General features: G+C 72.0%; 52 protein-coding genes (1 of these 52 only partly in view). 27 read left to right on the top strand and 25 right to left on the bottom strand.

Going from position 1 to position 55,809, the window contains the following annotated elements; all coding sequences use genetic code 11:
* Both ACH4UM_RS19980 and ACH4UM_RS19975 read right to left on the bottom strand, forming a co-directional pair.
* Positions 1-2,220, bottom strand: partial view of an acetate--CoA ligase family protein gene (locus ACH4UM_RS19980; protein WP_398180769.1) — the 5' portion only. 21 nt of this gene lie to the left of the window's left edge; only the first 2,220 of its 2,241 coding nucleotides appear in the window; it begins with the start codon at positions 2,218-2,220; its stop codon lies off the left edge, out of view.
* A 116-nt stretch (positions 2,221-2,336) separates the two neighbouring features.
* Entirely contained in the window at positions 2,337-3,704 is a 1,368-nt protein-coding gene (locus ACH4UM_RS19975) for a flavin-containing monooxygenase (RefSeq protein ID WP_398180766.1), read from the bottom strand.
* Positions 3,705-3,968: 264 nt separating this feature from the next.
* Here ACH4UM_RS19975 and ACH4UM_RS19970 point away from each other — a divergent pair, with 264 nt between their 5' ends.
* From ACH4UM_RS19970 to ACH4UM_RS19955, 4 genes are all read left to right on the top strand, one after another.
* Positions 3,969-4,427: a DoxX family protein gene (locus ACH4UM_RS19970; protein ID WP_398180763.1), complete on the top strand. Its 459-nt coding sequence runs from the start codon at positions 3,969-3,971 to the stop codon at positions 4,425-4,427.
* Positions 4,424-4,867, top strand: coding sequence for a Zn-ribbon domain-containing OB-fold protein (locus tag ACH4UM_RS19965; RefSeq protein WP_398180760.1), 444 nt, complete (start codon positions 4,424-4,426; stop codon positions 4,865-4,867). The genes ACH4UM_RS19970 and ACH4UM_RS19965 overlap by 4 nt, the downstream gene beginning before the upstream one ends.
* Positions 4,868-4,871: 4 nt before the next feature.
* Positions 4,872-5,468 (top strand): GNAT family N-acetyltransferase, encoded by a 597-nt coding sequence (locus tag ACH4UM_RS19960; RefSeq protein ID WP_398180757.1) that lies wholly within the window; start codon positions 4,872-4,874, stop codon positions 5,466-5,468.
* 74 nt (positions 5,469-5,542) lie between these two features.
* Positions 5,543-6,448 (top strand): GNAT family N-acetyltransferase, encoded by a 906-nt coding sequence (locus ACH4UM_RS19955; RefSeq protein WP_398180754.1) that lies wholly within the window; start codon positions 5,543-5,545, stop codon positions 6,446-6,448.
* A 9-nt stretch (positions 6,449-6,457) separates the two neighbouring features.
* Here the strand turns inward: ACH4UM_RS19955 and ACH4UM_RS19950 are convergent, their stop codons facing one another.
* Both ACH4UM_RS19950 and ACH4UM_RS19945 read right to left on the bottom strand, forming a co-directional pair.
* Positions 6,458-7,123: a pyridoxal 5'-phosphate synthase gene (locus ACH4UM_RS19950; RefSeq protein WP_398180751.1), complete on the bottom strand. Its 666-nt coding sequence runs from the start codon at positions 7,121-7,123 to the stop codon at positions 6,458-6,460.
* Between the two features lie 111 nt (positions 7,124-7,234).
* Positions 7,235-8,404 carry a thiolase C-terminal domain-containing protein gene (locus tag ACH4UM_RS19945; RefSeq protein WP_398180748.1) on the bottom strand — a complete coding sequence of 390 codons (1,170 nt, stop codon included), beginning with the start codon at positions 8,402-8,404 and terminating at the stop codon, positions 7,235-7,237.
* 127 nt (positions 8,405-8,531) lie between these two features.
* On the opposite strand from ACH4UM_RS19945, the gene ACH4UM_RS19940 reads away from it, so the two are divergent.
* Both ACH4UM_RS19940 and ACH4UM_RS19935 read left to right on the top strand, forming a co-directional pair.
* Positions 8,532-9,716 carry an acyl-CoA dehydrogenase family protein gene (locus tag ACH4UM_RS19940; RefSeq protein ID WP_398180745.1) on the top strand — a complete coding sequence of 395 codons (1,185 nt, stop codon included), beginning with the start codon at positions 8,532-8,534 and terminating at the stop codon, positions 9,714-9,716.
* Positions 9,713-10,216, top strand: a complete 504-nt coding sequence (locus tag ACH4UM_RS19935; protein ID WP_398180742.1) for a nitroreductase/quinone reductase family protein — start codon at positions 9,713-9,715, stop codon at positions 10,214-10,216. The genes ACH4UM_RS19940 and ACH4UM_RS19935 overlap by 4 nt, the downstream gene beginning before the upstream one ends.
* Positions 10,217-10,379: 163 nt before the next feature.
* On the opposite strand, the gene ACH4UM_RS19930 is transcribed toward ACH4UM_RS19935, so the two are convergent.
* Positions 10,380-11,003 carry a LysE family translocator gene (locus tag ACH4UM_RS19930; RefSeq protein ID WP_398180739.1) on the bottom strand — a complete coding sequence of 208 codons (624 nt, stop codon included), beginning with the start codon at positions 11,001-11,003 and terminating at the stop codon, positions 10,380-10,382.
* A gap of 82 nt (positions 11,004-11,085) precedes the next feature.
* Here ACH4UM_RS19930 and ACH4UM_RS19925 point away from each other — a divergent pair, with 82 nt between their 5' ends.
* Positions 11,086-11,538 carry an Lrp/AsnC family transcriptional regulator gene (locus tag ACH4UM_RS19925; RefSeq protein WP_398180736.1) on the top strand — a complete coding sequence of 151 codons (453 nt, stop codon included), beginning with the start codon at positions 11,086-11,088 and terminating at the stop codon, positions 11,536-11,538.
* A 124-nt stretch (positions 11,539-11,662) separates the two neighbouring features.
* Here the strand turns inward: ACH4UM_RS19925 and ACH4UM_RS19920 are convergent, their stop codons facing one another.
* Positions 11,663-12,298 (bottom strand): TetR family transcriptional regulator, encoded by a 636-nt coding sequence (locus ACH4UM_RS19920; RefSeq protein WP_398181388.1) that lies wholly within the window; start codon positions 12,296-12,298, stop codon positions 11,663-11,665.
* 134 nt (positions 12,299-12,432) lie between these two features.
* Here ACH4UM_RS19920 and ACH4UM_RS19915 point away from each other — a divergent pair, with 134 nt between their 5' ends.
* The 3 genes from ACH4UM_RS19915 (at position 12,433) to ACH4UM_RS19905 (ending at position 16,116) form a co-directional block, all read left to right on the top strand.
* Entirely contained in the window at positions 12,433-13,161 is a 729-nt protein-coding gene (locus ACH4UM_RS19915) for a VOC family protein (protein ID WP_398180733.1), read from the top strand.
* A 189-nt stretch (positions 13,162-13,350) separates the two neighbouring features.
* Positions 13,351-15,702: a PQQ-binding-like beta-propeller repeat protein gene (locus ACH4UM_RS19910; protein ID WP_398180730.1), complete on the top strand. Its 2,352-nt coding sequence runs from the start codon at positions 13,351-13,353 to the stop codon at positions 15,700-15,702.
* Between the two features lie 174 nt (positions 15,703-15,876).
* A complete protein-coding gene (locus ACH4UM_RS19905) occupies positions 15,877-16,116 on the top strand; it encodes a hypothetical protein (protein WP_398180727.1) in 240 nt (79 codons plus the stop codon).
* Between the two features lie 8 nt (positions 16,117-16,124).
* On the opposite strand, the gene ACH4UM_RS19900 is transcribed toward ACH4UM_RS19905, so the two are convergent.
* The 4 genes from ACH4UM_RS19900 to ACH4UM_RS19885 all read right to left on the bottom strand — a co-directional run bounded on the left by ACH4UM_RS19900 (position 16,125) and on the right by ACH4UM_RS19885 (position 18,919).
* Positions 16,125-16,274 carry a hypothetical protein gene (locus ACH4UM_RS19900; protein ID WP_398180725.1) on the bottom strand — a complete coding sequence of 50 codons (150 nt, stop codon included), beginning with the start codon at positions 16,272-16,274 and terminating at the stop codon, positions 16,125-16,127.
* A 251-nt stretch (positions 16,275-16,525) separates the two neighbouring features.
* On the bottom strand, positions 16,526-17,323 hold the full coding sequence (locus ACH4UM_RS19895; protein ID WP_398180722.1) for an enoyl-CoA hydratase/isomerase family protein: 798 nt from the start codon (positions 17,321-17,323) through the stop codon (positions 16,526-16,528).
* Entirely contained in the window at positions 17,320-17,736 is a 417-nt protein-coding gene (locus ACH4UM_RS19890; RefSeq protein WP_398181385.1) for a Zn-ribbon domain-containing OB-fold protein, read from the bottom strand. Before ACH4UM_RS19890 ends, ACH4UM_RS19895 begins: the two co-directional genes overlap by 4 nt.
* A gap of 28 nt (positions 17,737-17,764) precedes the next feature.
* Positions 17,765-18,919: a lipid-transfer protein gene (locus tag ACH4UM_RS19885; protein WP_398180719.1), complete on the bottom strand. Its 1,155-nt coding sequence runs from the start codon at positions 18,917-18,919 to the stop codon at positions 17,765-17,767.
* Between the two features lie 109 nt (positions 18,920-19,028).
* On the opposite strand from ACH4UM_RS19885, the gene ACH4UM_RS19880 reads away from it, so the two are divergent.
* Complete coding sequence (locus ACH4UM_RS19880) at positions 19,029-20,630, top strand: FadD3 family acyl-CoA ligase (RefSeq protein WP_398181383.1); 1,602 nt, start codon at positions 19,029-19,031, stop codon at positions 20,628-20,630.
* A 158-nt stretch (positions 20,631-20,788) separates the two neighbouring features.
* Here ACH4UM_RS19880 and ACH4UM_RS19875 read toward each other — a convergent pair whose 3' ends face one another.
* Together ACH4UM_RS19875 and ACH4UM_RS19870 are read right to left on the bottom strand one after the other, a co-directional pair.
* Entirely contained in the window at positions 20,789-21,283 is a 495-nt protein-coding gene (locus ACH4UM_RS19875) for a transposase family protein (RefSeq protein WP_398180716.1), read from the bottom strand.
* 36 nt (positions 21,284-21,319) lie between these two features.
* A complete protein-coding gene (locus ACH4UM_RS19870; protein ID WP_398180713.1) occupies positions 21,320-21,685 on the bottom strand; it encodes a hypothetical protein in 366 nt (121 codons plus the stop codon).
* Positions 21,686-22,017: 332 nt separating this feature from the next.
* Between ACH4UM_RS19870 and ACH4UM_RS19865 the strand changes: the two genes are divergently transcribed.
* Both ACH4UM_RS19865 and ACH4UM_RS19860 read left to right on the top strand, forming a co-directional pair.
* Positions 22,018-23,388, top strand: coding sequence for a S1 family peptidase (locus ACH4UM_RS19865; protein WP_398180710.1), 1,371 nt, complete (start codon positions 22,018-22,020; stop codon positions 23,386-23,388).
* Between the two features lie 120 nt (positions 23,389-23,508).
* Positions 23,509-24,294: a hypothetical protein gene (locus tag ACH4UM_RS19860; protein WP_398180707.1), complete on the top strand. Its 786-nt coding sequence runs from the start codon at positions 23,509-23,511 to the stop codon at positions 24,292-24,294.
* Between the two features lie 219 nt (positions 24,295-24,513).
* Here ACH4UM_RS19860 and ACH4UM_RS19855 read toward each other — a convergent pair whose 3' ends face one another.
* Complete coding sequence (locus ACH4UM_RS19855; RefSeq protein ID WP_398180704.1) at positions 24,514-24,714, bottom strand: DUF397 domain-containing protein; 201 nt, start codon at positions 24,712-24,714, stop codon at positions 24,514-24,516.
* A gap of 29 nt (positions 24,715-24,743) precedes the next feature.
* Here ACH4UM_RS19855 and ACH4UM_RS19850 point away from each other — a divergent pair, with 29 nt between their 5' ends.
* Positions 24,744-25,019 carry an ATP-binding protein gene (locus ACH4UM_RS19850; RefSeq protein WP_398180702.1) on the top strand — a complete coding sequence of 92 codons (276 nt, stop codon included), beginning with the start codon at positions 24,744-24,746 and terminating at the stop codon, positions 25,017-25,019.
* Positions 25,020-25,165: 146 nt separating this feature from the next.
* On the opposite strand, the gene ACH4UM_RS19845 is transcribed toward ACH4UM_RS19850, so the two are convergent.
* Together ACH4UM_RS19845 and ACH4UM_RS19840 are read right to left on the bottom strand one after the other, a co-directional pair.
* Entirely contained in the window at positions 25,166-25,366 is a 201-nt protein-coding gene (locus ACH4UM_RS19845) for a hypothetical protein (protein WP_398180699.1), read from the bottom strand.
* Between the two features lie 220 nt (positions 25,367-25,586).
* Positions 25,587-28,586, bottom strand: a complete 3,000-nt coding sequence (locus tag ACH4UM_RS19840) for a BTAD domain-containing putative transcriptional regulator (RefSeq protein ID WP_398180696.1) — start codon at positions 28,584-28,586, stop codon at positions 25,587-25,589.
* 208 nt (positions 28,587-28,794) lie between these two features.
* Between ACH4UM_RS19840 and ACH4UM_RS19835 the strand changes: the two genes are divergently transcribed.
* From ACH4UM_RS19835 to ACH4UM_RS19810, 6 genes are all read left to right on the top strand, one after another.
* Positions 28,795-30,033: an amidohydrolase family protein gene (locus ACH4UM_RS19835; RefSeq protein WP_398180693.1), complete on the top strand. Its 1,239-nt coding sequence runs from the start codon at positions 28,795-28,797 to the stop codon at positions 30,031-30,033.
* Between the two features lie 86 nt (positions 30,034-30,119).
* On the top strand, positions 30,120-31,040 hold the full coding sequence (locus ACH4UM_RS19830; RefSeq protein ID WP_398181380.1) for an LLM class F420-dependent oxidoreductase: 921 nt from the start codon (positions 30,120-30,122) through the stop codon (positions 31,038-31,040).
* Between the two features lie 19 nt (positions 31,041-31,059).
* Complete coding sequence (locus ACH4UM_RS19825; RefSeq protein ID WP_398180690.1) at positions 31,060-31,830, top strand: SDR family NAD(P)-dependent oxidoreductase; 771 nt, start codon at positions 31,060-31,062, stop codon at positions 31,828-31,830.
* Between the two features lie 116 nt (positions 31,831-31,946).
* Positions 31,947-33,065 (top strand): LLM class flavin-dependent oxidoreductase, encoded by a 1,119-nt coding sequence (locus tag ACH4UM_RS19820; protein ID WP_398180687.1) that lies wholly within the window; start codon positions 31,947-31,949, stop codon positions 33,063-33,065.
* Positions 33,066-33,081: 16 nt separating this feature from the next.
* Positions 33,082-34,812, top strand: coding sequence for an amidohydrolase family protein (locus ACH4UM_RS19815; protein WP_398180684.1), 1,731 nt, complete (start codon positions 33,082-33,084; stop codon positions 34,810-34,812).
* On the top strand, positions 34,809-36,260 hold the full coding sequence (locus tag ACH4UM_RS19810) for an aldehyde dehydrogenase family protein (RefSeq protein WP_398180681.1): 1,452 nt from the start codon (positions 34,809-34,811) through the stop codon (positions 36,258-36,260). Before ACH4UM_RS19815 ends, ACH4UM_RS19810 begins: the two co-directional genes overlap by 4 nt.
* A gap of 19 nt (positions 36,261-36,279) precedes the next feature.
* On the opposite strand, the gene ACH4UM_RS19805 is transcribed toward ACH4UM_RS19810, so the two are convergent.
* Together ACH4UM_RS19805 and ACH4UM_RS19800 are read right to left on the bottom strand one after the other, a co-directional pair.
* Entirely contained in the window at positions 36,280-36,672 is a 393-nt protein-coding gene (locus ACH4UM_RS19805; RefSeq protein ID WP_398180678.1) for a nitroreductase/quinone reductase family protein, read from the bottom strand.
* 110 nt (positions 36,673-36,782) lie between these two features.
* Positions 36,783-38,321, bottom strand: a complete 1,539-nt coding sequence (locus tag ACH4UM_RS19800; protein WP_398180675.1) for a CehA/McbA family metallohydrolase — start codon at positions 38,319-38,321, stop codon at positions 36,783-36,785.
* 242 nt (positions 38,322-38,563) lie between these two features.
* Between ACH4UM_RS19800 and ACH4UM_RS19795 the strand changes: the two genes are divergently transcribed.
* Together ACH4UM_RS19795 and ACH4UM_RS19790 are read left to right on the top strand one after the other, a co-directional pair.
* Positions 38,564-41,149, top strand: a complete 2,586-nt coding sequence (locus ACH4UM_RS19795) for a bifunctional FO biosynthesis protein CofGH (protein WP_398180672.1) — start codon at positions 38,564-38,566, stop codon at positions 41,147-41,149.
* Between the two features lie 81 nt (positions 41,150-41,230).
* Positions 41,231-41,800 carry a hypothetical protein gene (locus tag ACH4UM_RS19790; protein ID WP_398180669.1) on the top strand — a complete coding sequence of 190 codons (570 nt, stop codon included), beginning with the start codon at positions 41,231-41,233 and terminating at the stop codon, positions 41,798-41,800.
* A 33-nt stretch (positions 41,801-41,833) separates the two neighbouring features.
* On the opposite strand, the gene ACH4UM_RS19785 is transcribed toward ACH4UM_RS19790, so the two are convergent.
* Together ACH4UM_RS19785 and ACH4UM_RS19780 are read right to left on the bottom strand one after the other, a co-directional pair.
* Positions 41,834-41,998: a hypothetical protein gene (locus ACH4UM_RS19785; protein WP_398180666.1), complete on the bottom strand. Its 165-nt coding sequence runs from the start codon at positions 41,996-41,998 to the stop codon at positions 41,834-41,836.
* 60 nt (positions 41,999-42,058) lie between these two features.
* The gene (locus ACH4UM_RS19780; RefSeq protein WP_398180663.1) at positions 42,059-42,229 is read right to left on the bottom strand and encodes a hypothetical protein; all 171 of its coding nucleotides are present in this window, start codon (positions 42,227-42,229) and stop codon (positions 42,059-42,061) included.
* 320 nt (positions 42,230-42,549) lie between these two features.
* On the opposite strand from ACH4UM_RS19780, the gene ACH4UM_RS19775 reads away from it, so the two are divergent.
* The 3 genes from ACH4UM_RS19775 to ACH4UM_RS19765 all read left to right on the top strand — a co-directional run bounded on the left by ACH4UM_RS19775 (position 42,550) and on the right by ACH4UM_RS19765 (position 44,375).
* On the top strand, positions 42,550-43,089 hold the full coding sequence (locus tag ACH4UM_RS19775) for an alcohol dehydrogenase catalytic domain-containing protein (RefSeq protein WP_398180660.1): 540 nt from the start codon (positions 42,550-42,552) through the stop codon (positions 43,087-43,089).
* Between the two features lie 99 nt (positions 43,090-43,188).
* Complete coding sequence (locus ACH4UM_RS19770) at positions 43,189-43,632, top strand: hypothetical protein (protein ID WP_398180657.1); 444 nt, start codon at positions 43,189-43,191, stop codon at positions 43,630-43,632.
* 275 nt (positions 43,633-43,907) lie between these two features.
* Entirely contained in the window at positions 43,908-44,375 is a 468-nt protein-coding gene (locus tag ACH4UM_RS19765) for a hypothetical protein (RefSeq protein ID WP_398180654.1), read from the top strand.
* Positions 44,376-44,469: 94 nt separating this feature from the next.
* Here ACH4UM_RS19765 and ACH4UM_RS19760 read toward each other — a convergent pair whose 3' ends face one another.
* A complete protein-coding gene (locus ACH4UM_RS19760) occupies positions 44,470-45,543 on the bottom strand; it encodes a hypothetical protein (RefSeq protein WP_398180651.1) in 1,074 nt (357 codons plus the stop codon).
* Positions 45,544-45,774: 231 nt separating this feature from the next.
* Between ACH4UM_RS19760 and ACH4UM_RS19755 the strand changes: the two genes are divergently transcribed.
* Positions 45,775-46,893 (top strand): ADP-ribosylglycohydrolase family protein, encoded by a 1,119-nt coding sequence (locus ACH4UM_RS19755; protein ID WP_398181378.1) that lies wholly within the window; start codon positions 45,775-45,777, stop codon positions 46,891-46,893.
* A gap of 46 nt (positions 46,894-46,939) precedes the next feature.
* On the opposite strand, the gene ACH4UM_RS19750 is transcribed toward ACH4UM_RS19755, so the two are convergent.
* The 3 genes from ACH4UM_RS19750 to ACH4UM_RS19740 form a co-directional block, all read right to left on the bottom strand.
* Positions 46,940-49,870: a glycosyl hydrolase gene (locus ACH4UM_RS19750; protein WP_398180648.1), complete on the bottom strand. Its 2,931-nt coding sequence runs from the start codon at positions 49,868-49,870 to the stop codon at positions 46,940-46,942.
* A 562-nt stretch (positions 49,871-50,432) separates the two neighbouring features.
* Positions 50,433-52,016 (bottom strand): sodium:solute symporter family protein, encoded by a 1,584-nt coding sequence (locus ACH4UM_RS19745; protein WP_398180645.1) that lies wholly within the window; start codon positions 52,014-52,016, stop codon positions 50,433-50,435.
* A gap of 228 nt (positions 52,017-52,244) precedes the next feature.
* On the bottom strand, positions 52,245-53,033 hold the full coding sequence (locus ACH4UM_RS19740) for an SDR family oxidoreductase (RefSeq protein ID WP_398180642.1): 789 nt from the start codon (positions 53,031-53,033) through the stop codon (positions 52,245-52,247).
* Between the two features lie 81 nt (positions 53,034-53,114).
* Between ACH4UM_RS19740 and ACH4UM_RS19735 the strand changes: the two genes are divergently transcribed.
* A complete protein-coding gene (locus ACH4UM_RS19735; RefSeq protein ID WP_398180640.1) occupies positions 53,115-53,969 on the top strand; it encodes a hypothetical protein in 855 nt (284 codons plus the stop codon).
* Positions 53,970-54,103: 134 nt separating this feature from the next.
* On the opposite strand, the gene ACH4UM_RS19730 is transcribed toward ACH4UM_RS19735, so the two are convergent.
* Together ACH4UM_RS19730 and ACH4UM_RS19725 are read right to left on the bottom strand one after the other, a co-directional pair.
* Positions 54,104-54,295 (bottom strand): DUF397 domain-containing protein, encoded by a 192-nt coding sequence (locus tag ACH4UM_RS19730; RefSeq protein WP_398180637.1) that lies wholly within the window; start codon positions 54,293-54,295, stop codon positions 54,104-54,106.
* Between the two features lie 302 nt (positions 54,296-54,597).
* Positions 54,598-55,455: a helix-turn-helix domain-containing protein gene (locus ACH4UM_RS19725; protein ID WP_398180634.1), complete on the bottom strand. Its 858-nt coding sequence runs from the start codon at positions 55,453-55,455 to the stop codon at positions 54,598-54,600.
* Positions 55,456-55,809: the final 354 nt, after the last annotated feature.

Raw genomic sequence — 55,809 nt, 5'->3', positions numbered from 1 at the left:
GTCCAGCGCCACGGCTCCCTGTCCCCGGGGCAGCACCATCAGCGGGTTGATGTCGAGCTCGGCGAGCTGGTCGCCGAGTTCCAGCGCCATGCGCTGCACCCGCAGGACGACCTCGACCAGGGCGTCGGCGTCGGCCGGGGGGCGCCCCCGCACCCCGTCGAGCAGGGCCCGCCCGCGCAGCTCGGCGAGCATGGCGTGGGCCTGCTCCTCGCCGAACGGCGGCACCCGCACGGCCGCGTCCCGCAGCACCTCGACGAGCACACCCCCGAGCCCCACCGTCACGGTCGGCCCGAAGAGGTCGTCGTGGGTGACGCCGACGACCGTCTCCACGCCCCGCTCGACCATCTGGCACACCAGTACGCCGTCCAGCCCGACGCCCTCGTAGCGGGCGATGTCGGTCAGCTCCCGGTAGGCGTCCCGGACCTGGCTGGCCGAGGTCAGCCCGATCTTCACCAGCCCGAGCTCGGTCTTGTGCGCGATCTGCGCGCCCGACGCCTTCATCACCAGCGGGTAGCCCACCAGCCCCGCCGCGCGCACGGCCGCCGCCGCGCTGGTCACCAGTTGCTCGCGCGGCACCCGGATGCCGTACGCCCGCAGCAGCTGCTTCGCCGCGTGCTCGCTCAGCTGCTGCCCCGGCCGCATCAGCGCCTGCGCCTTGCGGAACGAGGGGGAGGGCGTGCGGGGCGCCTCGTCGAAGGGGGAGCGGTAGCCGCCGGCGAAGCGGTGGTGGCCGAGCCAGGCGCGGACGGCGGTGAGGCAGTTGCCCACGGTGCGGAAGGTGGCCACGCGCGAGGAGCCGAGCAGCACCTCGCGGTACGCCGCCTCGGTGCCGGCCGGCGATCCCCACACCACGCACACCAGCTTGTCCGTCTCCTCCGCCGCGTCCACCAGGTCCCGCACGAGCCTGTCGCTCAGCGGCGGGAACGGTCCGGTGACCGGGCAGATCAGTACCCCCACATCGGGATCGGCGAGGATCGCGTCGATGATCTTGCGGCCGCGCCAGTCGCCGACCGGGTGGCCGCCGTTGTCGACGGGGTTGGCGACGCTCAGGTACGGCGGTATCCACCGGTGCAGCTCGCTCTGACGGGCCGCGGACAGCACCGGCAGCCGCAGGCCGGCGCGGGCGGCGAGATCGGCGACGTGCGCGCCCGTGCCGCCCGAGATCGAGTAGACCACCACCCCCTCGGCGCGCGGGGCGCGGGCCCGGGCCAGCAGGGCCGCGGTGTCCTGGAGTTCGTCGAGCCCGTCGACGCGGATGACGCCGTACTGCCGCATCGCCGCGTCCACGACCTCGTCCGCGCCGGTCAGCTTGCCGGTGTGGGAGGCGGCGGTGCGGGCCCCGGCCTCGGTGCGGCCCACCTTGACCGCGACGACGGGCACCTTGCGCCGGGCGGCCCGGTCGGCGGCGAGCAGGAAGGAGCGGCCGTCCTTCAGCCCCTCGATGTAGGCGGCGATGGCGCCGACCTCGGGCCGCCCGGCGAAGTAGGAGATGAAGTCGGCGGTCTCCAGGTCGGCCTCGTTGCCGGTCGGGGCCCAGTGGGAGAGCCGGATGCCCAGTTCCTGGAGGGCGAAGACGGGCCGCCCCTGGTGCCCGGACTGGGTGATCAGGGCGATCGCGGGCCCTTCGAGGTCGTCCCGGAACTCCTCGAAGGCGTTGAGGTTGGTGTTCGGCCCGAGCAGCCGCATTCCGGAGCGCCGGACGGCGGCCGCGAGCCGGGCCTGCGCGAGGGCGCCCGCCTCGCCCGTCTCCGCGAATCCGGAGGCGAACGCGACCGCGAACCTCACCTTCGCCTCGGCCAGTTCCTCGACCACGGGCAGCGGGTCGGCGACCAGCAGCACGGCCAGATCCACCTGCTCGGGCAGGTCGGCGACCGAGGGGCAGCAGGGGATGCCAAAGACGGACGGGCGGCCGGGATGCACCGGGTGCAGCCGCGCCCCGACCCGCCCGGCCCAGGAGAGCAGCTGCCGGGTGATCCCCGTGTTGGGCCGGCCCTCGGCGTCCGAGGCGCCGATCACGGCGACGGACTCGGGCCGGAAGAACCGGTCCAGATCGGGGACGGCGGCGTGCAGCGGACGGCCGCTGACGTCCAGCGCGTCCACCTCGGCCGTCTCGTCCGCCCGGCCGTGGACGGTGGCCGGCCCGGACGGCCCCTGCTCACAGGCGAGGACCCGGGCCCGGCGGGAGTCGGTGGTGAGAGTGCCGTGGGTTGATCCAAGCATCGTCCGCCCGCTCCTGTCGTGACAGCACCAGTAACTGACGCACTGTCAGATTACTGAACCGACGCCGAGTCAGGAATGGCTGTGCGGGGAAAGTGTGCGGTGGGCCTGGACGCCGCCTAGCCGGGCAGCCGGGAGACCTGGCGGCCGTCCTCGCGCGCGCTGTCCTTGGCCACGGCCTTGGCGATCTTCTCCGCGTCGATGGCCAATTCGCGGAACATGCCGCTGATGGGGTTGGTGAAGCCGGTGAAGTACAGGCCGGGCGCGTTGCCGGGGGTGTGCGGGCCGTGCACGACCGGTCTGCCGCGGGCGTCCAGGACGCCGAGGTGGCCCACCAGGCCCTCCAGGGCGCGCACATAGCCGGTGGCGGCGATGACGGCGTCCGGCTGGATGTGGCTGCCGTCGGCGAGGACGACCTTGCCGTCCTCGAAGTGGTCGACGGCGGCCACGACCTCCACCCTGCCCTTGCGTACGGCGTCGATGAGGCCGACGTCCTGGACGGGGATCGATCCCTCGTTGACCCGGGAGTACAGGCCGGTGCCGGGGCGGGGCAGGCCGTGCGCCGACAGGTCCGGCACGCTCAGCCTCGCCAGCGGCCGGGCGAGCCGGTCGACCAGCCCGACCGGCAGCCGCCGGCACAGCACCCCGGTGTACTGGGCGGCCCACCCGGCGGTCGACCGGCGCACGATGTGCGGCGCCGTGCGCACCGAGAGCCGCACACGCGAGGCGCCGCCCTCCACCAGGTCGACGGCGATCTCGGCGCCGGTGTTGCCGACGCCGACGACGAGCACGTCCCGGCCGGCGTACGGTGCGGGGTTGCGGTACGCGGACGCGTGCAGAAACTCCCGCGACTCGCCGGGCGCCTCCCGCTCGCCGGCCTTCCCCGGCGCGCTGGACTCCTCGGACTCCCGCGAGGCGCCGGACGCCCCCTGGGCGCCGGGCGTGTCCGACGTTCCCGACTCCCCCGACGCGCCGGCCGCGCGCGAGGCGCCGGGCTCCGCGGCCCCGCCCGCGAATGTCTCGCGGCCCGGCCATTCCGGCACGCGGGGGGTGTGGTTGTAGCCGGTGGCGACCACGACCGCGCCGCCGGTCAGTTCCCGGCCGCCGGTGGCGTGCAGCAGCCAGCCGGTGCCGTCGGGCGCGCGCTCGACGCGGGAGACCTCGACGCCGGTCACGATCTCCAGTGCGTGGTGCTCGGCGTACTTCTCCAGGTACCGCACCACGTCGTCCCGTGCCACCCACCGGCCGAACCGGCGCGGCATCGGCAGCCCGGGCAGCGCGGACAGACGGCGGGTGGTGTGCAGGCGCAGCCGGTCGTAGTGGCGCCGCCAGGACGCTCCGACCTGCCCGGACCTCTCCAGGACGACGGCACGTATCCCCCGGGCGCGCAGCGCGTACGCGACGGCCAGCCCGCCCGGGCCGCCGCCGATGACGTAGACGGGGCGGTCGGCGTGCTGCGCGGCGGCAGGGGAAGTGGAGTCGGCCATGAGCGCGAGCGTAATCACGCACCTGGTTGATGGGTCTCGGTCAAGACCGGAATTGGTTGCGGATTGATCACGGCTGTGGAGAAAGCGTCGTGATTCCGGCCGGGGCGCGCGCATCCGGTGGGTGCTCGCAGGTGTTTCCTGCCTTCCGGGCCTGCTCGCTTCCCGCCCGCGGCGCGGTGCGTCCGGCGGGCGTCTTGCGCGCGGCGCAGCGCTGCCCGAAACTGACGTACCGTCAGATCCGGTCGTCGTCGGCAGGAGAGTCCATTGGGCACGGACACGATCTGGCTCACCGGTGCGCAGTGGCTGGCCGTCCTGCGCATCGGCCTCGGGCTGTGGTGGCTGGAGAGCTGGCGGCACAAGGACAAGAAGGGCTGGTTCGAGCGGGGCACCGGGATCGCCTGGGCGGCGGACGTCGCCGCCCGGCACCGGTGGAGCGCGGTGCGGTCCGGCTTCGACGCGGTCGTCGCGCCCCGGCCGCGGGTGATGGCCTACGTGGTGGTCTGCGCGGAGCTGGCGGTGGGGCTGGGGCTGGTGACCGGCTTCCTGACCCCGATCGCGCTGGCCGGCGGGCTGGTGCTCAATCTCCTCTACTTCACGCTCATGATCCACGACTGGGCCGAGCAGGGGCAGAACGCCATGATGGCGCTGGTCTCCGTGGTGGGTCTGTTCGGGATGTCGTGGCAGACGTGGTCGGTGGACGGTGCGCTGGGGTGGTTCGCGTGAGCGCGCGCTTCGACCTCCCCGAGGCCGATCCCTTCACCCGGGCGTACTGGGACGCGGCGGCCGGCGGGCGACTGCTGGTGCGGCGGTGCGGGGCCTGCGGGCAGGCGCACCACTATCCGCGCGAGTTCTGCCCCCACTGCTGGAGCGAGGACGTGACCTGGGAGGCCGCGAGCGGGCGGGCGAGCCTGTACACCTGGTCGGTCGTCCACCGCAACGACCTCCCGCCCTTCGCCGACCGGACGCCGTACGTCGCCGCCGTGGTCGAGCTGGAGGAGGGGCCCCGGATGATGACGGAGGTCGTGGGCTGCGCGCCCGGGGGGCTGTGGGTGGGGATGGCGCTGAAGGTGGCGTTCAGGATGGCCGGGTCCGGGTCCGGGTCCAGGTCCGGGGGCGGACGGGCGGACGGTCAGGTCGCGGTGCCGCTGTTTCGGCCACAATGATCGGATGGCCGACATATGTGAGGGGTCCCTCGCCGACCCCGCTCCCGAGCTGCGTGGTCACGGTCTCCGGCTCCGGATGTGGGACCCGGGGTCCGAGGCCGACGTCGAGACGTGGCTGCGCGGACGGTCCGACCCGGAGTTCCGGCGCTGGAACACGCCGCTGGTGGTGGAGGAGGGCCTGGCCGACGCGCGCGAGTCGCTCGCCGCGCATGTGCACAACGCCGTCAGCGCCATGGGCGTGCCCTTCTGCGTCACCGACGAGGCGACCGGCACGACGCTGGGCCATGTCGGCGTCGGTGTCGTCAACCGGTCCATGCGGGCCGGACGGGTCGGCTACTGGGTGCTCCCCGAGGCCCGTGGCCGGGGCGTGGCCACCGGGGCCCTGCTGCTCGCCACCCGCTGGTCCTTCACGGAACTGGGCCTTCACCGGCTGGAGTTGGACCACGCCCTCGGGCACGAGGCGTCGTGCCGCATCGCCGAGCGGTGCGGTTTCCCCTACGAGGGGACCCTGCGCGGCGCGATGTGGGAGGCGGGCCGCCACGACGCCTTCCGCGACTGCCACCTGCACGCCCGCCTGTCGTCGGACCCGGAGCCCAGGTGAGGCGCGGGCGTCGCCGGGTGGCGTGGACGCCGTAATTCACAGGCGCCGGGCGGCCGTTCGCCGGACCATGAAGCATGACTCACGACAACTGGTATCTGATCGGCGATCTCGATGAATTCCTCTCCCGCGCGGGGGAGTTCCTCCGCTCACGGCCCGCGCGGCACACCGTGCACCTGACCGTGACGGAGAACCTGCGCTCACGCGGGGGACGCGTCTACGGGGACGGGGCGCCCGAGTTCGGCGTGCTGGAGGAGGTCGGGGCCGTGCGGGCGGCCTTCTTCCGCACGCCGCCCCATCCGCTCGTTTCCACGCCCCTGACCGAGGCGGAGGCCGACGCGCTGGCGGGGCGGCTGGCCGGTGCGGGACGCGCCCTGTCCGGCGTCAACGCCGAGCACGACACCGCCGCCGCGTTCGCCGCGGCCTGGCGGCGGCACACCGGCGCCGAGGCCGCCGTCCACAAGCGGCTGCGGCTCTACCGGCTGGGCGAGTTGTCCGTGCCGCAGCCGGTCCCGCCGGGGCGGGCGCGGGTGGCGGGAGCGGAGGACCAAGAGCGCCTGGCCCGGTGGTACGGGGAGTTCTGCGCCGACGTCGGCGAGACGGTCGTGCGGAACCCGGCGGACTGGGCGGACGAGCGCGTCGAGCGCGGTGACGTCAGGTTCTGGGAGCTGCCGGACGGGACGCCCGTCGCGATGGCCGGAACGTCCCCGAAGGTCGCCGGGCAGATACGTGTGGTCGCGGTGTACACGCCGGCCGGGCTGCGCGGCCGGGGCTACGCGGGAGCCGTGACGACGGAGGTCACCCGGGCCGCGCTGGCCGCGGGGGCGGAGGAGGTGCTGCTGTTCACCGACCTCGCCAACCCGACCAGCAACGGGCTCTACCAGCGGATCGGGTACCGGCCGGTCTCGGACTTCGCGGTCCACGGGTTCGCGGTCCACGGGTTCGCGGTCCACGAGCGCGCGGTCCACGCGTCCGCGGGCTGACCGGCACGGTCACGGCCACAGCAGCTCGCGGCTCCAGCCGTCCGTCGTACGGCGGTACAGCAGCCGTACGTGACGGCGGCGGGCGTCGCCCTGGAAGAACTCGGCCTCGGTGGGCAGGAGACGGTAGAGGGTCCAGGAGGCGGCATCGGCGTCCGGCTCGTGTTCGGCCCGCGCCCAGGCGGCCTCGGAGGCGTCCCGCAACTCATCCAGTGAGCCGAGGACTTCGCTCTGCCGGCCGGTGAGCGCGGCGGCCAGGGCGCCCGTCGAGCGGGCGTGCAGGTCCGAGCGGGCCTGCTCGGGCGGGGCGAGGGTGACCGGGCCCCGCACACGGACCTGGCGGCCCTGGACCGGCCAGTAGAAGCCGAGGGCCGCGTGCGGGCGGGCGGCCAGATGGCGGCCCTTGCGGCTGCCGGCGTGCGTGCCGAAGGACCAGCCGTCCCCGTCGGCGCCGTGCAGCATCACGATCCGGACGTCCGGGTGTCCCTCCTCGTCGGTGGTGGCGAGGGACATGGTGTGCGGCTCCCGCTCGCCGGCCGCCACCGCCTGCGCGAACCACTCGGTGAAGAGGGCGAGCGGGGCGTCGGGCGCGGTGGCCGGGTCGAACGGGGGCAGATCGGTGACCTCCGGGTCCCACACCCGCAGTGACCGCAGCAGCTCGTGAAGATCCGTCTCCATCCCCCGAGTATCGCTCCGCGAGGCGGTACGGCCGCACCGGCTGCACTCGTGCGGCGGCCCGGCGCCCACGAACCGCCCACGTGTTCCACTCCGGCGTCCTGTCCGCCGGGGTCAACGTCCCAGGACCACCGTCCCCGAGGAACAGAACCAGCCGCCGGTCCCCGAGGCCACGGCCAGCCGGGGCAGCCGCCCGCCGTCCTTGCGGACCTGCCGTCGCCCGGCCTCGCCGCGCAGTTGCCGTACGGCCTCCACCAGGAGGAACAGGCCCCGCATTCCCGGGTGCTGGGCCGACAGGCCGCCCCCGTCGGTGTTCACCGGCAGCTGACCGCCCTCGACCCGCAGCCGCCCGTCCGCCACGAACGCCCCGCCCTCGCCCTTCGCGCAGAAGCCCAGGTCCTCCAGGGTGACCAGGGTCATGTAGGTGAAGGCGTCGTAGATCTCCGCGAAGTCGATCTCGTGGGGGCGTATCCCGGCCCGCCGGAAGGCGAGCCGGCCGCTCACCGCCGCCGGGGAGAGGGTGAAGTCGGGCCACTCCGACATCGTGGTGTGGGAGACGTGCTCCCCGGTGCCGAGAACCCAGACCGGTGGCTTGCGGCAGTCCGGTACGTACTCCTCGGCGGCCAGGAGGACCGCCGCGCCGCCGTCCGAGCGGATGCAGCAGTGCAGCCTGGTGAAGGGGTCGGCGATCAGCGGGCCGGCCAGGACGTCGTCGACCGTCACCGGGGCGCGGAACATCGCCTCCGGATTCAGCGCCGCGTTGGCCCGGGCCTGCACCGCCACCTCCGCCAGCTGCTCGATCGTGGTGCCGAACTCGTACATGTGGCGGCGGGCGGCCATCGCGTACTTGGCGATCAGGGTGTGGCCGTAGGGGGCCTCGAACTGGAGCGGGCCGCGGTTGCCGAAGGAGAGGGTGCCCGTACGGCGGCCCGCCCTGACGTCCGCGCGCGCCGTGGAGCCGTAGACCAGGAGCACCGCGTCCGCCCGGCCCGCGGCTATCGCGTCGGCCGCGTGGGCAGCCATGACCTCCCAGGTCGAGCCCCCGACCGAGGTGGAGTCCACCCAGGTGGGGCGCAGGCCCAGGTACTCGGCCACCTCCGCGGGGGCCAGCGTGCCCAGGCCGGCCGAGGCAAGACCGTCCACGCGGGCGCGGTCCAGGCCGGCGTCCGCCAGGGCCCGGCGGGCCGCCTGGGCGTGCAGGGCGTACGGCGTCGCGTCGTCCACGCGACCGCAGTCGGAGAGGGACACGCCGACCACGGCGACCTTGCGGTTCCCTGTCGTCATGAATCTGACGGTATATCAGTCAGGTGCCCGTGCGGCAGGTCGCGGCCCGGGTTCCGGCTCTGGGCATTCGCGCCCCGGCGCCCTAACATGACGGCCCGTCAGATATGGAGGTCCGGAGGGGAGAACCATGGACGCCCGCTTCACCGCCGAGCAGGACGAGATCCGCCGCACCCTGCGCGAGCTGCTGCGCAAACGGTGCGGAGCGCAGGAGGTGCGCGCCGCGGTGGACACCCCCGCCGGATACGACCCCGCCCTCTGGGCCGCCCTCGCCGAGCAGCTCGGACTGCCGGGCATCGCGCTGCCCGGCACCTGCGGCGGTGCCGGATGCTCCGTGACCGAGCTCGCCCTCGCCTGCGAGGAGACCGGGAGGGTGCTCGCGCCCTCGCCGCTGCTCGCCACCTCCGTTCTCGCCGCGCCCCTGATCCTGGCCCTCGGCACCCCCGCCCAGCGCACCGGCCTGCTGCCCCGGCTCGCCGCGGGCACGCTCACCGCCGCGTTCGCCGTGCCCGGCTCCGCCCTCGCCACCGCGCTGGCGCTGATCGGCGGCAACGGCGGCGACTGGGCGGGCGGCGGACGCGCGGGCGGGGTGCAGGCGCGGCGGGCGGGAGACGGGTGGCGGCTGTACGGGCAGGCCGACCAGGTCCTGGACGGGCACCGGGCGGGGCTGCTCCTCGTCGCCGCGCACACCGGGGGGTTCGCGCGGTCGCGTACCTTGCTCTTCCTCGTGCCGGGGGACGCCGACGGCCTCGTACGGGCCCGGCTGACCGCCCTGGACGCCACCCGCCCGCAGGGGCGTGTGCAACTCAGGGACGTGCGGGCCGAGTTGCTGGGTGATGAGGGCGCGGACGTCCTCGGTGCGCTGGCCGGCGCCGGGGACGCGGCGGCCGCCGTGCTCGCCTGTGAGGCCGTCGGGGCCGCGGGCCGGGCGCTGGAGCGGACCGTGGAGTACGTGCGGCACAGGAAGCAGTTCGGGCGGGCCATCGGCTCCTTCCAGGCCGTCAAGCACCGGCTGGCCGATGTGTACGTCCAGGTGCAGGCCGCCCGCTCGGCCGCCTACTACGCGGCCTGGGCCACCGGGAACGGGGAGCGCGTCGGAGGGCTGGCCCTGGCGCAGGCCCTTCAGGCGCTGCGGTGCGCCGCCGGCGAGGCGATCCAGCTGCACGGCGGGATCGGGTTCACCTGGGAACACGAGGCACATCTGTACTTCAAGCGGGCGGCCGGCGACGAACTGCTGTTCGGGCCCGTGCACCGGCTGTGGGCGCGAGCGGCGGACGTGGCCGGGCTCTTCGAGCGAGGGGAGGTGCTGGTGTGACGGCCGGCCCCCGTGCCCGGCGGATCGTGCAGAAGGTGTCCGCCACGCGCGCCTTCGCCCGCCTCGCCCCGCACGTCGTCCCCGCCCTGGACCGTGCCGTGCACCGGCTCTCGGGCGGCCGGCTGCTGCTCAGCGCGCAGATGCTGCCCAGCCTGGTGCTGACCTCCACCGGAGCCCGCACCGGGCTGCCCCGCCGGACGCCGCTCGCCTGCCTGCCGGAGGAGGAGGGACGGAGCTGGATCCTCGTCGGCTCCAACTTCGGGCGGACCGGTCACCCCGCCTGGACGCACAACCTGCTCGCGCATCCGGACGCCGAGGTCAGCCGGCAGGGCCGGGACGTGCCCGTGCGGGCCCGGCTGCTGACCGGGGAGGAGCGGGCGGCCGCCTGGGAGGCCGTGCTCGCCTTCTGGCCCCCGTACGCCGCCTACCAGGCGCGGGTGGAGCGGGAGATCCGGCTCTTCCGGATCACGCGCGAGGACTCCTGGGCCGACCGGGCCTAGTAGTGCTGTGGCCGGCAGGGTTTGCCGGAAGGCCCGCGGTGTCCGGTGCGGTGCATCGCAGGGCGGAGCGTCGCCGGCGTACTGGACGTACTCGGGTGATGTGACAACGCGGCGAGGTGCCGTGCCGGGCGTCGCGAGCCGGTGAACCTTTCCGGCCGCAGCACTAGAGCGTGGCCAGCCGCTCCACCAGCAGAAGCGCTCCTGTGCCCAGCATCGCCGCCCCCGACGTGCGGACGACCGCACGGGCCGCCGCCGGCCGGGCGTGCAGTACCGCGCCGGCCAGGGTGCCCACCGTGAGGTAGACGGCCGCGCAGCAGGCCATGTGCAGGCCGCCGAGCGCCGCCGTCTGCACGGGGACGGGGACGTGTGCGCCCCGAGTGGTCAGGAACTGGGGGAGGACGGAGAGGTAGAGCAGCAGGCCCTTGGGGTTCAGGCCGCTGATCGTGGCGCCGCGCAGGAAGACGTGGGGGGCCGTCGTGGCGAGCGACTCCCGTGCCGCTTCCACCGCGGCCGGCCTGCGCAGCACTCCCCAGCCCAGCCACACCAGATAGCCGGCGCCCGCCACCGTCAGCGCCGTCAGCAGGCCGGGTGAGCCCGCCACCAGGACCGCGAGCCCGGCGACGGCCAGCAGCGTGTGCAGGGCGTAACCGGCGACCAGGCCGCCCACCGCCACCGTGACCGAGCGCTCCCTCAGGCCCGCCGCGATCGCGTACGCCCAGTCCGCGCCCGGCACGCAGACCAGCAGGAAGTCGACGGCCAGGAAGGAGAGGAGCGTTCCGGAGTGCATATCGGGAACATTAGGCGTGATCGTTGCGAAAGTGTTTCTTAAGTTTTCCCTTGGTGACCGGTTTCGAGGCAGAATCTTCTACGTGGACGACGTGGACCGGAAGATTCTTGCCGAGCTGCAGCAGGACGGGCGGCTGACCGTGACCGAGCTGGCCGCGCGGGTGCGGCTGAGCGTCTCGCCGTGCCACCGGCGGCTGCGGGAGCTCGAGCGGTCGGGGGCCGTGCGGGGGTACCGGGCGGTGGTGGACCCGGCCGCCGTCGGGCTGACCTTCGAGGCGCTGGTCTTCGTCTCGATGCGGCAGGAGGACCGGGACACGGTCGCCGAGTTCGAGCGGGCGGTCAGCGAGGTGGAGCACGTGCTGGAGGCGCAGCGGCTCTTCGGCGACCCGGACTATCTGCTGCGCGTGGCCACCGCCGACCTCGCCGCCTTCCAGCGGCTGTACGACGAGCGGCTGGCGACGCTGCCGGGCGTGCAGCGGCTGACGTCCACGCTGGTGATGAAGCACGTGGTCACGGACCGGCCACTGCCCGCCTGAGGGCGCGCGGCGCGCGACGCATGCGCGGGGCGCCCACAGCGCGGCAGGCGGCGGTCCACCCGGGTGAACCGCCGCCTGCCTGACAGGACTTGGAGCCCGGAAGCAGCCCGGGCCGGAGTACGGGTTATCTCGTCGGCTTCTTGCCGGTGATGCCCAGGTACACCAACAGCGCCAGGTTGGGTTTGAGCTCGGCCTGCTTCACGCCCCAGGAGGAGAAGCCCTTCTGGTGCGAGGCGACCGCCGCGAGCATCGCGACCAGCGAACCGGCGATCGCGGCCGGGTTCACGTCCTTGTCGACCTTGCCCTTGGACTGGAGTTCGGCGACCGAATCCGCGAGGGAGTTGTTCACCGAGTTGAGGATCTTCATGCGGAGCTTGTAGAAGCGCTTGTCGCCCTCGGCGGCCCCGAGGTCGACCACGCGCAGGATCGCGTCGTTCCTGCGCCAGAACTCGAGAAACCCGTCCACGAGTTCCTGGGCGGTCTGCCAGCCCGCCTTGCCGACCCAGGACCGCCCTTGGAGCAGCTCGGTCAACCCGGCGCCCTCGGCTGCCATTTGCTCGGCGATCTCCAGGACGGCGCCCTCGACGTCCGGGAAGTACTGGTAGAAGGTCGCGGGCGAAGTGCCCGCCTTCCGGGCGACATCGATGACCTTGACGTCCCGGTAAGGGGAGGAGCTGAGCATCTCGCTGAGGCAGTCGAGCAGCTTCTGCCGGGTCGCCTGCCCACGCCGGCCGGCCACGCGGCCGTCGACGGTACGCACTTGTCCTGTCATGCCGTCAGCTTACCGAGGGGTGATCGGAGCGCGATTCGGCCGACTGCAAATGGGGTGCACGGGTGACAGGAGGCTGGTGTGCCTGGTCTGCGGCCTGCGCACGACCCGGCTAGTTTGACGGCATGGCCGAAAACAGGGCATCCGCATACACAGAGGGCGTCCCCTGCTGGGTGGACGCGCAGCTTCCCGACGTCGAGGCGGGCAAGCGCTTCTACGGTGAGCTCTTCGGGTGGACCTTCGAGCAGGAGGAGGCGTACGGCGGCTTCGTGCTGGCCCGGCTGGACGGGGAGCCCGTCGCCACCCTCGCCCCGAAGACGGACGGCCGGATGCCCACCGTCTGGACGGTGTACTTCGCCACCCCGGACGCCGGAGCGCTGGCCGCGCGGATCCGGTCGGCCGGCGGGCAGATCCTGGGCGAGTCCCGGACGGTCGCAGACTTCGGCACCGCCGTCCTCGCCGCCGACCCGGAGGGCGCCGTCTTCGGGCTGTGGCAGCCGGGCAGCCACCCCGGCTTCGGCCGGCATCACGAGGCGGGCACCTTCGGCTGGGCCCAGCTCTACGCCCGTGACACCGACGCCGCCAACGCCTTCTACGGCGAACTCTTCCACGAGGCCCTTTTCGGCCCGGGTGCCCGCCCCGACTTCGGCCGCGCCCCCGTCACCGAGGTCTTCCCGCCCGAGATGCCGCCGCACTTCCTGGTCCACTTCCGGGTCGAGGAGATCCAGGCCGCCCTCGGCGCCGTCGGCAGGCTCGGCGGGCGGGTGCAGGTGTCACCTTTCGAGACGTCCTACGGAACCGTGGCCGTCGTCGTCGACAATCAGGGGGCGTCCTTCGCCGTACTGCAGAGGTGAAAGCCGTCCCCCGCACGGGAAGCGGAGGATTTGCGGCAGGACATCCCGATTCGTCACCGGGTTCGCAACCGGTGCTCCGGACAGGAAGAATCGGGGTGCGTGCCGCCATGGCGGTGCGGTGGTGAGACGCTGCACGAGGGTCGCGTACATATGTGGGTGACGCGGCTCGTACGGGGAGGTGGCAGGCAAGTGGTGGATCAGCTGACGCAGCACGATCCGCGGCGGATCGGGCCGTTCGAGGTGCTGGGACGGCTGGGGGCCGGCGGCATGGGGCTGGTCTATCTGGCGCGCTCGGCGTCCGGCCGGCGGGTGGCGATCAAGACGGTCCGCACCGAGCTGGCCGAGGACCAGCTTTTCCGGGTCCGCTTCACGCGCGAGGTCGAGGCCGCGCGGGCGGTCTCCGGCTTCTACACGGCCGCGGTCGTCGACGCCGACCCGCGCGCCGCCGTGCCGTGGCTCGCCACCGCCTACGTTCCCGCGCCCTCCCTCGAGGAGATAGTGACCGAGTGCGGGCCGCTGCCGGCCCAGGCGGTGCGCTGGCTAGCGGCGGGCGTCGCCGAGGCGCTGCAGTCCATCCACGGCGCCGGGCTGGTGCACCGGGACCTGAAGCCCTCCAACGTGCTGGTGGTCGAGGACGGGCCGCGGGTCATCGACTTCGGCATCGCGTCGGGTGTTTCGAACACCCGTCTGACCATGACGAACGTCGCCGTCGGCACCCCCGCCTACATGTCTCCCGAGCAGGCCAAGGACTCCCGCAGCGTCACGGGCGCCAGCGACGTCTTCTCGCTCGGCTCCACCCTGGTCTTCGCCGCCACCGGCCACGCCCCCTTCCACGGCGCCAACCCGGTCGAGACGGTCTTCATGCTGCTCAGAGAGGGCCCGGACCTGGAGGGGCTGCCGGAGGAGCTGCGCCCGCTGATCGAGTCCTGCATGCAGATGGAGGCCACGGGCCGCCCCACCCCCGCCGACCTCCAGGCCCAGCTCGCCCCCCACCTCTTCGGCTCCGGCTCCGACGACAGCGGTACGGCCTCGGCCTGGCTGCCCGAGCAGGCCGTGGGCCTCATCGAGTCCCGCCGCGGCGGCCGCCCGGCCGCGCTGCCCGCCTCGCCCGGCCCCCGCAGCGGCGGCCGGCCCCACGTACCGCCGCCGCCCTCGCGCGACCCGGTCGTCCCGGCGCCCCCCGTTCCCGTGCCCGCCCCGGTCGGCGCCCCCGGCTCCGGTCCCGTGCGGCTGGCCGGTGCCCAGGTGCCGATCGGCCCCGGCCCGCGCGTGGCCGACGCCCGTGCCGCCGCCGTCAAGGCACCCCCTCCCGAGGCCGGTCTCGCCGCCTCCTGGTCCAGGCCCCGCCCCGGCGTCAACGGCGCCGACCCAGCCGTACCCGCCGTCCCGGCCGCGCCCCCGGAGACGGCGACCGGCTGGCGCCCCTGGCGCTTCCGTATGTCCAACGACGTCTGGGGCACCCCCGCCGTGGCCGGGGACCTCGTCTACGTCACCTCCTTCGAGGTGCACGCCCTGGACGTGGCCACCGGCCGCCGCCGCTTCAAGACCCGCGACGTGGCCTGGTCGATGGCGGTCGCCGACGGCCGTATCCACGCCTCCGACGGGCCCACCCTGTTCACCCTGGACGCCCGCGAGGGCGCCGATCTGTGGCGGCTGCAGACGGACGCCTGGGTGTACTCGCTCAAGGCCGACCGCGGCACGGTCGTCACCGGCACCCGCGGCGGCGGCGTGCAGGCCTGGGAGGCCGCCGGCGGCCAGAAACTGTGGGAGATCAGCGGCTGCCAGACCGACTTCGAGTCCCCCGAGGCCGGCCCCGCCGTGCACGACGGCACGGTCTACGTCTGGCAGGACGCCCGGCTGCGCGCCCTGGACGCCCGCACGGGCGAGGAGCGCTGGTCCTACCCCATCGGCGACGCGGCCTCCTGCGGCGGTGTGCCGGTGCGCATCACCGCCGCCCCCGACGGCTATGTCTACGTCTCGGCCGGCACCCGTGTGCTCGCCCTCGACGTGGCGAGCGGCCGGGTCCGCTGGCACTTCGAGGCCCCCGCGGTCTTCCTCTGCCCGCCGGCCTTCGTCCCCGGCCCCGCCGTGACCGGCGGGGGCATCTACCTCGCCGACTACCTCGGCACGGTCTACGCCCTGGACGCCACCGACGGCCGCGACCGCTGGCGCATCGCCACCGAGTCCCGCGCCTCGATCGACCCGGTGCTGGTGGCGGCCGGCCATGTCCACGTGGGCAGCGGCAAGGGCCTCTACACCCTGGACGCGGTGACCGGCACGCCCAAGTGGCGCTTCCAGTCCGGCGGTGAGATCGTCGGCTCCCCGGCGGTCGCCGAGGGCCGTATCCACTTCGGCTCGACCGACCACCTGCTGTACACCCTGAAGGCCGACGACGGCCGGCTGCGCTGGAAGCTCGCGACCGGCGGCGAGATCACCGGTTCCCCGGTGGTCCGGGACGGGGTCGTGTACGCGTGCAGCAAGGACCGCTGCGTGTACGCGCTCGACGCGGAGAAGGGGACGGGTACCGCCCGCACCGCATGAGCCGCGGATTTGGTGACGGCCGTCGCACGGGTACACGGAAGGGCTCGGGCGGCGGCCGTCGGTCCTGGTGAGCGGCGCTTTCGTCACCGCTCTCACCCGAGACGCTACTCCGCGTGCGGGACGGCCGCCACGCGAGCCCCGGGGGCCGCTGGACTCCCCCGATAGGGTGATCGCATGCAGACACGGGGGCGCAGACTCAGGTTCACGGCGGTACTGGCGATCACGGTGCTCGCACTGACGGGCTTTTCCCGGGGCCACGGGCACAGCCACAGCCACAGCCACAGCCACAGCCACAGCCGGCACGGCAGCAGCAGCGGCGGCGGGAGCGGGGGTGGGTGCAGCAGCTCGCGCCAGGACCACGACAGCTCGTCGCCCTCGGGCGGCTCCTCCGGCGGCTCGTCCGGCAGTTCGTAGGGCGACTCCTACGGCAGCGGCGCCGGCGGGACCTGCAACCGCCGTCCCACCCACCGCGCGACCTCCACCCCGTCCGGCACCAGCGGCACCGCACGGACGCTCCAGGACGGTGCGGCGAAGCTGGTGAGCTGCGCGACCGGGAAGAAGCCGTAAGCCACCGTCGAGGTCCGCAACCCGGGCGGCCGCGTCGGCACGTTCGGCGTCCGGGTCCCCTTCAAGGACAAGGCCGGCGACGAACTCGGCCACGGGTACGCGGAGACCGAGGGGCCCGCGAACGGCGTCAGGACGCTCCGGGTCAAGGCCGGCGCGGACGTCCTCGACCGGCTCGGCCACTGCGAGGCCGACCCGCGGGCCACCCCGGTGGACCCGGTGGACCCGGTGGACTGACCGGCGTTCGCGCTCCTCGCGCTCACCGCACCCCGAAGCCCCCGCCCCGCCGTCCCGCGAACAGCTCCGCCTGCCGCTCGGCCGGCAGGTTGCCCAGCGCGATCAGGTGCGGCGCCTGGGCGAACGCCTGCGCGCGGGCGGCCTCCTTCGCCGCCCACAGCGCCCGTACGGTCCCCTGCACCGCCTGCGCCGGATACCCGGCGATGACACGGGCGCGGTGCAGGGCCGACTCCAACGCCTCACCGGGCTCGACGAGTTCGGAGACCAGCCCGGTCTCGTACGCCCGCCGCGCCGAGACCCGTTCCGCCGTCCCCATGAGCATCATCCGCGCGACCTCCCCGTAGGGCATCCGCTCGGCCATCAGCACGGACTCGTACGCGCTCACCATCCCGTAGGCGGTGTGCGGGTCGAAGAAGACCGCGGTGGTGTCGGCGACGACGAACTCGCTCTCGCCCAGCAGGTAGAAGGCGCCCCCGCAGGCCATCCCGCACACGGCGGCGACGACCGGCTTCCACAGGTCGTTGGCCTTGGGCCCGACCCGCAGCAGCGGATCGTCCGTCATGAACGGCGAGCCGGGCTGCGGCACGACCGCGTCCCGGTCGATCCCCGTGCAGAACGCCCGCTCCCCGGCCCCGGTGAGCACGACGGCACGCACCGAGTCGTCGAACCGCAACGCCTGCCAGCAGGCAGTGAGTTCGCCGGCCAGGGCCAGATCGATCGCGTTGAGCCTCGCGGGCCGGTCGAGGGTGACGACGGCGACCCCGGTCTCCTCGTCGGCCAGGACCCGCAGGCCGCCGCTCGTGCTCCCGGCCGTGCTCATGGACGCTCCAGGACCCACTGGGGAAGGCCGCGGTCGTCGAACACGACCTGCACGCGCGCCCCGATCCGGACCTTTTCCGGTGGGAGGGAGCCGAGCGGCGCCCCGGCCTCGGTGACGAGGTTGCCGACCAGCCGTATGCGCGGCGCGTCGGCCAGTTCGACGACGATCACGTTGTACGGCGCCTGCTCGGCGTAGCCGGGCAGGAGCGGCGGATGCGGCACGACGTAGGACCAGACCCGGCCGCGCCCGCCGACCCGCAGCCACTCGCACGCGAAGGACTGGCAGTGGGGGCAGCAGGGGCGGGGCGGGAAGCGGGGCTCGTGGCAGTCGGCGCAGGCCTGTACGCGCAGTTCGCCCTGGGCGGCGTACTGCCAGAAGGGTGCGCCGTCGGCGTCGACGACAGGGTTCAGCACGACGGCCTCCTGAGTGTTCTCCATCTCCTCAGCTCCTCAGCAGCAGGGCGGAGGTGGGGACGCCTTCTCCAGCGGTGACCAGGCAGGTGGCGGCGCCCGGGACCTGTGCGGTGCTGGTTCCGCGGAGCTGTTTCACGCCCTCGTTGACCAGGTTGAAGCCGTGCACGTAGGCCTCCGAGAGCCCACCGCCCGAGGTGTTGAGGGGCAGCCGCCCGCCGGTCTCCAGCGCGCCCCCCTCGGTGAAGGCGCCGCCCTCGCCCCGCCCGCAGAAGCCGTAGCCCTCCAGGGAGAGCGGTATGAGGGGGGTGAACGCGTCGTAGATCTGGGCCACGTCGACGTCCTCGGGCGTGAGGTCGGACTGCTTCCACAGATGCCGGGCGGCGGTCCAGGCGGGGCCGGTGAGGGGGTCTTCGTTCCAGTAGTTGACCATGCCGTGGTGCTGGGCGGGCAGCCCCTGGGCGGCGGAGTGGACGTAGACGGGCCGGTGCCGGCAGTCGAGGGCACGCTCCCTGCTGACGACCACGCAGGCCAGCGCGCCGTCCGTCTCCAGGCAGTTGTCGTAGAGGCAGAGCGGCTCGCTGATCCAGCGGGAGGTCATGTACATCTCGCGGGTGAGCGGGCGGTCGTACATGATCGCGGCGGGGTTCTGGTTGGCCCGGTTGCGGCAGGCGAGGGCGACGTTGAAGAGGTGGTCGCGGGTGGCGCCGTACTCGTGCATGTAGCGCCTGGCGAGCATGGCGATCTCGTCGGCGGGGCGCAGCAGCCCGAAAGGCCGGGTCCACTGGGCGGGGGTGGGCAGCTGGACGGCGGTGCTGGTCCAGGGCCGGGGCCCGCTCCCGCGTTTGCGCGACCGCCATGCGACCCCGACGGTGGCCTGCCCGGCGGTGATGGCGGCGGCGAGATGGGCGACGGTGGCGCACGAACCGCCCCCGCCGTACCCGGCCTTGCTGAAGAAGGTGAGGTCACCGAGCCCGAGGGCCTTCGCCAGCTCCACCTCGTCGGTCTCCTCCATGGTGTAGGAGGCGAGGGCGTCGACCTCGGCCGGGGCGATTCCGGCGTCGTCGAGGGCGGCGAGCACGGCCCGGCAGGCGAGGGTGCGTTCGTCCTCCGGGAGGCGTCTGGCGAAGGCGGTCTGCCCGATCCCGACGATGGCGGTGGCGTCCTTGAGACCGGGTCCTGGCATGGGTGCACCTCCGGCGGCTCCGCATGTTGCTGACAGGCCGTCAGGTTACAGCTAATCTGACGGTCAGTCAGCTATGCCCGGTGCGGCTCGGATGTGCGGGAGGCCGATGATGCGCGGTGACGTGGAGTGGGGCAGCATTCCCGGACTGGTGCGGTCGGCGGCCGAACGGTACGCCGCCACCGAGGCGGTGGTGGACAGCCGTACGCGCGTCTCGTACGCGGAGCTGGGTGCGCGGGTGGACCGCGCGGCGGCGGCGTGCCTGGCGACCGGGGTCGCCGTCGGCGACCGGGTCGCCGTCTGGGCGCCGAACTCCCTGGACTGGATGGTCGCAGCGCTGGGCGCGGTGTCGGCCGGGGCGGTGCTGGTGCCGCTGAACACGCGGTTCAAGGGCGGCGAGGCGGCGTACGTGCTGCGGCGCTGCGGGGCGCGGCTGCTGTTCGTGACGGGCACCTTCCTGGGGACGTCGTACGTGGCGTCGCTGCGCAGGGCGGCGGGGCAGGGGGAGGGCGACGGACCGCTCCCCGGGCTGCCGTCCCTGCAGGAGGTGGTGGTCCTGTCGGACGACGCCCCACCGGACTTCCGCACCTGGAAGGACTTCCTGGCCGGCGGGGAAGGGGTGGGCGAGGCGGAGGTGAGGGCACGGGCCTCGGCGGTGACCGCAGTGGCCCCCTCGGACATCGTCTTCACCTCGGGCACGACGGGCCGCCCCAAGGGCGCGGTGATCACCCATGCGCAGACCCTGCGGGCGTACGGGATCTGGAGCGACCTCGCGGGCCTGCGGCAGGGCGACCGCTATCTGATCGTGAACCCCTTCTTCCACACCTTCGGCTACAAGGCGGGCGTGATCGCCTGCCTGATGCGGGGCGCGACGATGGTCCCGCAGCCGGTGTTCAACGTGGACACGGTGCTGGCGAACGTGGCGGCGGAGCGCATCTCGGTCCTGCCCGGCCCGCCCACCCTCCTCCAGTCGCTCCTGGACCACCCGGCCCGGGACGCCCACGACCTCTCGGCGCTGCGCCTGGTGGTGACGGGCGCCGCGGTGGTCCCGCTCCGGCTGGTCGAACGCCTGCGCGGTGAACTGGGCGTCGGAACGGTCCTGACGGCGTACGGGCTGTCGGAGGCCGGCGGCCTGGTGACGATGTGCCGCCGCGGCGACGACCCCGCTCTGATCGCCTCGACCTCGGGCCGCGCGGTCCCGGGAACGGAGGTGAAGGTCGTGGACTCCTCCGGAACCGCGGCCCCTCCGGGCACCCCGGGCGAGGTCCTGGTCCGCGGGTTCAACGTCATGTGCGGCTACTACGAGGACGAGCCGGCCACCGCCGAGGTCCTGACCGGGGACGGCTGGCTGCGCACGGGAGACGTGGGCGTCCTGGACGAGGCGGGCAACCTGCGCATCACCGACCGCCTGAAGGACATGTTCATCGTCGGCGGCTTCAACGCCTACCCGGCGGAGATAGAGCAACAGCTCGGCCTGCACCCGGGCGTGGCCGACGTGGCGGTGGTCGGTGTCCCGGACCCACGCCTGGGCGAGGTCGGCAGGGCATACGTCGTACGACGCGAGGGTTCCGTCCTCACCGCCGACGACCTGATCGCCTGGTCCCGCCGGGAGATGGCGAACTACAAGGTCCCGAGGACGGTCGAGTTCGTGACGCAACTCCCGCGCAACGCGAGCGGCAAGGTGGTGAAGGGGGAGCTGCGGGGGAGGGATTGAGAAACCACGGGACCCCACGTTGCCCTGCGGTTCGCTGGATCAGTGAGTCTCCGCCAAGTTGAATTCGCAGCTCAAATGGCTGGTGCGACCGGTTTGTGACCGGTTCTCGGGGGTGCCCGCATTGGCCGTGGGCGGCTGTCTGAGGAGTGGATCGTCTGTCAGCGGTCGACGTCGAGGTTCGTCAGAACGAGCAGGGCGCGCAGGAGGTGGGTGTCGCGGGCAGGGTCGGCGCGGAGTTTGGTCAGGGTCCTCCAGTTCCCGGGGTGGGCGAAGCTGTGTTCGACTGGCGCGTGTCGGGTGGCGAGGACACGGTCGGCGTCCTTCTGGCCGGGTCTGAGCTTGTGGGCGCGGGTGGCTGTAAGGCCGGTGACGCTCACGGGGATCGCGTACGTCGTTGTCCAGGCCGCGGAAGCCGAGGTCCGCCAGCGCCCGAGGCCGGCGGCGCGCAGGTGGGCCAGGACGTGGTCGTGGCGGGCGGTGATGTCGTGGGTGCGGCCTGGCCGGGCGGCGGATATCCAGATCAGGCGGCCTCTCCCGTTGGTCAGAGCCAGGAAGTGCGGGCCATGACTGCGGCGCGTGCCGGAATAGTTCCGCCGGTCGGCCCTTTCGGCGCGGCGCTGGGTGGGGATGGGAGTGCCGTCGATCAGGACCACCTCCCCGCCCGTTTGTCGACCTTCTTCAGGGCACGGTCAAGCGCGGAGGCTCGCGCGGCCAGCAAGGCGATCAGCTCGTCGCGCCAGCGGCGGACGCTCGGACACGTTGTTGCCGCCGGCCCGCCAGGCGCTGGTCGTGGCGCAGCACGGCCACAGCTCTTCGCCGACCTGCCGGGCCATGACCGGTCCGGCGGCCTGCCGCACGGCGGCGAGGATGCGCTGGTAGTCCGGCGGGAGCGCGGCGTCCTCCATGCCCGGTGTGCGGTGCGGGATCAGCGTCACCGTCTGCCCGCCCACTTGCCCGGGCGTCGGTGCGGCAGCAGCGCGCTTGTCGGCGAGCTGCTCGTTCATCCGCTCAAGGACCCGTTCGGCGACGGCGAGTTCATCCAGCTCAGCCCGCACCTCCGCCAACTGCTTGGCCAGCCGCTCTTCAAGGCCGTCCAGTTCCGCGCGCCGCGCGGTTGATCCGTTCCAGCAGTTTGGGATCCAGCATGCACGGGACGCAGCCCGCCCGCACTATCTCCTTGATCGGCTACGCCGTCTCACCGGTCCGCTGACCTCCTGGACGTCCGCGTACGGGGCGGCAAGTTGGCGCCGTGCCTGCCCGATTTTTTCTCTTGCCTCAGCGCCCTCACCCGGCAACCATGATCAAGTCAATTGCGCAACTGAGGAAATGAGGTCAAGTGAAAGGCATCACGCCAGGTCGCAGACGAAGAACCGTAGCCTTATCTGTCGTGGCACTGACCATCGCCTTCCCGCTCATCGCATCCACGTCGGCGGGGGCGTCGGCTCAGCTGCCAGGCAGCGAAGCCGCGAAGCTGGCAGCCGCGGGGGCCCACAGCCGCCCTGTCACGAATCCACGCCTCCTCGCGATCGAGAAGACCCAGGAAACGCTCGACAAGATTGCTGGGAAGATCACTGAGGGGCTCTCGGAGTCCGACCGGGCCAAGATTCCAGGCTTCACTGACATAGAAGTCGATCCCATCCGCGACAGTCTGCGTCTGTATTGGAAAGGCACCCCGCCGCAACGCGTACGGCGCATCCTCGCCCGCCTGCCCAAGGGGGTGACTGCTTCTGTCCGTCCCGCGCGCTACTCGAAGGCCGAACTGCACCAGGCACGCAGCAGGCTCCTGCGGAGTGGGAAGCCGGAAGACCTGCGCATCGCGTCCACGTCGACTCCCATCCGCATCACCAGCATCGGGCTCGCAGTAGACGGAAGTGGTCTGGAGATCGGCTACGACGAAGACCGGGGCACAGGCAAGCGGAGTCAGGCCGACCCCCTGGCCGCCGTCGCTCGCAAGAGTAGGTCGAGTGAGATCAAGACGGTCACCGACCACGCAACTGGCGTCCACACCACCGTGGTTTACAAGCCTTTGAGTGTGGACCTCTCGTCGCGGCAAGAGGACAATACGCCGTGGTACGGAGGGTCAGCGCTACGGAACCCGTCAGGCGGCATCTGCTCCAGCTCGTTCAGCGTGCAGACTGCCTCTGGCCAGCACGAGCTCAGCACGGCTTACCACTGCGGTGGTGGTAACGGTGTATGGCATACCTACTGGGGTGGGAAGCTGATCGGCACCACCGACGGCGACCAGAGTGACGCGACGGACGACGCGCTGGGCATCCGCCTGCCATCCGGTCAATCCGCCGGACGGCTGTACGATGGTCCGGCGGACGAGACCGACGGGTACGCCAAGCCCGTCACCGGCTGGGGCCACAACAACGTGGGTGACTACGTCTGCACCGATGGCGCGAACTCCGGTGTGCACTGCAATGTGCAGATCGCCAAGACGGACATCGGAGTCACGGGTGCCAACGGCGTGTACCGACCGGTCACCGACCTCGCCTATTCCACCTCGCTCACCCCGGACCACATCGCGGCGGTGAACGGCGACAGCGGTGGGCCCGTTTTCGCCGGCGTCAACAACTACACGGCCGACGAAGCGCGCGGCATGATCACGGCGCTCGACCGGACCGTAACGTGCCCGTCATCGGAGTACGTTCTTGACAGCGGCGTGAGAACTCCCTGGTGTGTCCAAGGGGTGTACTTCGTGCCGATCTATCAAACCTTGCACGATATGTACTGGACCCTTGTCACCACCAAGTAGCCGTCTGAGCGACCTGTGGGCCGACGCGCTCGAGTGGCGTCGGCCCACCGCCGCAATCAGTCTGTCCCCGCACATGGGGCTGGCAGGATCGATCCCGCCATCGACCGGAGACAGTAGAGCATGACCATGACTCCCAAAGGCAGGCGGCGCCTGCACCATGCGATATGGATTACGGCAGTTTGTGCTCTCCTCGTCACAGCCGTGACCGGTTGGGCGCTGTGGGACGGCTCGCACGTCCGTGAATCAGCTGTGCCCGGGGATGTGCTGGTCAGCAGCGATGGCCGCACCTTGAGCACCCCAGTGATCTGGACCGGTTGCGAGGACCGACCTCGCCTGGTCGCCCATGAAGCCACCCACACGGTGTCATTGTCCCTGCAACGAAAACGGCACACTTCTCTGCCCAGCAACACTGCATGCGTTGGCAGCGGGGGAAGCGGCGATGAGCGGCTGCTCACGACCACGTTGGAGCACCCCCTCGGAGCAAGGCGGCTTGCCGACGCCGTCTCCGGCAGCATCATCACGCCTTTCCGCGCCTCCCGCCTCTACCGTCCGCGATTTCTCCCGAAGGGCTACACACTGTCCGACAGGCCAGTTGGGAAGGGCGACGTCACCCAACCCCCTTACCGGCGGACGCTGAGTCCCTCCTGGACTGTCACTTACCTGCGCAACCCGGGACGGGGAGGAGACACAGGTTCGCTGAGCATCAGCCAGACCGTTGGAAGGCTCCCCGACGGTTCCGGAGCCCCAATCTCCGTCCACGATCACCCAGGCCGTCTGGAGGGCGGTCCCTTCCACCGTCAGTCGCTGACCTGGTGGGCCGCCGGATTCACCATCAATATGACCACAGCAGACCAGTCCCTTTCCAAAGACGAACTGCTCAAGATCGCCGAACAGCTCAGCCCATAGACGCCTGAGTATGTGAGCGGTTCACGAAGGCCGCCCAGGCCCCCCGCCCTGTTCACCGGGAGCCCCCTGCGCTTCCTGGCTCTGACCGACGGGAGAGGCCGTCTGATCTGGGTATCCGCCGCCCGGCGGGGCCGCACCCGCGACATTACCGCCGCTCGCCACGACCACGTCCTGGCCCGCCTGCGCGCCGCCGACCACGGAATTCGAGTTGGCGGAGGCTCAGTGCTTGAGGAAGGCGACGAAGGCGGTCCACGCGGGCGTTTCGAGGAGGAGGACCGGGCCGTCCTCGGCCCGCTTCGAGTCGCGGACGGGGACTACGCCGGGGGCATCGGCGACTTCGGCGCAGTCGCCGCCGCTGCCGTTGCTGTAGCTGCTCCTCTTCCAGTGCGCGGCGCTCAAGTCAAAGGCGATGCTTGCCATTTCGATAGTCCTCAGCCGCTTCCTCGACCATGGCGAGGGACGCCTCCGTCCCCGAGGCGGTGCCGGAACTGCGCCTCACCGTACGCGAGTACCTCGGCGCGGCGTGCCCGGACGTCGAACTCTGCGTCACGGAACTGGTCGGCAACGTCATCCGGCACGTGGGGCAGGGCACCGTGGTGCGGGTGAGCGTGGCACGGGTGGACGGCCGGATCCGCGTCGAGGTCGCCGACCCCGCCCCCGCACACCGCCGGTGCGCCTGGACGCGGGCGACAACGACGAGTTCGGCCGGGGCCTGGCCCTCGTGACGGCTGTGGCGCTGCGGTGGGGATGCGAACCGGGAGCGGAGGGCAAGACGGTGTGGTGCGAGCTGGGCGGGGGCTGACGAGTGCACCTCGGCCGCGGCGGCTCCCCTCCGCGCCGCCGCGGCCGATCCCGGTGCTCGGCCCGCCGGTCAGGCCTTCTCGTCCGTGGCGTGGACGTTGTCCGGCGTGGCGGTGCCGCTGTTCTCGGCGGTCGGTCTGAACGGTTCGCTGGTGGCGTGGACGTTCTTGACGGTGACCGGCTCGCTCGTGGCGTGCACGTTGTCCGTGGAGACGCCGTCCGCCGGCTCGTCCGTCGCGTGCACGTTGTCCGTGGTGTTCTGGTCGCTCATCTCGCTGGCTCCCCTGCAGTGTTGTGCGATGCGTTGACGGGATCCGCCCGGCAACTCCCCCGTGGGCCGCCGGGCGGACCTCGCTGGGCCGGTTCACCTTAGAGGCCCGGCCGTTCGTCGTCCCGTCTGCCCCCCGACACGACGGCTCGACACGGTCGAGAGTGCCGGGTGGCGATAAACGAACGATGAACGCGTGCTCCCGGCAGGGCCGTTGTGCTGGTCAGGCCACGGCGGCCGGCCGCAGCAGCTTTCTGACCTCGTGCGCTTCCGGTGCACCCAGGGACTCGAAGATCTCGAGCGCTTCGGTCCAGCACACCTGGGCCCGGTCGGTCTGGCCGATGCCACGCAGACCCCGGCCGAGCGCGGTCAGGACGTTGCCGCGACGCCATTCGCCGCCGATGCCCCGCAGCAACGTCAGCGCGGTCTCGGCGTTCGCCGCCGCCTGGGCCGGTCGCCCGGCGGCAAGGTCGAGCTCGGCCAGCCGGAACAGGGTCATGCCCTCCCACAGGCGCTGACGGCTGTCCCGGAACACCTGGAGAGCCTGGTCCAGGCACTGGGTGGCCTCGGCCAGCCGTCCGCTCTGCGTCAGGGCGAGGCCCAGCGCGTACCGGCCGTTCGCGCCCTTCAGGGCGTGCCCCATGTCGTCGTACATCGCCGTACCCTGCCGGGCCAGGGTGACGGCGCTCTCCGTACGGCCCGTTGCCAGGTGGATCCGGGACAGGTTGCACAGGGCGCTCGCCTCGCCGGGCCGGTCCCCGAGGGCGCGGAAGCTCTCGATGGCGTGGGTGAAGTGTTCCTCGCCCTCCTCGTGCCGGTTCTGGTACAGCGCGACCACACCGCTGATGTTGGACGACCAGCAGGCGGTGAGCGGGTCGTCCGCCGCACCTGCCAACTCCGTCGCCCGTTCGGCCTCCTGGAGGGCGACGTCGAACCTGCTGCCGGAGATGTGGTGCACGAAGGCCAGGGCCGTCAGCGCACGTGCGGCCGTCCGGACCTCTCCGGTCTCGTGCGCCGCGTCGTGCAGCAGCGCGGCGACCGCCTCGTACTCCTTGGAGTTGGCGCCGGACTCCGCCAGGTCGACCGCCGCCCACAGGACGTCCACGGCACGGCGCAGCGTTCCCGGCCGCTGGGCGGACTGGCGTACGCACGCCAGCAGGGAGACCGCCTCGGAATACAGCCAGTCCTGCGCCGCGTGCCGGTCCGAGAAATCGAGCCCCGGGTACTCCGTGTGCTCCAGGTGGTCCACCAGACGGTCTCCGGGTCGTTCGATCAGATAGACCCCCGCCACCGTCGCCAGATAGAAGTCCAGCAGGCGCGACAGAGCGGCCTCGCGCTCGCTCGGCGGGTGCTCGTCGCGTTCCGCGCACGCACGCGCGTAGAGCCGGACCAGGTCGTGGAAGCGGTAGCGGCCGGGGGCCGCCGATTCCAGCAGGGAGGTGTCGACGAGGGACTCCAGCAGGTCCTCGGTGCCGTCCGCCGGCAGGTCCAGTACGGCCGCCGCGGCGGCGAGGGAGATGTCCGGGCCGTCGGCCAGGCCCAGCAGGCGGAACGCCCGGGCCTGCGCCGGCTCCAACTGCCCGTACCCCAGCTCGAAGGTGGCCTTCACCGCCAGGTCGCCCGCCTGCAGCTCGTCGAGCCGCCGGCGCTCGTCCGCGAGCTTCGCCGCCAGGACCGAGACCGTCCAGGTGCGGCGGGCGGCGAGCCGGGACGCCGCGATACGGATGGCCAGCGGCAGGAAGCCGCAGGCCGCCACCACGTCCAGGGCGGCCTCGCGCTCGCTCGCCACCCGTTCCGCACCGACGATCCTTGTGAAGAGCTGGAGGGCCTCCTCCGGGCTCATCACGTCCAGGTCCACCAGGTGCGCGCCCACCAGGTCCACCATCCGCACCCGCGACGTCACCAGCGCCGCGCAGCCCTCCATGCCCGGGAGCAGGGGCCTGACCTGGGCCGCGTCCCGGGCGTTGTCCAGCAGCACCAGCACCCGGCGGCCGTCCAGGACCGAGCGGTACAGTGCCGCCCGCTCCTCGAGGGAGTCCGGGATCGCCGAGTCGGGCGTGCCCAGGGCGCGCAGGAAGGAGCCCAGCACCGTCTCCGGTTCGGCCGCTCGCTGGCCCGCGCCCTGGAGGTCCACGTACAGCTGGCCGTCAGGGAAGGCCGCCCGTGCCTGGTGGGCCACGTGGACGGCGAGCGTCGTCTTGCCGACACCGCCGATCCCGGCCAGCGCCGAGACGGCCATCACGCGGCCCTCCGCCGAGGCCAGCACCTCGCTCAGCTCGGCCACGAAGGACACGCGGCCCGTGAAGTCGGGGACCGTGGCGGGCAGCTGAGCGGGACGCACCGCAGCCACCGGCGGTTCGGCCACCGGGGCCGACGGCTCGGCGAGCGCCGGGTCGGCCTGGAGGATCCGCTGCTGCAGCTCGCGCAGTTCGGGGCGGGGGTCCACGCCCAGCTCCTCGGCCAGGAGCCGGCGCGTGTCCGCGTAGACCGCCAGAGCCTCCGCCTGCCGGCCGCTGCGGTACAGGGCCAGCATCAGCAGCTCGCGCAGGCGCTCCCGCAGCGGATGGGCCGCGGTCAGGGCCGTCAGTTCCGAGACCACCTCCGCGTGGCAGCCCTGTTCCAGGTCCATGTCCAGGCGGGATTCGAGGAGTTGCAGCCGCCACTCCTCCAGACGTACCCGCTGCGCCTCCGCGTACGGGCCCGGCACCCCGGCCAGCGGTTCGCCGTCCCACAGGGCCAGTGCGCGCCCCAGCGCCCCGCGTGCGTGGCAAAGGTCCCCCGCCGACCGGGCCTTCTCGCCCTCCGCCGCCAGCTCCTGCGCCACCGCCAGGTCCAGGGCGCCCGCGCCCAGACCGCGCACGGCGTATCCGCCGGACTCGCTGACCAGGACCCCCGGGTCCAGCACCTTGCGCAGCCGGGAGGCGTACGTCCGCAGCGCCGCCAGGGCCTGCGAGGGCGGCTCCTCGCCCCACAGCGCGTCGATCAGCTCGGCCGCGGTCGCGGTACGGCCCTCGCGCAGCAGCAGCGCGGCCAGCAGGGCGCGCTGCTGAGGGGAGCCGGTGGTGAGAAGCTCCGCACCGCGCCAGGCCCGCACCGGCCCGAGCACGCTGAAGCGCAGCCGGTCCGGTTCCGCCGAGGAGCGCGGACGCCGCTGCTCCGGTACACGCGGTCCACCGTCCGGGCCCCGCGGTGCGGCGCCCAGGTCCCGCGGTACACCGTCCATGCCGTCCCCCTAGACATTCCGACCAACCACGTCAGTTTGCCTTGTTCATGGCGGATGCGTCAGCCGCCGGAGACGCCGATCACAGGGCGACGCACGGAGTTCACAAGGCCCTCACATGCCCCGCCCGCAGGTCCCCACGGACCCGGTCACGACCGGGCCGCCGGCATGGGAGCTGACGGACCGTCAGATCAGCGCTACCGTGACCGGCATGGACACCCACAACAGCTCGTTTCCCCTGATCATCTCGGTGGACGACCACACCGTGGAGCCCCCGCGCGTCTGGCAGGACCGCCTCCCGGGCAGGTACCGGGACACCGGCCCCCGTATCGTCCGCGCGCCGCTGAAGGAGATGACCTTCCTCGGCGGGCGGTTCAGGCCGGTCATGGGCGCCCCGGGCGACGACGGCCCGCTCGGCGACTGGTGGGTCTACGAGGACCTGCACCGCCCCCTGACCCGCCTGGACACCGCGGTCGGATACGGCAGGGACGAGATCAAGCTGGAGATCATCACCTACGAGCAGATGCGGGCGGGCTCGTACGACGTACCCCGGCGGCTGGCCGACATGGACGTCAACTACGTCCAGTCCGCCCTCTGCTTCCCCACCTTCCCCCGCTTCTGCGGCCAGACCTTCACCGAGGCCGCCGACCGCGAGCTCGCCCTCCTCTGCGTGCGCGCCTACAACGACTGGATGGTGGAGGAGTGGTGCGGCCCCGAGGCCCATGGACGACTGATACCCCTCACCCTCATCCCCCTGTGGGACGCCCACCTCGCGGCCCGCGAGGTCCGGCGCAACGCCGAGCGCGGGGTCCGTGCCGTCGCCTTCTCCGAGATACCCCCGCACCTGGGCCTGCCCTCGATCCACACCGACGACTGGGACCCCTTCCTCGCCGCCTGCGACGAGACCGGCACCGTCGTCGCCATGCACATCGGCTCCAGCAGCCGTATGCCCAGCACTTCCAAGGACGCGCCGCCCGCCGTCGGCTCCACCATCACCTTCGCCAACTGCTGCTTCTCGATGGTCGACTGGCTGATGAGCGGCAAGTTCGAGCGCTTCCCGAACCTGAAGGTGATGTACGCCGAGGGCCAGATCGGCTGGATCCCCTACATCCTGGAGCGCGCCGACGTCGTCTGGGAGGAGAACCGCGGCTGGGGCGGCGTCGCCGACAAGGTCCACCGCCCGCCGTCGGAGCTCTTCGCCGAGCACGTGTACGGCTGCTTCTTCGACGACGCCTTCGGCCTGCGCAACCTGGACTCGATCGGCGTCGGCAACGTCCTGTACGAGACCGACTACCCCCACTCCGACTCCACCTGGCCCAAGTCCCGCGAGATCGGCGAGGCCCAGATGGGCCACCTGGACACGGAGGTCGTCGAGCGGATCGTACGGCGCAACGCCGTCGGACTGCTGGGCCTGACGGACGACGGGCTCTGGGACGGCGGTGCCCGGTGACCACCGGCGCCCTGCCCCACGACGTCCTGCCCCACGGCGTCCTGCCCCACGGCGTCCTGCCCCACGGCGTCCTGCCCCACGGCGCCCTGCGCTACGGCATCCAGCTGCCCGTCCAGTCCCAGTCCACGATCTACGCCGAGCCCTGGGAGGCGGCCGCCGGACCCGAGGACCTGGTCGCGATCGCCCGCGCCGCCGACCGGGCCGGCTTCGCCTACGTCGCCGGCTGCGACCACGTCGCCGTCCCGCGCCGCCTGGCCGCCGCCATGAGCACCATCTGGTACGACCCGGTCGCCACCCTCTCCTTCCTCGCCGCCGTGACCGAGCACGTCCGGCTGCTCAGCCATGTCGCGGTGGTCGGCCTGCGCCACCCGCTGATCACCGCCAAGCAGTACGCCACCGTCGACCACCTCTGCGGCGGCCGGCTGGTCCTCGGCGTCGGCGCGGGGCACGTACGGGAGGAGTTCGAGGCACTGGGGGTGGACTTCGGGCAGCGGGGCGCGCTGCTGGACGAGACCATGGACGCGCTCAGGGCGGCGCTCGGGCCGGAGGAGTTCCCCGCCCACCACGGCAAGTTCCACGACTTCGAGGGGCTCGGTCAGCGCCCGCGCCCCGCACAGGCCGCGGTCCCCCTCTGGGTCGGCGGCTCCTCGCCCGCCGCCGTGCGCCGGGCCGCGCTCAGGGGCGACGGCTGGCTGCCGCAGGGCGACCCGCGCGAGCGGCTGCCGGCGCAGATCGCCCGCATCCGGGAGCTGCGGGAGCGGGCGGGACTCCAGGGGACCCCCTTCGTGATCGGTGCGATCACCGACCCGCTGTACGTCGGCACGCCCGCCTGGGACGTCGGGCGGCGCACCCTCAGCGGCGCCCCCGAGGCGATCGCCGAGTCCCTGCGCGCCTACCGCGCGATGGGCGTGCACCAGATCCAGGTGCGGTTCCGCAGCCGGAGCCGCACCGAACTCACCGACCAGATGGCGTCGTTCGGCGCCGACGTAGCCGTACATCTCGACTGAACCGGACCCAAGGAGAGCCATGGGCAAGCTGGACGGACGCGTGGTCGTCGTGACCGGGGCGGCGCGCGGGCAGGGGGAGCAGGAGGCGCGGCTGTTCGCCGCCGAGGGCGCCAGGGTCGCCGTGGCCGATGTGCTCGACGACCGGGGCGAGGCCCTCGCCAAGGAGATCGGCGCGCTGTACGTCCATCTGGACGTGAGCCGGGAGGACGACTGGCGGGCGGCCGTACGGGCCGTCAAGCAGGCCTGCGGCCGGATCGACGGCCTGGTCAACAACGCGGGCATCCTGCGCTTCAACTCCCTCGTGGACACCCCGCTGGAGGAGTTCCAGCAGGTCGTGCAGGTCAACCAGGTCGGCTGCTTCCTCGGGATCAGGACGGTGGCCCCCGAGATGGACGACGGCGGCACCATCGTCAACACCGCTTCCTGCACGGCCATGACCGGGATGGCCGCGGTGGGCGCCTACGCGGCGACCAAGCACGCGATCCTCGGACTCACCCGGGTCGCCGCCCTGGAGCTGGCACCCCGGCGGATCCGGGTGAACGCCGTCTGCCCCGGGGCCATCGACACCGCCATGTCCAATCCGGCCCAGCTGGACCCGGAGGCGGACGCCGAGGAGACCGCCCGGGCCCTGGACGAGCTGTACCGGGGCCTGGTGCCGCTCGGCCGGATCGGAAGGCCGGAGGAGGTGGCCCGGCTCGCCCTCTTCCTCACCTGCGCCGACTCCTCGTACATCACCGGGCAGCCGTTCGTGATCGACGGGGGCTGGCTCGCCGGCGTCTCCGTGCTCTGACTTCCCCCGACCGTCCGTCGGCTATTGACGGTGCACGCGCCCGGTGCCACAGTCGGCGGACGAAGTTGAACTGACGAAGTGTCAGAAAATCTTGGACTTGGGGACGGTGAACCTCCTTGGAATTCGGGCTCTTTGTACAGGGATACGTGGGCAAACGCGCCGAGACCGACCCGCTCGCCGAGCACCGGGCGCTGATGGAGGAGACCGAGTACGTGATCCAGGCGGACCGGTCCGGCTTCAAGTACGCCTGGGCGTCCGAGCATCACTTCCTGGAGGAGTACTCCCACCTCTCCGCCAACGACGTCTTCCTCGGCTACCTGGCCCACGCAACCGAACGCATCCACCTCGGCTCCGGGATCTTCAACCCGCTGGCCCAGGTCAACCATCCGGTGAAGGTGGCCGAGAAGGTCGCCATGCTCGACCACCTCACCGGCAACCGCTTCGAGTTCGGCAGCGGACGTGGCGCCGGCTCGCACGAGATCCTCGGCTTCCTCCCCGGTATCACCGACATGAACCACACCAAGGAGATCTGGGAGGAGACGATCGCCGAGTTCCCCAAGATGTGGCTCCAGGACGAGTACGAGGGCTTCCGGGGCAAGCACTGGCAGCTGCCGCCCCGCAAGGTCCTGCCCAAGCCGTACGGCAGGTCGCACCCGGCGATGTGGTACGCGGCCGGCTCCCCGCCCTCGTACGCCATGGCCGCGAGGAAGGGGCTCGGCGTGCTCGGCTTCAGCATCCAGAAGGTCTCCGACATGGAGTGGGTGCTCGAGCAGTACAAGACGGCGATCGTCGACGCCGAGCCGATCGGCGACTTCGTCAACGACAACGTGATGGTCACGACCACCGCCATCTGCGCGCCCACGCACGACGAGGCCATCGAGACCGCCGTCAACGGCGGCCTGCACTACCTGCCCTCCCTGGTCTTCCGCTACCACGACACCTTCCCGCGCCCCGAGGGCTTCCCGGTCTGGCCGCAGACGCTGCCCCCGTACACGGCGGAGTTCGTCGAAATACTCATCGAGGAGGAGCTGCTGATCTGCGGCGATCCGGACGAGGTGCTGCGCCAGTGCAAGCGCTGGGAACAGGCGGGCGCCGACCAGCTCAGCTTCGGGCTGCCGGTCGGAGTGCCGAAGGAGGAGACGCTGCGGACCATCCGGCTGATCGGCGAGCACGTCATCCCGAAGATAGACACGGACCCGGTGCACCGCACGACCCGCTTCCGCCAGGCGGCATGAGGAGGGGACAGCGAGCATGCTCGATCACGCGATCAAGGGCGCGACGGTCGTGGACGGCACGGGCGCGCCGGCGTACACCGCGGACGTGGGCGTCCGGGACGGCCGTATCGCCGTGATCGGCACGGTCACCGAGGAGGCCCGGACCACCGAGGACGCGACCGGCCTGGTCCTCGCACCCGGCTTCGTCGACCCGCACACCCACTACGACGCCCAGCTCTTCTGGGACCCCTACGCGACCCCGTCCCTCAACCACGGAGTCACCACCGTCGCGGCCGGCAACTGCGGCTTCACGCTCGCGCCGCTGAACCCGGACCGCCCGGAGGACGCCGACTACACCCGCCGCATGATGTCCAGGGTGGAGGGCATGTCCCTGGTCGCGCTGGAGGAGGGCGCGCCCTGGAGCTGGCGCACCTTCGGCGACTACCTGGACGCGCTGGAGGGCCGGATCGCGGTCAACGCGGGCTTCATGGTGGGGCACTGCGCGCTGCGGCGGTACGTGATGGGCCCGGAGGCGGTCGGCGGGCAGCCCACCTCGGAGGGGATGCGGCAGATGCTCCGGCTCTTCCACGAGGCCATGGACGCCGGCGCCTGGGGCCTGTCCACCACGCAGTCGAGCACCCACTCCGACGGCGACGGGCAGCCGGTGGCCTCGCGGCACGCGCGGCCGGAGGAACTGCTGGCCCTCTCCCGTGCGGTCGGCGAGCACGAGGGCACCCAGATCGAGGCGATCGTCGCGGGCTGCCTCGACCAGTTCAGCGACGCGGAGATCGACCTGCTGGTGGAGATGAGCGCGGCCGCCGGCCGCCCGCTGAACTGGAACGTCCTCACCGTCGACGCGGCCGTCCCCGAACGGGTGCCCAGGCAGCTGTCCGCGAGCGAGCGGGCCCGGAAGACGGGCGGCCGGGTGGTGGCGCTCACCATGCCGATCCTCACCCCGATGAACATGTCGCTCGGCACCTTCTGCGCGCTGAACCTGATCCCGGGATGGGGTCCCGTCCTGGGCCTGCCCGTGCCCGAGCGCGTCGCGAGGCTCCGTGACCCGGCGGTGCGCGCGGAGATGCTGCGGCGCGCCGACTCCAGGGAGGCGGGCGTCTTCCGGCGGCTGGCGAACTTCGGCCGGTACGTCATCGGGGACACCTACAGCGCGGCGAACGCCGGTCTGACCGGCCGTGTGGTCCGCGACATCGCCGCGGAACGCGGCCAGGACCCCTTCGAGTGCCTGGTGGAGATCTGCGCGGCCGACGACCTGCGCACGGTCCTGTGGCCCATGCCCACCGACAACGACCCGGCGTCCTGGGCACTGAGGGCCGAGACCTGGCAGCACGAGGACGTCCTGCTCGGCGGCTCGGACGCCGGGGCCCACCTGGACCGCATGTGCGGGGCGCCCTACACCACCCGCTTCCTCGGAGACTGCCTGCGCGGCCGGAGGCTGGCCGGCCTGGAGCAGGCGGTGCGGATGCTGACCGACGACCCCGCGCGGCTCTTCGGCCTGCGCGAGCGCGGCCGGATACGGGAGGGCTGGCATGCGGACCTCGTCCTCTTCGACCCGGAGCGGATCGACGCGGGCCCGGCGACCCTGGTGCACGACCTGCCGGGTGACAGTCCGCGGCTGGACGCCAGGGCGCTCGGGGTGCGGACGGTCTGGGTCAACGGTGTGGCCGCCATCCGGGACGACGTGGTGACGGGTGCCGTACCGGGCCGGGTCCTGCGGTCCGGGCGGGACACCGGGACGGTGAGCACCAGGTGACCGACGGCCAGCGGCTGTTCATCGGCGGCGAGTGGACGCGGCCCGAGTGCGGTCACTACGAGGTGGTCGACCCCGCGACCGAGGAGACGGTCGGCCTGGCCCCGGAGGCCTCGCGGGCTCAGGTGCACGCGGCCTGCGCCGCGGCCCGCGAGGCCTTCGGACCGTGGTCACGCACCTCGCCCGAGGAGCGGACGGCGGTGCTGGCGCGGGCGGCCGGGATCATCCGGTCCCGCGCGGAGCCGTACACGGAACTGGCGGTGGCGGAGACCGGGGCGACGACCGGGACGGCCCGGGCGATGCAGGTGGGGGTGGGCGCGGCCCGCTTTCGCCGGTACGCGCGCGTGGAACCGGCGGAGTGGGCGATCCCGCCCCAGGTCAACGAGGCGGGCCCGATGGGCAGGTCGGGCGTGTTCGGCGCGCTGGCCCTGCGCCAGCCGGTCGGCGTGGTCACCTGCGTCACGTCGTACAACAACCCTTGGGCCAACCCCGCCGGCAAGGTCGCCCCGGCGCTCGCGATGGGCAACACGGTGGTGGTGAAACCGGCCCCGCAGGACCCGCTGTCGGTCTACCGGATGGCGGAGGCGCTGGCGGATGCGGGCGTGCCGCCCGGGGTGGTGAACGTGGTCTCCGGCCGCTCGGTGGCGGTCGGCGAGGCGGCGGTGGACTCCGCGGACGTCGACATGGTGAGCTTCACCGGTTCCACGGCGGTCGGCCGGCGTATCGCCGAGGTGTGCGGGCGGGACATGAAACGCCAGCTGATGGAGCTCGGCGGCAAGGGCGCGGCGCTCGTCCTCGACGACGCGGACCTCACCTCCGCGGTGGCCGGGATCGGCACCACCTTCTCCTTCTACAGCGGGCAGATCTGCACCGCGCCGACCCGGGTGCTGGCCCAGCGGCGGGTGTACGACACGCTGGTGGAGCAACTCGCCCGCCATGCCCGCCGCTTGAAGGTCGGGGACCCGAGGGACCCGGACACGGTGGTCGGGCCCGTGATCTCGGCGGCCCACCGCGACCGGGTGGAGTCCTACGTCGAACTGGCCCGCAAGGAAGGCGCGGTGGTCGTCACGGGCGGCGAACGTCCCGCACACGAGCGCGGCTTCTACGTCGCCCCGGCCCTCCTCGCCGACTGCACCAACGACATGCGCGTCGCCCGGGAGGAGATCTTCGGCCCGGTCGTCTCGGTCATCCCCTTCGACGACGAGGAGGAGGGCGTGGCACTGGCCAACGACTCCGACTACGGCCTGATCGACTATGTCTGGTCGGCAGACGTGGCAAGGGCCTTTCGCGTGGCGAGGCGACTGCGTGCCGGCGGTGTCGGCATCAACACGGTCGGCCGCAACATGGAGGCCCCGTTCGGCGGCTTCAAGAAGAGCGGGGTGGGCCGGGACGTGGGGGTCCACGCCCTGCACGCCTACAGCGAGGTGCAGGCGATCGTCTGGCCGGGCTGAGGCGATCAGGCGGTGGGTTTCAGTCCAGGTCCACCCGCACCGTCAGCAGATCCGTCCCCAGCGCCCGCACCGCCGCGCTGTTGTACCGGGGCAGGGCGCGCAGCCGGGCCACGGCGTCGTCGTCCGGCAGCGGGTGCGCCGTACCGGTGTGCCAGCGGCCCCCGATCCGCACGCGCACCCTCGGGTCCGCCTGGATGTTGCGCACGTACTGCGAACGCTCCCCGAACTCCGAGACCAGCCAGAAGGAGCCGCCGACCCGGCGGCCGCCCACGGGTGTCCGGCGGGGCAGGCCCGAGGTTCGGCCCGTGGTCTCCAGAACGGTCTGGAACGGCAGGCGACGCGTGACCGGGTTGGCGACCCACCGCTGGAAGGACGTCACCACCCGGTGCTTCAACTCGGCGTTGCTGGTCATGGTCCGGCGATCTCCCGTCCTCGGGCGGCTCGATGTGCCGCGTTCCTCGTCCACACCGTCACGGCCCACCGTCACGGCCCACCGGCGCGGACCGCGGCCGAGGGCCCGGATCAAGGGTGCCCCAGGAAGATCGGGTTGGTGAACGCCGCCATCACTCCGGGCAGCGGGCCCACCGCCGTCTCGTGGCGCACCTCGGCCCGTACATAGGCAGCGTAGGCCGGTGTCGTGCGCCACTCGACGGTGCCCGAGCCGGAGACCGGCAGCGGATCGCTGGTCAGCAGTACACCCTGGTCGGTGACGAAGCGGACCGTGCAACGGGGGACACCCGACACCTCGAGGCGGACCGTGACCGGGGTGTCCTCGCCGACCCGCAGCCGCTCGCCGATGCCCGCGTGCTCGCCCCTGCCCCCGGTGGCGGTGAAGGTCAGCGAGACACTGCCGGACTCGGCGACGTACGAGCGGCCCGCGCGGATGCCCTCCTGGACGGCCTCCCGGGTGAGATCGTCGGCCAGGACGACCGTCTGGGGCGCGCCCACCGCGTCCGGCGGCCGGTGGGCGTCGCTGTTGCCCATCGCCGGGAGCCAGTCCCGGCCGCCCTCCCGCACGGACGCCACCAGCGTGGCGTCCCAGGCCGCCAGCGCCACCTCGTCGTCGGGCGTGAAGGGGCCGTTCCACACCTCCAGCGCGTCCGCCTCGCCGAGGCCGAACTTCCAGTTGCAGCCGATGCAGGTGGCGTGCGGGTGGGCGGGGACGACGAGACCGCCGGCGCGGCGGATCCGGCGGGCGAAACGGCCGAAGCGGTCGTCCCGGGCCCGGTAACGCCAGTCGACGAAGGTGCCCGGGTCGGTGCCCAGGGCCACCACGTGACCGTTCCTGGTCGTGACCTCCTCGCCCAGCATGATCAGCAGGTCGTCGCCCGCGTGGTCGGCCCAGTGCGCGTGCGAGGCGTGGGTGTTGTGGTCCGAGGTGTTGATGAAGTCCAGTCCCGCCGCCCGGGCCAGCGCCGCGATCTCGGCGGGGGTGCGGCGGCCGTCGGAGTACCAGGAGTGGATGTGGCAGTCGCCCCGGTACCAGGCCCGGCCCCGGCCCCCGGCCCGCTGCGGCGGGTACACCGGCGGTGCGGCCGTGACCGGCGCGCCGTACGTCAGCGTGATGGTGAGCTCGTACGACAGGCCCTGCGGGGCCACCGTGTAGGGGCCGAGCACGATGTGCCAGGTGCCCGGGCCGACCGGGCCCGGGAGGTAGCCCGGCGTGGCGTCGTCGGCGCGGACGAAGAACTCCGGGCGCGCCCCGCCCGACCAGCCGCGGAAGCCCCGGCCGCCCAGCTCGGTGCCGTGCTCGTCGAAGATGCCGATGTCCAGCGCGTTGCCCGGCGTTCCGGCCGGGACGGACGGTTTGTCGTAGGTGTAGGCGACCTTGATCTCCCGTACGCCCGGGGGGACTTCGACGGGGACGTACACATAGTCCGGCGAGCCGGGCGGCAGGGTGCCGCGGATCGTCCGGGTCTCCTCGTCGCCGTCCGCGGCTCGCGCGCCGCTTGCGAAGGTCACGCCTCCCAACGTAAGCGCCGCGGCGGCCCCCGTCGCGATGAGCGTCCGTCTTCCGGGGGCGCCGCCCCGGCCCGGCCCGCCGTGATCGTCCTCGCCCATGCCGCCGCTCCCGGAGTGTGGTGAGTGATGGGCGAAAGCCTGGCAGCGGGGCGTGAACCGCCGGGTACGGGAAGGAGATGGGCAGCTTGCGTGGGCTCGGCGCCCGAAGGCGCTCCAGGCCCGGTGGCCCGCCGCACCGTGCTGCTGGTCCACGCGTCCCGCCGCCGCCCGGAGGGCGCCGAGTGTGCGGCCGAACCGGCCGAGCCGGTCTGCGCTGATCACCGCGATCGTATGCTCGGAGGATGACGACTTCCGCGACCTCCGGAACCGGCCCCACGGAGAACTCCATGCGTCGCGCCCTCAAACGTGCCCGGGACGGCGTCGCCCTCGACACCGCCGAGGCGGCGGTGCTGCTCCAGGCCCGTGGCGAGCACCTGGACGACCTCGCCGCCTCCGCCGCCCGGGTGCGGGACGCCGGCCTGGAGGCGGCGGGGCGGCCCGGCGTCATCACCTACTCGAAGAGCGTCTTCGTCCCCCTCACCCGGCTGTGCCGGGACAAGTGCCACTACTGCACGTTCGTCACCGTGCCCGGCAAACTGCGCCGCGCCGGGCACGGGATGTTCATGTCCCCGGACGAGGTCCTCGCCATCGCCCGCCGCGGCGCCGAACTCGGCTGCAAGGAAGCCCTGATCACCCTCGGCGACAAGCCGGAGGACCGCTGGCCCGAGGCGCGCGAGTGGCTCGACGCGCACGGCTACGACGACACCATCGCCTACGTCCGCGCCATCTCCGTCCGCATCCTGGAGGAGACCGGTCTGCTGCCCCACCTCAACCCGGGCGTCATGACGTGGACCGACTTCCAGCGCCTGAAGCCGGTCGCCCCGTCGATGGGCATGATGCTGGAGACCACGGCGACCCGACTGTGGTCCGAGCCGGGCGGCCCGCACCACGGCTCCCCGGACAAGGAACCCGCCGTACGGCTGCGGGTGCTGGAGGACGCCGGCCGTTCCTCCGTCCCCTTCACCTCGGGGATCCTGATCGGCATCGGCGAGACCCCCGAGGAGCGCGCTCAGTCGCTGTTCGCGCTCCGGAAGATCTCCCGCGCCTACCACGGCATCCAGGAACTGATCATCCAGAACTTCCGCGCCAAGCCGGACACGGCGATGCGCGGCATGCCGGACGCGGAACTGGACGACCTCATCGCCACCGTCGCCGTCGCCCGCCACATCATGGGCCCGAGCGCCTGCCTCCAGGCCCCGCCCAACCTGGTCGACGCCGAGTACGAACGCCTCATCGGCGCGGGCATCGACGACTGGGGCGGCGTCTCCCCGCTGACCATCGACCACGTCAACCCCGAGCGCCCCTGGCCCCGGCTCGACGAGCTCGCCGGGAAGTCGGCGGCCGCGGGCTTCGAACTGCGCGAACGCCTCTGCGTCTACCCGGAGTTCGTGCGGCGCGGCGAACCCTGGCTGGACCCGAGGCTGCTGCCGCACGTGCGCGCCCTGGCCGACCCGGAGACGGGCCTGGCCCGCGAGGACGCGAAGGCCGAGGGCCACCCGTGGCAGGAACCGGAGGAGGCGTTCGCGCCGTCCGGACGGACGGATCTGCATGTGTCGATCGACACCGAGGGCCGTACGTCCGACCGCCGCGACGACTTCGACGAGGTCTACGGCGACTGGGGCGCCCTGCGCGAGGCGGCGGCGCCCGGCATGGCCCCCGAGCGCATCGACACGGACGTACGGCAGGCCCTGCGCACGGCGGCCGACGACCCGACGAGGCTGACCGACGCCGAAGCCCTGGCCCTGCTGCACGCGGACGGCCCCGCGCTGGACGCGCTGTGCCGTGTCGCGGACGACGTCCGCAAGTCGGCGGTGGGCGACGACGTGACGTACATCGTGACGAGGAACATCAACTTCACGAACGTCTGCTACACGGGCTGCCGCTTCTGCGCCTTCGCGCAGCGCAGGACGGACGCGGACGCGTACACCCTCTCCCTGGAGCAGGTGGCCGACCGGGCGCAACAGGCGTGGGACGTGGGCGCGGTCGAGGTCTGCATGCAGGGCGGCATCCACCCCGACCTGCCGGGCACGGCGTACTTCGACATCGCGAAGGCGGTGAAGGAGCGCGTCCCCGGGATGCACGTCCACGCCTTCTCCCCGATGGAGGTGGTCAACGGCGCCACCCGCACCGGCATGTCCGTCCGCGACTGGCTGACGGGGGCGAGGGAAGCGGGCCTGGACACCATCCCGGGAACGGCGGCGGAGATCCTCGACGACGAGGTCCGCTGGGTCCTGACCAAGGGCAAGCTGCCCACGGCGACCTGGATCGAGGTCGTCACGACGGCGCACGAGCTCGGCATCAGGTCCTCGTCGACGATGATGTACGGCCACGTCGACCAGCCCCGCCACTGGCTCGGCCACCTGCGCACCCTCTCCCGCGTCCAGCAGCAGACGGGTGGCTTCACGGAGTTCGTCACGCTCCCCTTCATCCACACGAACGCCCCGGTCTACCTGGCGGGCATCGCCCGCCCCGGCCCGACCAGCCGGGACAACAGAGCGGTGACGGCGATGGCGAGGCTGCTCCTGCACCCTTGGATCCCCAACATCCAGACGAGCTGGGTGAAGCTGGGCGCCGAGGGCGCGGCGGAGATGCTCCGCTCCGGGGCGAACGACCTCGGCGGCACGCTGATGGAGGAGACGATCTCCCGGATGGCGGGCTCGTCGTACGGCTCGTACAAGTCGGTCAAGGACCTGATGGCGGTGGCGGAGGCGGCGGGCCGCCCGGCGAAGCCGCGCACCACGGTGTACGGCGAGGTCCCGGAAGAGCGGCAGCGGGCGGCGGCGGCCTCGGACGGCCATCTGCCGGAACTGCTGCCGGTCCTGGACTGAAACCGAGGCCCGGGCGGCCCACAGTACGATGATCCGACCCCCGACGGAGGGGTCGAACAGCAGCCGAGGAGATGCGTGCCCATGCCGGCCCGAATACCTTCGTGGGCCTGGGTCAGCGGCCTGACCGTGGGAGCGGTCGCGGCGGTGGCCGTACTGGCGGTACAGGCCGACCAGGGCCCGCACCCCACGGCCACGGCCGCCCATACGAAGACGTCGGCGCCGGCGGGCGCCCACCACTCCGCCGCCCCGAAGAAGCCGGCCGCACCCGCGGTGCTCCCGTCCGCCTCGGGCACGGGCCGCCGGATCGTCTACGCGCTCGGCAAGAAGCGCGTCTGGCTGGTCGACGAGCGCAACGAGCCCACCCGTACCTTCCCGGTGTGGCCGGGCACGGTGAGCCCCGACCCCGGGACCTACACGATCTCCCAGCGCGTGCCCGCCACGAAGGGCTCCGACGGCGTGCAGATCGAGCACATCCTGTACTTCGCGGGCAAGTCGGGCGTCTTCATCGCCTTCAGCAACGCCGTGGACGGCTCCTCACCTCCGCCCGTCGCCTCCGGCGCCAAGACGGGCGGCATCCGCACGGGCAAGGACGACGGGGCGGCCCTGTGGGCGTTCGGCGAACCCAGGACGAAGGTCGACGTCGTCCGGTAGGCCCGCTGGGGGTGACGGTCGCCGGCCGTCGGGTCACCGCGGCAACGGGTAGGTCGTCACGGAGATCGAGGTGCCCGATCCGGTGGGGCTGACCTGGACCGTGACTCCCTCGTTGCCGCGCTTGGCCATGACATTGACGCTGAACCGGCCTTCGTACTTGGACAGCGTCTTCCAGCCGCCCTGGGCCAGCGCGTTCACGTAGAAGGAACCCACCTTGGCGACCGAGTCGCTGGAGTGCAGCAGCGTGGCCCGGCCGCGTCACTGACCACCGTCGCTCCCGGGTACGCGGGTACCGGCGCGGACGAGGTGCTCGACGGCGTGCTCGAGGGTGTGCCGGACGGCGTCGCCGAGCCGGGCGTCGTGGAGCCGGTGGAGCCCGGGGGTGTCGCGGGAGGTGCCGTCTGCGCCGGCTTCGAGTTGCCGGAACACGCCCCGAGTGCCGGAACACCCGTGACCACACCCGTTGCTGTGGCGTTCAGAAGCCTTCTTCCCACGGCGACCTCCTGCTGGACATTGTCCTGAAGGTTGTGAAGTGCCGCAAATGACCGTTTGCCCGTCGCGGTGAGCGGGACTCGGCTCGCACCGGCAGGCACCCGGACTTACGTTGGAAGGACGCGGCGACGGGCGCGACGGGCGGGACGGGCGCCCGGTGCCGGCCGGTTCGGCCGAGGCTCGCCGGCGCGCGTCCGCCGGCTCTCTCGGCCGTGGTCCGCGACTGCCCTCCGGCGTCCGGGCAAGGAGGCGGGCTCATGGTGGCGGACACGATGTGGGCGGCCCGCTTCGAGCGGTCCGGCGGCCGGCTGGCCGTGGCGAAGGACGTGCCCGTGCCCCGGCCGGGATCGGGCGAGGTGCTCGTGCGCATCGAGGCGTGCGGAATCTGCCTGTCGGACGTGCACATGATCGACGGCACACTGCCGTGCCCACTGGAGAGGGTCACGCCGGGACACGAACCGGCGGGCACCATCGCACAGGTGGGGCCCGATGTGCCGTACTGGCAGCCGGGCCGCCGGGTGGTCATCGCGCCCGGGCGGTCGTGCGGCAACTGTCGCCACTGCGGGGACGCCCTGGGCTGTCTCGCCCCCCAGGTGATGGGCCAGCACTGGGACGGCGCCTGGGCGGAGTACGTCATCACCCCGCACCAGGCACTGGTGGAGGTGCCCGACGGCGTGCCGATCGAGCAGGCGGCGATCTGTGCCGACGCGGTGGCCACGCCGTTCTCCGGGCTGATCGACCGGGGCGTGCTGCGGCCTCGATCTGTCCCGCTCGGTCTCCGATGTGCTGGCCCTTGAGGACGTCGGCCTGGGCGTGGAGCGACTGCGGACGAAGGAGGGCAACCCGGTCCGTATCGTCGTCAAGCCGTAGCGCACATCCCCGACGAAAGGATGTCGATGGCCACCCTCGTCTCGCTGATCGTGTTCGTCGTCCTGGCCGCGGCAACGGTGGCCACGGTGATCATCGCGGTCTGGACCTACCGCCGCAACGCGGAAGCCCAACTCCGCGCCGCGCAGGCCCAGCTCCAGCTGACGGCCCTGGGCATCCTCCAGCACTACCTCGACCTCGCGGTCGAGCACCCGGAGCTGGCCAGCCCCAGCCGCGAGCAGCCGGTCGACGCACGCTACGCATGGTTCGCCGCGCATGCGCTGAACACGGCCCAGACACTGCGGACCCTGGTCGGGGAACAGCCGGACTGGCAGCGGGCGATCAACGCCATCGTCCGCGAGCACCGGCCCTACCTGCGTTCGGGCGCCTTCGTCTGCGAGGACTTCGCACCCGCGTTCGTCGCCTACCTGCGGGACCGGGTGCCCGACCTCAGATGTGCCGACGAGGAGTGAGGCGACGACGAGTGATGCGACCAGGAGTGACAGTGGCGAGCTGTCGTACATACCGGACGGTGCCGTGAGGAGGCCGGGGTGGGTATGACGTCCGGCGCCGTCTGTCGGATCGCTCAACAGCCTTGGTCATGAGGCCATATGAGCCAAAACCTTGATCATCCGGTGCTATTCTCGGCCATGGTGACTTTGCAGTCGCTCATCACTTGATCGGGGGGTGTGCCGGTTGTGGGTGTACCCCGCCCGGCTGAGTCCCCTCGTAAACGGAGGGAATCTGCGTGAAGCAGAAATTGGTCAAGTCGCTCCTGGCCGTCGCGGCTGTCCCGGCGCTGGTGGCGGTGGCTTCTGCACCGGCCCAGGCCGACGGCTGGGTGACGTGGAAGAACGTCAAGACCGGCAACTACCTGCTCTTCGACGGCAATGGCAACGTCAAGGGCGGTTGGGCCGCGCCGGGGACCAGCTGGGATTACGACTGGTACGACTTCCAGAACAGCGACGGCAGCTACAACGAGGCTCCCGGAGGCGGCAACTGCCTTACGGGCTACTACCGGCAGGTGTACACCGAGAGCTGCAACGCCAGGCGGGACCAGACGAACTGGTGGCAGCGCTGGTACGAGATCTCGACCTCGACGGGCTGGAAGCTCAAGAACCGGGAGACCGGCTACATCCTGGACGACGAGGGCCACGGCGGCATCTACGCCAACGTCAACGACGTCAACTCGTCCCAGAACCAGCGCTGGCGCTGACCCGAGCATGCGTGGGTGCCGGTCCGCGCGCCCGCCTCACGGCGCGGGGCCTGCCGAATCGATTCGGCAGGCCCCGCCTGCGTTCTTCTCGCTCTCAGGGGCTGCCGTGGAGAATCTTCCTGGCCGCTTCCACGTCCTGCTTCTGCTTGAGCTGCGCTTCACGCAGGTGCCGGGCCTGCTTCCCGATGATCTGATGCTGGTACGCGGCGTTGACCATGGCGATGGTCTGCAGGTACTGCGTCCGGCGCTTGCACGTGACGTCCGTGACGGCGACTTCGATCTCGGCGGGGGAGGGCGGTGGCAGGCTCGCTCCCGCCGGAGTGGGCAGGCCCCGGCCCAGGAGCGTCCGGTCGTGGCCGGGGGCCAGCGGGTTCGGGTAGGGGAACCCGGAATCCTTCATACAGGCACTCCACTCGGCTGTGGCCCGCCGGACCCGGCTGTCACGCTGAGCGGCAGTGAGGGCCTCGGACCGGTATCGCTGGAGCAGCATGAACATGCTTTCCGGATGCGCACCACGGAGCTTCTGGCGTGCTTCCCCCTCGCAGCCGACCTTGCCCTTGCGCGGATCGTCGAAGAACGCCTGGGCCACGGCCGGCGGGATGTCGCCATCGGCCTGCGGCGCGGTCCCGGGGCTCGCCGACGGCCCGGTCGAGGGTTTGGCGGACGGCGTGGCGGACGGCGTGGCGGAGGGCTTGGCGACAGCAGGGGACGGCTCCCGATAGCCGAAGACCTTCACGGTCTTCATGTCGATCACGCCGAAAATCACATACGGGGCGGGCTGCTCAGGTCCCTTGTCCAACTTGAGCGAGGCGGGAAGTTCCAGCCCCTTCCTGCGCATGCACTGCTGGCCGAGTGCCGTCTCGGCCCGCGCGAGCACCGCCTCGTCGTCCGCCGAGTCGTACGCGTCCAGTGGGAACGCCATGGAACCGTCGGGCCGGATGACGGCGCCGCCGCCCTTGAAGTCGATTGGCCTGGACGGATCTCCGCCTGCGGCCGGGGTGAGCGACGGAATTGATGGTTCCGGCCCGGAGACGTCCGGCAGGGGATGGGCATTGCCGGGCTGCCCGTTCCCCGCGCTCCCGGAATCGCTGCATCCCGCGATCGAGGTGACGGCCATCAGGACGGTGCAGGCCAGCCACAGTGGCCTGTATGTATGTATCGCTCTCATTTGCAGTGAGTGTGTCAGAAGTCGGCCGATGTACGACAACCAGCCGCCGAGGGGCTCCTGTTGGCCGATCGGTCCGCACCCTTCGCGGTCATCGGACGCGGCTGGAAACCGCCCGGTCCCGACTACTTCGGTCACACTCCGCATACCGATCCGGCTCCTGAACAGACCGTTCCCGTTCGATTACAGTGCTGAGCTGTCTTACGTACGGAAGGTGCCATGGGGGAGGTCTTGGTGGGTCAGACGTCCGGTGCCGTCTGGGGGCGTACCGAGCAGCAGGACTTCCGGAGCAGGGTGCGGGGCACCCTGCTCGGGTTGGCCGTCGGGGACGCCCTGGGGACGCCGGTGGACCGGCTGGACCTCGCGGGGATCCGGGAGACGCACGGGGCCGAGGGGATCGTCGATCTCGCGTCGGCCTACGGGCGCCGTGGTGCCGTCACCCATCTCACCCAGCTCACGCTCTTCTCCTTCGACGGGCTCGTCCGGGCGCAGGTACGGCGCGACACCGGTGCCTGGCATCCGCCCACCGACCTGCACCGGGCCTATCTGCGGTGGGCGGCGACCCAGCGGGACTGGGGGCCCGACGAGCGGCGCAAGGACGACGGGTGGCTGGCTCGGGAGGAGTGGCTGTACGCCCGCCGGGACCCCACCCGCGCGCTGCTCATCGGGTTCGGCGACGACATCATGGGCACCCTCGAAGCACCCAAGAACCCCGCCGAGGCCGGGCCCGAGGCCGTCGCGCGGTCCGCGCCGTTCGGACTGCTGGTCGGGTGGGAGCCGCAGCTCGTCGTGCAGCTGGCCGTGGAGTGCGCCGTTCAGACCCACGGGCATCCCACCGCCGGTCTCGCGGCCGGCGCGTACGCCGTGATCGTGCATGCCCTCGCCCGCGGGGACGGGCTCGACGGCGCCGTGCAGAAGGCGCTGGCGCTGCTCGCCGTGCGGCCCGGGCACCAGCCCGTGTCGGACGCGCTGCAGCACGCGCTGGGCGCGGTGCGCCAGGGGATGCCCTCCCCGGCCCGGGTGGAGGAACTGGCGGGGGAGGGAACGGCGGAGGGGCTGCTGGCCGTGGCCGTGTACTGCGCGCTCGTCGCCGAGGACGTACGGCACGGGCTGTGCCTGGCCGTGAACCAGAGCGGCCCCTCGGGCGCGGCTGGTGCCCTCACCGGCGGTCTGCTGGGCGCCCTGCACGGCGAGACGGCCCTCCCGCCGGCCTGGCTGGCCGAGCTGGAGGGCCGCCCCACGCTGCTGGTCCTGGCGGACGACTTCGCGATGGAGATGACCCAGGGGCCCGCGCTGCACGGGCCCGCCGGGTCGTCCCCGGGGTGGCTCGCCCGCTATCCCCGCGAGGCCTAGGAGAAGGGCTCGGGAGCAGGGCCCGGGAGGGCGGGCGGCCCGGACCTCAGTGGTAGGGCAGGTGCAGCACCGACAGGTGGCCGGTGCCCAGGGTGCTGGGGCTGTTGCCGATCGCGTTCCAGACCTTCGCCTGTACGGTTCCTCCCTTGAGGTCACAGGCCGTGCCTTCGGCGGAGAGCAGTCCTTGCGTGTTGGTGTAGTGCTCCCAGCCGGCCAGCGGGTCGGTGGCGAAGTACCGGTAGGTCTCCACGCGGTCCCAGACGCCGTCACCGGTGCAGTCGTACGACACCTGGAGCTGCACCCCGTTGCCCACGGCCTGCTGGGCGTCGACCGCCAGGTCGAAGGCCGTGGTTCCCCCGTCGTACGTCAGGTCCAGCCCCCTGGCGGTCAGCGTGAGCGGCTTGTACGGGGTGCCGTCGTGGTTGGCCGCGTCGGCGGACGCCACGGTGACGCTGCCGTCGCCGGCCGAGGCACCCGTCAGAGTCCCGTCGCTTTGCGGGTACAGCGTCGGCGACGAACCCGCGGTGCCCGTCGGTGTCGGCGTCGGTGTCGGGGTGGGTGTCGGTGTCGGGGTGGGCGTGGGGGAGGGTGTCGGCGTCGGTGTCGGGGTGTCCGTGGGGCTGGGAGAAGGGGTCGGACCGGGCGGCGTGCCGCCCGTCGCGCTGCCGCCGCTCCAGGTGTGGGCGCCGGTGGTGACCGTCCTCCCGGCCGGCACCCGCATCGTGGTGCCGTCGGAGAAGCGCACGGTCGCGTCCTCGGCGGTGACGTTGGCGGCGACGTAGGTGCGCGCGCCGTTCTTCACGAAGACCGCGGCCAGCGGGGTGTCGGCCGTGACCGAGGTGTCCACGGTGCCCAGCGCGGCCAGGTTGCGGATCCAGTGGAAGGTGTGGGCCTTGCTCTCGCCCTCCTCGGAGGTGAAGGAGTTGTCGGCACGGAAGTCGGCGAGTGCCGCGTCGCCGTCACCGAGGGCCAGGTACTCGTACCAGATGTCGGTCCAGATGGCGGGCCGGGTCCTGCCGCTCTGGCGCAGCATCTCCTGGTAGTTCGCCTTGACGTAGTCGGGGTCGTCTCCCAGGTAGAGGTGCCCGCCGGTCACCGGGAGCAGGTTGATGCCCTGGATCTGTTCGGGGGCGCTGGAGAACCATGTCGCGTAGGCTCCGCCGTTGCCCCAGACCATGCCGACCTGCTGGTGGGCGAACCTGTCCGGGTAGATCTCGTTCCGGGTGTCGAACCAGTAGTCCTGAACGGCGGCGGCCTGTGTGGTGTACATGTAGATGCCGGCGTCCCGGACGGCGTTGTTCCCGGTGGCGATGCCCCACTGGATGAGGGCGTTGTCGAAGTTCATCCCCTCGGACGAGGACTCCTGGTTGTTGCCCGCGGCGAACGAGCCGTGGCCGGAGGCCCAGTCGTGGCCGCTGTAGATGTCGAAGTCCCGCAGGTAGGGGAAGCGTCTGTCCGAGCGGTCGTAGTTGTTGGCGTCGCGGATGAGCAGGTCGACCATGCCGCCGTAGTGGCCGGCGTCGGCCCAGGTGGGGTCGAACTTGGCGAGCGTGGCGGCCGCCGCGATGAAGTAGCCGTAGTGGAAGTGGTGGTCGTTCAGCTCCTGGTCGGATCCGTAGGAGGCCGGGTAGCCGATCAGAGTGCCCCACTTGTCGTCCAGGTAGAACAGGTGCCCCGTCTCGTTCGGCGAGGCGGTGAACCAGTCCGTCAGCTTGGACCTGATCGCGGCGAGGGCGGCGTCGCGCACGCCGGTGTTGCCGGTCTGGTCGGCGATCTCCGCGAGGCGTGCGGCTCGTCCGAGGCCCTTTCCGGTCCAGTAGGTGTCGTCGCTCGTCTGCCGGGTGGGATCGGCCTTTTCCGCGTCGAGGTAGTCCTGCAGCGTCGTGGCGTCGGCTCCGGAACTGTCGGCGACCGCCGGCACCTCCGGCAGGACGCCGTGGAACACCATGGACGTCGTGAAGGACGTGACACCGGTGAGCACCTTCAACGGGCCCCGCGAGGAGACGTACTTCTCCGGCAGGGGTGTGCCGTCGGCCAGGTGGCGCCACTGGTGCGGCAGCAGTGCCGCGACCGTGCCGGTCTGCGACCCCTCACGGGCGGCCGTCGTGAAGCGGTACGTCGTGGTGACGGTGCTGTCCGCCTCGTCGTACCGGTAGGAGACGGTGGTCCCGGTGACGTGGTTGTGGGCGTACTTCGCGTACTCGGCCGCGAGCGCGGCCCGGTCGGACACGGAGGTGGACGGCGTCGTCGGCAGCACGGCGACCGAGAAGTAGTCCTTGCCCGCGAGCGAGGAGGTGAAGGTGGAGCCGTCGGCGGACCAGGTGGCACCGGCCGGTGCGAAGGCGACGTAGTCGTGTCCGTTGACCGTGTAGCCGAGCATCGGGCCGGAGTGGGACCACACGTCGGCCGTCGCGCCGGAGGCCACCCGGATCTGTGCGTCACCCCCGGTGGCGCGGAAGTAGGCGAACGGCAGCCCGGAGCCCACCGTCGCCCGTAAGGTGTGCGCTCCGTCGCTGAGCAGGGGGCTGACGGTCCAGTCGCTCCAGTCGTCGACCTTCACCTCGGGTGCTGCCAGGCCCGGCACGCCGACGACGAAGTCCTCCGCGTAGTCGTAGTGGTACTCGCCCACGCCCGTGGCGCTGCCCGAGATCGCCGGTGTGGTGCTGTAGGAGAAGCCGAGTCCTCCCGACTGGGCCCTGAAACCCAGCGGCTGCGCGAACATCGGCTCGCCGTAGGCGCAGTTGGTGCGCTTCCACAGGATCGACGACCACCAGTCGTTGGTGGGCACCGCACCTGATGGCGCGTTGGACGTCACCCAGTGGCGTGGGTTGGTCGACAGGTCGCCGCAGCCGCTCGGCAACGGGCCGGGCGGCTGGGAGGTGTAGCTGCCCTGGCCCACTGTTCCGGCGGCGGCCACGCGGGGGGTGAGCACGGCGAGCACCGCGCCGAGAAGAGCCGTGACGACCCCGATCACCATGACGCGTGGGCTGCGTACGGGCCATGGCGCCCGTCCGATCGGGGCGCCGGGCGCCGCGGCGGCCGGCGCCCCGCGGGCTGTACGGCGGCCACCGGCGTTTCTGGGTGGCCGGCTGGTGTCTGTGGACATCCGAAGTCTCCCGGGGTGAGGGTGTCGTGCACACGGCACGCGACGGAGCGAGGGTCGTGCGCGCGGGAAGGATCCGGCCGGAGGGCCGTGGCCGGATTCCGGGTGCCGCCGGGCGCAGGAGAACGGGCGGCGCACCTGAGCGACTCCTTGTGAGAGCGCTCTCAACACCTCGGAGGCTAGGGAGTGTTGAGGGTTCAGTCAACACATTGCGCAACCGGTGTTCATCCTGCTGTTACCCGGCCGGGGCCGCTGACGGGCAAGGTGTGCGCGAGAGGAAGGGGAACTGCTGTGGCGCCCGGACGATCCTGGCTGGTCCGCGCAGTCTGAGAGCGCTCTCACAAGGCTCTCGCCCGCCGAGCCCGGACCGGAAAGCCCGACGGGGCCCGGTCCGTCGGACCGGGCCCCGTCGTGATCCGGGATCGGGCGAGCGTGGTCAGGGCGATTGCCTCCCCACCACGTCCTCGCCCGCGCCCGCCGGTGCCGGGACCGGGACGGCCGCCGCGGAGCTGCCCGGGCCGTCCCCGTCCGTGTTGACGCGCTCGATGATCGCCAGGCGCTCCGGGGTGTCCTCCGGCTTGACGTAGCCGATGGCGATGTAGAGGACCAGGGACACCGCGAGCGGCACCGAGACCTGGTACTGCAGCGGTACGCCGCCGTCGACGTTCCAGTTGATCGGGTAGTTCACCAGCCAGAAGGCCAGCAGGCCCAGGCCCCAGCTGGTGAGGGCCGCCGTCGGGCCGGAGCGGCGGAACGGCCGGAGCAGGCCCAGCATCATCGGGATGGCGATCGGGCCCATGAGTCCTGCGACCCACTTGATGACGACCGTGATGATGTCCTTGAAGGCGGGGGAGTCGACCTGGGTCGCCACCGCCATCGACAGGCCCAGGAAGACGACGGTCGTCACCCGGGCCGCGATCAGCCCGCCGCGCTCGCCCCAGGCCCGCGCCCGCTGCGACAGGACCGGCGCCACGTCACGGGTGAAGACGGCGGCGATCGCGTTCGCGTCGGAGGAGCACATGGCCATCGTGTGGGAGAAGAAGCCGACGACGACCAGTCCCAGCAGGCCGTGCGGAAGCAGCTGTTCGGTCATCAGCGCGTAGGAGTCGGAGCCGTCCGGCCTGTGGGCCTGGACCAGCAGCGGGGACATCCACATGGGGAAGAACAGGACGGCCGGCCAGACGAGCCACAGGGCCGCCGACAGCCGCGCCGAGCGCTCGGCCTGGCGGGCGCTGCCCGTCGCCATGTAGCGCTGGGCCTGGTTGAGCATGCCGCCGTTGTACTCGAAGAGCTTGATGAAGAGGAAGGCCAGCAGGAACACCGTGCCGTACGGGCCGACCAGGGGCTTTCCGTGGCCGTGCAGGGCCGGCTCGTCCCAGGCGCCGAGGAGGCCGATGCCCTTGTCGTTCAGCTTCAGCACCACCGCCACGAACATCGACAGACCGGCGAGCAACTGGATGACGAACTGGCCGAGTTCGGTCAGCGCGTCCGCCCACAGGCCGCCGATCGTGCAGTAGACCGCCGTGATCGCGCCGGTGATGAGGATGCCCTGGCTGAGCGTCACCCCGGTGAACACCGCCAGCAGCGTCGCGATCGCGGCCCACTTGGCGCCCACGTCCACGATTTTCAGCAGCATGCCGGACCAGGCGAGGGCCTGCTGGGTGGAGAGGTTGTAGCGGTTCTTCAGGTATTCCAGCGGCGAGGCCACATGCATCCGGGAGCGCAGGCGGTTGATGCGCGGCGCGAAGAGCTTCGAGCCGATGGCGATGCCCAGCGCGATCGGGAAGGACCAGGTGATGAAGGACGTGACGCCGTAGGTGTAGGCGATGCCCGCGTACCCGGTGAACATCACCGCGCTGTAGCCCGACATGTGGTGCGAGATGCCGGACAGCCACCAGGGCATGTTGCCGCCGGCGGTGAAGAAGTCGCTGACGTCGTCCACGCGCTTGTGCGACCAGATGCCGATCGCGACCATCACGCCGAAGTAGCCGATGAGCACGGCCCAGTCGAGACTGTTCATGTACCCCCTTCCAGGGTCCGCCTTGTGAACTCCGCTCAGCTGGTTGGCACTTCGCCTGAGCGGGGTAGGGGCGAGGAAGGACGCGAAGTGCCCGCTCATCGTGGGTTCGGTTGCGAGGGCACGACAAGCGAGCGTAAGGTCAAGGGAAGGTAAAAATGTTCTACTTTCTGACCTTGGTTCATCTACATGAACAAAGCCTGGTGTGGGCGGGCCGCGTCGGAGAAGGTGTCAGCGCATCAGCTCCCCGGCGTTGACCAGCAACGACTGCCCGGTGACGGCCCGCGCCCGGTCCGAGGCCAGGAACACCGCCGCGTCCGCCACGTCCGCGTCCGTCGCCAGTTCCGGCAGCGCCGTCCGCCCGGTCAGCCGTCCCAGCACCTCGTCCTCCGGCACGCCCTCCGTCTGCGCGGTGAACCGCACGTACGCCTGCACCGGCGGCCCCCACATCCAGCCCGGGAGCACGGTGTTCACCCTGATCCGGTACGGTCCGAGCTCGCGCGCCAGCGAGTACATCGCGCTGGTCAGCGCCCCCTTCGAGGCCGCGTACGCCGCCTGCTTCACCTGCGAGGGCGCGGCCACCGCCGACTGCGTCCCGATGAACACCACCGCCCCGCCCCGCTCCTTCAGGGCCGGCAGACAGGCCCGGGTCATCCGCAGCGACCCCAGCAGGTTGACGTCGATCACCGACTGCCAGGTCGTGAAGTCCGCGTCCTCCACCCCGCCGAAGTACGAGTCCCAGGCGGCCACATGAACGACCGCGTCGATCCGCCCGAAGCGCTCCCGCGCCAGCCGGGCCAGCGCCTCGCACTGCCCCTCGTCGGTGATGTCCGTCGCCCGGTACGCGGTGTGCGCCCCGTCCGGGTCGATCCCGGCCGCGCTCTTGGCCAGGTTCGCCTCCGTACGGGCGCCGAGGACCGCGTTGCCGCCGTCCCGTACGACCGCCGCCGCGACCTGGTGACCGAGCCCGGCGCCGACCCCCGAGACGAGGACGGTCCTGCCTGCGAGCAGTGACGACATCGGAGCCTCCCCGACCCTGGCGGAATGTCTGACGGAGAGTCAGAGTATGGGCGACCGCAGAAGGAGGGAAGGGGAGCGCACATGCCGGAGGAGAACCGCGGCCCGGACACCCGCAGCGAGACGTACGCCGAGCTGGCCGCCGTCGGCCCCTACGGCGTCCACCCGGGCCACGCCCTGATCACCATGGTCGAGCCGCACCCGGGCCACGAGTACGCCTACAACCGCTGGTACGAGGACGACCACTACTACGCGGGCGCGATGGCCATGCCCTGGATGTACGCCGGCCGCCGCTGGGTCGCCACCCGTGACCTCCAGCTCCTGCGCTACCCGGAGGAGTCCGCGGTCGCCCGGCCGGTCACCGCCGGCTGCTACCTCTCGACGTACTGGATCACCTCCGGCCGCTACGACGACCACATGCGGTGGACCGTGGCCATCAACAAGCGGCTCAACCGCGACGGCCGCGTCTACCAGGACCGTACGCACGTCTTCACCGCGTTCCAGGACCACGCGGCCACGGTCTACCGGGACGGCGCGGCCGGCCCGCGCGACCACCACGCGCTCGACCACCCCTACGCCGGGCTGGTCCTGGAGGTGATCGACACCGAGTCGCCCGAGCAACGGGCCGAGCTGACCGAGTGGCTGCGGGCACGGCACCTGCCCAAGCGGCTCGCGGGCTCGCCCGCCGCGATGGTGACCGTCTTCCGGCCCACGCCTCTGCCGGGCGAGAGGATGACCTACGTCAAGCAGGTCGAGGGTGTCGGCACCCGGCTGACGCTGTTGTGGTTCCTGCAGAGCGATCCACGCCGGTGCTGGGAGGACTTCTTCACCGGGCTGGACGGGGCGGTGGCCGGGGCGGGACTGGGGAGGGTGGAACTGGTGGCGCCGTTCGTGCCGACCGTACCGGGCACGGACACCTACGTCGACCGCCTGCGGTAGGGAGGGACCGCTCGCGGTACAGAACGAGCCGAGCCCCCTCGGCAAGGACGGCGGGCTGGTCGAGAGGGCTCTTCACGCGGTGCTTGTGCAGTTGTCGCTCGTGACACGGGTGGAGGATCAGAAGACCCTCCCCCTCATGCCTTGATCGATGCCACGAAGGCGTTCCACGTGTCGGCGGGGAAGTCGAGCACCGGGCCCTCGGGGACCTTGGAGTCCCGGACCGCCATGGCCGTGACCACCGGTGACTTGATCTCGACGCATGCGCCGTTGCCCGTGGAGTACGAGGACTTGGTCCACGTCTCGGTGGCGCCCTGACGAATTGCCATTTCTGCTCCGGATTGCCAGTGGAGTGGTTGAGTTGCTGTCACCGCACGACGCGTTCGGCTGGAACCCACAGCGCGGTTTGCGCCAACGTTGTTGCTTGATGGCGTGATCGACGCTACTCGCCACTCTCGATGTCCGAAGCGACTATTCACTCGTCCGGATGGCATATTCCGTGGGGTCTTCCGCCCCGGCCCGGTGAAGGTGTAGGGTCCGGCACCTTCCCGCCGAGGACCGGCTTTCACCCCTCAGGCGGCCTGCGGAGCGGCCTCTTCCCGTCCGCCTCCGCCGTCCTCGCGCCTTTCCCTCAACGCGCGTACTCCTTGGCGATGTCCGCGATGAACTGGCGCGACTGCTCCACGTTCAGCGCCTGCGCCCGCAGGTGCTCGTACATCACACTGTACTTCTGGACGTCGTTGGCCTTCTCCAGATACAGGTCGCTGGTGACGCCCTCGATGTAGACGACGCTGGAGTCGGCCGCGTCGGGGAACTCCAGGATCGCGTACTGGCCGTTGAGGCCCGGGTGCGAGCCCATGTCGAAGGGGATCACCTGGACGGTGACGTGCGGCAGCTGTGACTGCTCGACCAGCTGCTCCAGCTGATCGCGCATCAGGGAACGGTTGCCGACGACCCGGCGCAGGGCGGCCTCGTCCAGGACCGTCCACAGACGCAGCGGGTTCTCGGCGGCGGAGATTCGTTCCTGCCGCCGCATCCGCACCTGAACGCGCTTCTCGATGTCGGCGGACGCCGTCTCCGGCAGCGCGCCGGCGATCAGCGCCTCCGCGTACTGCCGGGTCTGCAGCAGGCCGGGGACGACCTGCGGATCGTAGACTCTCAGGCTCGCCGCGTCCGTCTCCAGGCCGATGTAGACGCTGTAGGGGATGTCGCCGAACGAGTGCCACCAGCCCTGCTGGCGCGAGTCCTTGGCCATCTGCATCAGCGAGTCGACGATCCGGTGGTCCTCCACCTCGTAGACCCCGCACAGGTCGCGCACGTCGCGCTGGCTGATGCTGCGCCGGCCGTTCTCCAGCCGGCTGATCTTCGACTGCGACACCAGCAGCCGCTCGGCCACTTCCTCGGCCGTCATGCCCTTGAGCTCGCGCAGCCTGCGCAGCTCCTGGCCCAGCCGGCGCCGCCTGACAGTGGGATTGACATTGGACGCCACGGGACGCGCACCTCCGGCTGCATGCCTCTACTTTGCGTATCTGCTGCTGAGCAGACTGCCACCAAGGTGCTTCTTACCGCTGGGAAACGCCGGATATGCGCTGCCCGCGCGTCAGGTCGAGTACCAGGTCGTTCACCTGATCGTGCGGCCGGCGTGCCGCCGGCATGCGGCCGGCATGCGGCCGGCATGCGGCCGGGGGGGGGGGGGGGGCCCGGGGGGGGGGCCCCCCCCCCCCCCCCGGGGGGGCCCCCCCCCGGGGGGGGGGGGGGGGGGGGGGGGGGGGGGGGGGGGGGTGGGGGGGGTGGGGGTGGGGGGGGGTGTGTGGGGGGGGGGGGGGGGGGGCGGGGTGGGCGG

It is taken from the genome of Streptomyces sp. NPDC020801 (genome assembly GCF_044334385.1).
In the GTDB taxonomy this organism is placed as follows: Bacteria; Actinomycetota; Actinomycetes; order Streptomycetales; family Streptomycetaceae; genus Streptomyces.
This window is presented reverse-complemented; position numbering and strand designations above follow the sequence as displayed.

Excerpts from the sequence above, each read along its gene's own strand:
- ACH4UM_RS19975 (WP_398180766.1), bottom strand. The coding sequence starts at position 3,704 with ATGGCCGACTCCACTTCCCCTGCCGCCGCGCAGCACGCCGACCGCCCC.
- ACH4UM_RS19960 (WP_398180757.1), top strand. The coding sequence starts at position 4,872 with ATGGCCGACATATGTGAGGGGTCCCTCGCCGACCCCGCTCCCGAGCTG.
- ACH4UM_RS19955 (WP_398180754.1), top strand. The coding sequence starts at position 5,543 with ATGACTCACGACAACTGGTATCTGATCGGCGATCTCGATGAATTCCTC.
- ACH4UM_RS19950 (WP_398180751.1), bottom strand. The coding sequence starts at position 7,123 with ATGGAGACGGATCTTCACGAGCTGCTGCGGTCACTGCGGGTGTGGGAC.
- ACH4UM_RS19945 (WP_398180748.1), bottom strand. The coding sequence starts at position 8,404 with ATGACGACAGGGAACCGCAAGGTCGCCGTGGTCGGCGTGTCCCTCTCC.
- ACH4UM_RS19940 (WP_398180745.1), top strand. The coding sequence starts at position 8,532 with ATGGACGCCCGCTTCACCGCCGAGCAGGACGAGATCCGCCGCACCCTG.
- ACH4UM_RS19930 (WP_398180739.1), bottom strand. The coding sequence starts at position 11,003 with ATGCACTCCGGAACGCTCCTCTCCTTCCTGGCCGTCGACTTCCTGCTG.
- ACH4UM_RS19915 (WP_398180733.1), top strand. The coding sequence starts at position 12,433 with ATGGCCGAAAACAGGGCATCCGCATACACAGAGGGCGTCCCCTGCTGG.
- ACH4UM_RS19905 (WP_398180727.1), top strand. The coding sequence starts at position 15,877 with ATGCAGACACGGGGGCGCAGACTCAGGTTCACGGCGGTACTGGCGATC.
- ACH4UM_RS19895 (WP_398180722.1), bottom strand. The coding sequence starts at position 17,323 with ATGAGCACGGCCGGGAGCACGAGCGGCGGCCTGCGGGTCCTGGCCGAC.
- ACH4UM_RS19885 (WP_398180719.1), bottom strand. The coding sequence starts at position 18,919 with ATGCCAGGACCCGGTCTCAAGGACGCCACCGCCATCGTCGGGATCGGG.
- ACH4UM_RS19880 (WP_398181383.1), top strand. The coding sequence starts at position 19,029 with ATGCGCGGTGACGTGGAGTGGGGCAGCATTCCCGGACTGGTGCGGTCG.
- ACH4UM_RS19860 (WP_398180707.1), top strand. The coding sequence starts at position 23,509 with ATGACCATGACTCCCAAAGGCAGGCGGCGCCTGCACCATGCGATATGG.
- ACH4UM_RS19855 (WP_398180704.1), bottom strand. The coding sequence starts at position 24,714 with ATGGCAAGCATCGCCTTTGACTTGAGCGCCGCGCACTGGAAGAGGAGC.
- ACH4UM_RS19850 (WP_398180702.1), top strand. The coding sequence starts at position 24,744 with ATGGCGAGGGACGCCTCCGTCCCCGAGGCGGTGCCGGAACTGCGCCTC.
- ACH4UM_RS19845 (WP_398180699.1), bottom strand. The coding sequence starts at position 25,366 with ATGAGCGACCAGAACACCACGGACAACGTGCACGCGACGGACGAGCCG.
- ACH4UM_RS19840 (WP_398180696.1), bottom strand. The coding sequence starts at position 28,586 with ATGGACGGTGTACCGCGGGACCTGGGCGCCGCACCGCGGGGCCCGGAC.
- ACH4UM_RS19835 (WP_398180693.1), top strand. The coding sequence starts at position 28,795 with ATGGACACCCACAACAGCTCGTTTCCCCTGATCATCTCGGTGGACGAC.
- ACH4UM_RS19825 (WP_398180690.1), top strand. The coding sequence starts at position 31,060 with ATGGGCAAGCTGGACGGACGCGTGGTCGTCGTGACCGGGGCGGCGCGC.
- ACH4UM_RS19815 (WP_398180684.1), top strand. The coding sequence starts at position 33,082 with ATGCTCGATCACGCGATCAAGGGCGCGACGGTCGTGGACGGCACGGGC.
- ACH4UM_RS19805 (WP_398180678.1), bottom strand. The coding sequence starts at position 36,672 with ATGACCAGCAACGCCGAGTTGAAGCACCGGGTGGTGACGTCCTTCCAG.
- ACH4UM_RS19800 (WP_398180675.1), bottom strand. The coding sequence starts at position 38,321 with ATGGGCGAGGACGATCACGGCGGGCCGGGCCGGGGCGGCGCCCCCGGA.
- ACH4UM_RS19795 (WP_398180672.1), top strand. The coding sequence starts at position 38,564 with ATGACGACTTCCGCGACCTCCGGAACCGGCCCCACGGAGAACTCCATG.
- ACH4UM_RS19790 (WP_398180669.1), top strand. The coding sequence starts at position 41,231 with ATGCCGGCCCGAATACCTTCGTGGGCCTGGGTCAGCGGCCTGACCGTG.
- ACH4UM_RS19775 (WP_398180660.1), top strand. The coding sequence starts at position 42,550 with ATGGTGGCGGACACGATGTGGGCGGCCCGCTTCGAGCGGTCCGGCGGC.
- ACH4UM_RS19770 (WP_398180657.1), top strand. The coding sequence starts at position 43,189 with ATGGCCACCCTCGTCTCGCTGATCGTGTTCGTCGTCCTGGCCGCGGCA.
- ACH4UM_RS19760 (WP_398180651.1), bottom strand. The coding sequence starts at position 45,543 with ATGAGAGCGATACATACATACAGGCCACTGTGGCTGGCCTGCACCGTC.
- ACH4UM_RS19750 (WP_398180648.1), bottom strand. The coding sequence starts at position 49,870 with ATGGTGATCGGGGTCGTCACGGCTCTTCTCGGCGCGGTGCTCGCCGTG.
- ACH4UM_RS19745 (WP_398180645.1), bottom strand. The coding sequence starts at position 52,016 with ATGAACAGTCTCGACTGGGCCGTGCTCATCGGCTACTTCGGCGTGATG.
- ACH4UM_RS19740 (WP_398180642.1), bottom strand. The coding sequence starts at position 53,033 with ATGTCGTCACTGCTCGCAGGCAGGACCGTCCTCGTCTCGGGGGTCGGC.
- ACH4UM_RS19735 (WP_398180640.1), top strand. The coding sequence starts at position 53,115 with ATGCCGGAGGAGAACCGCGGCCCGGACACCCGCAGCGAGACGTACGCC.
- ACH4UM_RS19730 (WP_398180637.1), bottom strand. The coding sequence starts at position 54,295 with ATGGCAATTCGTCAGGGCGCCACCGAGACGTGGACCAAGTCCTCGTAC.